The 53,475-nt window shown below is 64.6% G+C and carries 60 protein-coding genes, 3 tRNA genes and 1 pseudogene (2 of these 64 cut by a window edge); 44 read left to right on the forward strand and 20 right to left on the reverse strand.

The window, feature by feature from the left end:
- From ACFFWD_RS32670 to ACFFWD_RS32695, 6 genes are all read left to right on the forward strand, one after another.
- Nucleotides 1–115 carry the 3' end of a PaaI family thioesterase gene (locus ACFFWD_RS32670; protein WP_376972468.1) on the forward strand. 314 nt of this gene lie to the left of the window's left edge, so only the last 115 of its 429 coding nucleotides appear in the window; its start codon lies beyond the left edge, outside the window; it ends in the stop codon at nt 113–115.
- Between the two features lie 155 nt (nt 116–270).
- Entirely contained in the window at nt 271–735 is a 465-nt protein-coding gene (rplM, locus tag ACFFWD_RS32675) for a 50S ribosomal protein L13 (protein WP_376972470.1), read from the forward strand.
- Nucleotides 735–1,211 carry a 30S ribosomal protein S9 gene (gene rpsI, locus ACFFWD_RS32680; protein WP_376972472.1) on the forward strand — a complete coding sequence of 159 codons (477 nt, stop codon included), beginning with the start codon at nt 735–737 and terminating at the stop codon, nt 1,209–1,211. Before rplM ends, rpsI begins: the two co-directional genes overlap by 1 nt.
- Nucleotides 1,212–1,448: 237 nt before the next feature.
- Nucleotides 1,449–2,663 carry a GGDEF domain-containing protein gene (locus ACFFWD_RS32685; protein WP_376972474.1) on the forward strand — a complete coding sequence of 405 codons (1,215 nt, stop codon included), beginning with the start codon at nt 1,449–1,451 and terminating at the stop codon, nt 2,661–2,663.
- 45 nt (nt 2,664–2,708) lie between these two features.
- Nucleotides 2,709–2,951, forward strand: coding sequence for a hypothetical protein (locus tag ACFFWD_RS32690; protein ID WP_376972476.1), 243 nt, complete (start codon nt 2,709–2,711; stop codon nt 2,949–2,951).
- A gap of 102 nt (nt 2,952–3,053) precedes the next feature.
- Nucleotides 3,054–3,350 (forward strand): antibiotic biosynthesis monooxygenase family protein, encoded by a 297-nt coding sequence (locus tag ACFFWD_RS32695; protein ID WP_376972478.1) that lies wholly within the window; start codon nt 3,054–3,056, stop codon nt 3,348–3,350.
- A gap of 7 nt (nt 3,351–3,357) precedes the next feature.
- Here ACFFWD_RS32695 and ACFFWD_RS32700 read toward each other — a convergent pair whose 3' ends face one another.
- Nucleotides 3,358–4,491 carry an AI-2E family transporter gene (locus ACFFWD_RS32700; RefSeq protein WP_376972480.1) on the reverse strand — a complete coding sequence of 378 codons (1,134 nt, stop codon included), beginning with the start codon at nt 4,489–4,491 and terminating at the stop codon, nt 3,358–3,360.
- A gap of 152 nt (nt 4,492–4,643) precedes the next feature.
- Between ACFFWD_RS32700 and ACFFWD_RS32705 the strand changes: the two genes are divergently transcribed.
- The 5 genes from ACFFWD_RS32705 (at nt 4,644) to ACFFWD_RS32725 (ending at nt 11,490) form a co-directional block, all read left to right on the forward strand.
- Nucleotides 4,644–5,339, forward strand: coding sequence for a hypothetical protein (locus ACFFWD_RS32705; protein ID WP_376972482.1), 696 nt, complete (start codon nt 4,644–4,646; stop codon nt 5,337–5,339).
- Between the two features lie 167 nt (nt 5,340–5,506).
- Nucleotides 5,507–6,277 carry a gamma-glutamyl-gamma-aminobutyrate hydrolase family protein gene (locus tag ACFFWD_RS32710; protein ID WP_376972484.1) on the forward strand — a complete coding sequence of 257 codons (771 nt, stop codon included), beginning with the start codon at nt 5,507–5,509 and terminating at the stop codon, nt 6,275–6,277.
- Between the two features lie 1,070 nt (nt 6,278–7,347).
- Nucleotides 7,348–7,599, forward strand: a complete 252-nt coding sequence (locus ACFFWD_RS32715) for a hypothetical protein (RefSeq protein WP_376972486.1) — start codon at nt 7,348–7,350, stop codon at nt 7,597–7,599.
- Nucleotides 7,600–8,020: 421 nt separating this feature from the next.
- Nucleotides 8,021–10,327, forward strand: a complete 2,307-nt coding sequence (locus ACFFWD_RS32720) for a PAS domain S-box protein (RefSeq protein ID WP_376972488.1) — start codon at nt 8,021–8,023, stop codon at nt 10,325–10,327.
- A 95-nt stretch (nt 10,328–10,422) separates the two neighbouring features.
- Nucleotides 10,423–11,490: an extracellular solute-binding protein gene (locus ACFFWD_RS32725; protein WP_376972490.1), complete on the forward strand. Its 1,068-nt coding sequence runs from the start codon at nt 10,423–10,425 to the stop codon at nt 11,488–11,490.
- A gap of 130 nt (nt 11,491–11,620) precedes the next feature.
- Here the strand turns inward: ACFFWD_RS32725 and ACFFWD_RS32730 are convergent, their stop codons facing one another.
- A complete protein-coding gene (locus ACFFWD_RS32730) occupies nt 11,621–12,598 on the reverse strand; it encodes a GlxA family transcriptional regulator (RefSeq protein ID WP_376972492.1) in 978 nt (325 codons plus the stop codon).
- Nucleotides 12,599–12,748: 150 nt separating this feature from the next.
- On the opposite strand from ACFFWD_RS32730, the gene ACFFWD_RS32735 reads away from it, so the two are divergent.
- Nucleotides 12,749–13,012, forward strand: a complete 264-nt coding sequence (locus tag ACFFWD_RS32735; protein ID WP_376972494.1) for a tautomerase family protein — start codon at nt 12,749–12,751, stop codon at nt 13,010–13,012.
- A gap of 68 nt (nt 13,013–13,080) precedes the next feature.
- Here ACFFWD_RS32735 and glnA read toward each other — a convergent pair whose 3' ends face one another.
- Entirely contained in the window at nt 13,081–14,490 is a 1,410-nt protein-coding gene (glnA, locus tag ACFFWD_RS32740; protein ID WP_376972496.1) for a type I glutamate--ammonia ligase, read from the reverse strand.
- A gap of 152 nt (nt 14,491–14,642) precedes the next feature.
- Entirely contained in the window at nt 14,643–14,981 is a 339-nt protein-coding gene (locus ACFFWD_RS32745) for a P-II family nitrogen regulator (RefSeq protein ID WP_044542445.1), read from the reverse strand.
- A gap of 354 nt (nt 14,982–15,335) precedes the next feature.
- On the opposite strand from ACFFWD_RS32745, the gene ACFFWD_RS32750 reads away from it, so the two are divergent.
- The 10 genes and pseudogenes from ACFFWD_RS32750 to ACFFWD_RS32795 all read left to right on the forward strand — a co-directional run bounded on the left by ACFFWD_RS32750 (nt 15,336) and on the right by ACFFWD_RS32795 (nt 20,297).
- Nucleotides 15,336–16,835 carry an NAD(P)H-hydrate dehydratase gene (locus ACFFWD_RS32750; RefSeq protein WP_376972499.1) on the forward strand — a complete coding sequence of 500 codons (1,500 nt, stop codon included), beginning with the start codon at nt 15,336–15,338 and terminating at the stop codon, nt 16,833–16,835.
- Nucleotides 16,836–16,893: 58 nt separating this feature from the next.
- A pseudogene (locus tag ACFFWD_RS32755) lies at nt 16,894–17,186 on the forward strand (type II toxin-antitoxin system RelE/ParE family toxin).
- A gap of 5 nt (nt 17,187–17,191) precedes the next feature.
- A complete protein-coding gene (locus ACFFWD_RS32760) occupies nt 17,192–17,479 on the forward strand; it encodes an addiction module antidote protein (protein WP_376972501.1) in 288 nt (95 codons plus the stop codon).
- On the forward strand, nt 17,479–17,928 hold the full coding sequence (locus tag ACFFWD_RS32765) for a GNAT family N-acetyltransferase (RefSeq protein WP_376972503.1): 450 nt from the start codon (nt 17,479–17,481) through the stop codon (nt 17,926–17,928). Before ACFFWD_RS32760 ends, ACFFWD_RS32765 begins: the two co-directional genes overlap by 1 nt.
- A gap of 98 nt (nt 17,929–18,026) precedes the next feature.
- Nucleotides 18,027–18,350 (forward strand): ArsR/SmtB family transcription factor, encoded by a 324-nt coding sequence (locus ACFFWD_RS32770; protein ID WP_376972505.1) that lies wholly within the window; start codon nt 18,027–18,029, stop codon nt 18,348–18,350.
- On the forward strand, nt 18,347–18,778 hold the full coding sequence (locus tag ACFFWD_RS32775) for an SRPBCC family protein (RefSeq protein WP_376972507.1): 432 nt from the start codon (nt 18,347–18,349) through the stop codon (nt 18,776–18,778). Before ACFFWD_RS32770 ends, ACFFWD_RS32775 begins: the two co-directional genes overlap by 4 nt.
- A gap of 31 nt (nt 18,779–18,809) precedes the next feature.
- On the forward strand, nt 18,810–19,019 hold the full coding sequence (locus ACFFWD_RS32780) for a hypothetical protein (protein ID WP_376972509.1): 210 nt from the start codon (nt 18,810–18,812) through the stop codon (nt 19,017–19,019).
- Between the two features lie 11 nt (nt 19,020–19,030).
- Complete coding sequence (locus ACFFWD_RS32785) at nt 19,031–19,513, forward strand: DUF1801 domain-containing protein (protein ID WP_376972511.1); 483 nt, start codon at nt 19,031–19,033, stop codon at nt 19,511–19,513.
- 36 nt (nt 19,514–19,549) lie between these two features.
- Nucleotides 19,550–20,002 carry a DUF1801 domain-containing protein gene (locus ACFFWD_RS32790; RefSeq protein ID WP_376972513.1) on the forward strand — a complete coding sequence of 151 codons (453 nt, stop codon included), beginning with the start codon at nt 19,550–19,552 and terminating at the stop codon, nt 20,000–20,002.
- A 31-nt stretch (nt 20,003–20,033) separates the two neighbouring features.
- The gene (locus ACFFWD_RS32795; RefSeq protein WP_376972515.1) at nt 20,034–20,297 is read left to right on the forward strand and encodes a DUF1330 domain-containing protein; all 264 of its coding nucleotides are present in this window, start codon (nt 20,034–20,036) and stop codon (nt 20,295–20,297) included.
- A gap of 64 nt (nt 20,298–20,361) precedes the next feature.
- On the opposite strand, the gene ACFFWD_RS32800 is transcribed toward ACFFWD_RS32795, so the two are convergent.
- Nucleotides 20,362–21,447 (reverse strand): enolase C-terminal domain-like protein, encoded by a 1,086-nt coding sequence (locus ACFFWD_RS32800; protein WP_376972517.1) that lies wholly within the window; start codon nt 21,445–21,447, stop codon nt 20,362–20,364.
- Nucleotides 21,448–21,477: 30 nt separating this feature from the next.
- Nucleotides 21,478–22,746, reverse strand: a complete 1,269-nt coding sequence (locus ACFFWD_RS32805; RefSeq protein ID WP_376972519.1) for a multicopper oxidase family protein — start codon at nt 22,744–22,746, stop codon at nt 21,478–21,480.
- Nucleotides 22,747–22,939: 193 nt separating this feature from the next.
- Between ACFFWD_RS32805 and ACFFWD_RS32810 the strand changes: the two genes are divergently transcribed.
- From ACFFWD_RS32810 to ACFFWD_RS32845, 8 genes are all read left to right on the forward strand, one after another.
- Nucleotides 22,940–23,024 (forward strand) — tRNA-Leu (locus ACFFWD_RS32810).
- Between the two features lie 164 nt (nt 23,025–23,188).
- The gene (gene tig / locus ACFFWD_RS32815; protein WP_376972521.1) at nt 23,189–24,550 is read left to right on the forward strand and encodes a trigger factor; all 1,362 of its coding nucleotides are present in this window, start codon (nt 23,189–23,191) and stop codon (nt 24,548–24,550) included.
- A 207-nt stretch (nt 24,551–24,757) separates the two neighbouring features.
- Nucleotides 24,758–25,393: an ATP-dependent Clp protease proteolytic subunit gene (locus ACFFWD_RS32820; protein WP_376972523.1), complete on the forward strand. Its 636-nt coding sequence runs from the start codon at nt 24,758–24,760 to the stop codon at nt 25,391–25,393.
- Nucleotides 25,394–25,835: 442 nt separating this feature from the next.
- Nucleotides 25,836–27,107 carry an ATP-dependent Clp protease ATP-binding subunit ClpX gene (gene clpX / locus ACFFWD_RS32825; protein ID WP_376972525.1) on the forward strand — a complete coding sequence of 424 codons (1,272 nt, stop codon included), beginning with the start codon at nt 25,836–25,838 and terminating at the stop codon, nt 27,105–27,107.
- A 303-nt stretch (nt 27,108–27,410) separates the two neighbouring features.
- On the forward strand, nt 27,411–29,837 hold the full coding sequence (gene lon, locus ACFFWD_RS32830; protein WP_376972527.1) for an endopeptidase La: 2,427 nt from the start codon (nt 27,411–27,413) through the stop codon (nt 29,835–29,837).
- Nucleotides 29,838–29,916: 79 nt separating this feature from the next.
- Nucleotides 29,917–30,321, forward strand: coding sequence for a GFA family protein (locus ACFFWD_RS32835; protein ID WP_376972529.1), 405 nt, complete (start codon nt 29,917–29,919; stop codon nt 30,319–30,321).
- 52 nt (nt 30,322–30,373) lie between these two features.
- Nucleotides 30,374–30,450 (forward strand) — tRNA-Val (locus ACFFWD_RS32840).
- 93 nt (nt 30,451–30,543) lie between these two features.
- Nucleotides 30,544–30,879, forward strand: coding sequence for a hypothetical protein (locus tag ACFFWD_RS32845; RefSeq protein WP_376972531.1), 336 nt, complete (start codon nt 30,544–30,546; stop codon nt 30,877–30,879).
- A gap of 132 nt (nt 30,880–31,011) precedes the next feature.
- Here ACFFWD_RS32845 and ACFFWD_RS32850 read toward each other — a convergent pair whose 3' ends face one another.
- Entirely contained in the window at nt 31,012–31,242 is a 231-nt protein-coding gene (locus ACFFWD_RS32850; protein WP_376972533.1) for a hypothetical protein, read from the reverse strand.
- A 746-nt stretch (nt 31,243–31,988) separates the two neighbouring features.
- On the opposite strand from ACFFWD_RS32850, the gene ACFFWD_RS32855 reads away from it, so the two are divergent.
- Together ACFFWD_RS32855 and ACFFWD_RS32860 are read left to right on the forward strand one after the other, a co-directional pair.
- The gene (locus ACFFWD_RS32855; protein ID WP_376972534.1) at nt 31,989–32,297 is read left to right on the forward strand and encodes a hypothetical protein; all 309 of its coding nucleotides are present in this window, start codon (nt 31,989–31,991) and stop codon (nt 32,295–32,297) included.
- A gap of 16 nt (nt 32,298–32,313) precedes the next feature.
- Entirely contained in the window at nt 32,314–33,171 is an 858-nt protein-coding gene (locus ACFFWD_RS32860) for a class I SAM-dependent methyltransferase (RefSeq protein ID WP_376972536.1), read from the forward strand.
- 190 nt (nt 33,172–33,361) lie between these two features.
- On the opposite strand, the gene pepT is transcribed toward ACFFWD_RS32860, so the two are convergent.
- The gene (pepT, locus tag ACFFWD_RS32865; RefSeq protein WP_376972538.1) at nt 33,362–34,618 is read right to left on the reverse strand and encodes a peptidase T; all 1,257 of its coding nucleotides are present in this window, start codon (nt 34,616–34,618) and stop codon (nt 33,362–33,364) included.
- 114 nt (nt 34,619–34,732) lie between these two features.
- A complete protein-coding gene (locus tag ACFFWD_RS32870) occupies nt 34,733–35,032 on the reverse strand; it encodes an HU family DNA-binding protein (protein ID WP_212398826.1) in 300 nt (99 codons plus the stop codon).
- A gap of 327 nt (nt 35,033–35,359) precedes the next feature.
- On the opposite strand from ACFFWD_RS32870, the gene ACFFWD_RS32875 reads away from it, so the two are divergent.
- Nucleotides 35,360–35,436, forward strand: a tRNA-Asp gene (locus ACFFWD_RS32875).
- 56 nt (nt 35,437–35,492) lie between these two features.
- Here ACFFWD_RS32875 and ACFFWD_RS32880 read toward each other — a convergent pair.
- The 9 genes from ACFFWD_RS32880 to ACFFWD_RS32920 all read right to left on the reverse strand — a co-directional run bounded on the left by ACFFWD_RS32880 (nt 35,493) and on the right by ACFFWD_RS32920 (nt 42,410).
- The gene (locus ACFFWD_RS32880; RefSeq protein WP_376972541.1) at nt 35,493–35,660 is read right to left on the reverse strand and encodes a hypothetical protein; all 168 of its coding nucleotides are present in this window, start codon (nt 35,658–35,660) and stop codon (nt 35,493–35,495) included.
- A gap of 37 nt (nt 35,661–35,697) precedes the next feature.
- Nucleotides 35,698–35,898, reverse strand: a complete 201-nt coding sequence (locus tag ACFFWD_RS32885) for a hypothetical protein (protein WP_376972543.1) — start codon at nt 35,896–35,898, stop codon at nt 35,698–35,700.
- Between the two features lie 110 nt (nt 35,899–36,008).
- On the reverse strand, nt 36,009–36,623 hold the full coding sequence (locus tag ACFFWD_RS32890; RefSeq protein WP_376972545.1) for a haloacid dehalogenase-like hydrolase: 615 nt from the start codon (nt 36,621–36,623) through the stop codon (nt 36,009–36,011).
- Nucleotides 36,616–38,241 carry a hypothetical protein gene (locus tag ACFFWD_RS32895; RefSeq protein WP_376972547.1) on the reverse strand — a complete coding sequence of 542 codons (1,626 nt, stop codon included), beginning with the start codon at nt 38,239–38,241 and terminating at the stop codon, nt 36,616–36,618. Before ACFFWD_RS32895 ends, ACFFWD_RS32890 begins: the two co-directional genes overlap by 8 nt.
- 2 nt (nt 38,242–38,243) lie before the next feature.
- Complete coding sequence (locus ACFFWD_RS32900) at nt 38,244–39,233, reverse strand: UbiA family prenyltransferase (protein ID WP_376972549.1); 990 nt, start codon at nt 39,231–39,233, stop codon at nt 38,244–38,246.
- 365 nt (nt 39,234–39,598) lie between these two features.
- Entirely contained in the window at nt 39,599–39,802 is a 204-nt protein-coding gene (locus ACFFWD_RS32905; RefSeq protein WP_376972551.1) for a hypothetical protein, read from the reverse strand.
- Between the two features lie 433 nt (nt 39,803–40,235).
- Nucleotides 40,236–40,571: a YciI family protein gene (locus ACFFWD_RS32910; RefSeq protein WP_376972553.1), complete on the reverse strand. Its 336-nt coding sequence runs from the start codon at nt 40,569–40,571 to the stop codon at nt 40,236–40,238.
- Between the two features lie 10 nt (nt 40,572–40,581).
- Nucleotides 40,582–41,814, reverse strand: a complete 1,233-nt coding sequence (locus tag ACFFWD_RS32915) for an FAD-binding oxidoreductase (protein ID WP_376972555.1) — start codon at nt 41,812–41,814, stop codon at nt 40,582–40,584.
- A gap of 110 nt (nt 41,815–41,924) precedes the next feature.
- Entirely contained in the window at nt 41,925–42,410 is a 486-nt protein-coding gene (locus ACFFWD_RS32920; protein WP_376972557.1) for a hypothetical protein, read from the reverse strand.
- 163 nt (nt 42,411–42,573) lie between these two features.
- Here ACFFWD_RS32920 and ACFFWD_RS32925 point away from each other — a divergent pair, with 163 nt between their 5' ends.
- Together ACFFWD_RS32925 and ACFFWD_RS32930 are read left to right on the forward strand one after the other, a co-directional pair.
- On the forward strand, nt 42,574–43,554 hold the full coding sequence (locus tag ACFFWD_RS32925) for a LytTR family DNA-binding domain-containing protein (RefSeq protein ID WP_376972559.1): 981 nt from the start codon (nt 42,574–42,576) through the stop codon (nt 43,552–43,554).
- 97 nt (nt 43,555–43,651) lie between these two features.
- Nucleotides 43,652–44,560 carry an alpha/beta fold hydrolase gene (locus ACFFWD_RS32930; protein ID WP_376972561.1) on the forward strand — a complete coding sequence of 303 codons (909 nt, stop codon included), beginning with the start codon at nt 43,652–43,654 and terminating at the stop codon, nt 44,558–44,560.
- Nucleotides 44,561–44,574: 14 nt separating this feature from the next.
- On the opposite strand, the gene ACFFWD_RS32935 is transcribed toward ACFFWD_RS32930, so the two are convergent.
- A complete protein-coding gene (locus ACFFWD_RS32935) occupies nt 44,575–45,867 on the reverse strand; it encodes a spinster family MFS transporter (RefSeq protein ID WP_376972563.1) in 1,293 nt (430 codons plus the stop codon).
- A gap of 39 nt (nt 45,868–45,906) precedes the next feature.
- Nucleotides 45,907–47,097, reverse strand: a complete 1,191-nt coding sequence (locus tag ACFFWD_RS32940) for a Rieske 2Fe-2S domain-containing protein (RefSeq protein WP_376972565.1) — start codon at nt 47,095–47,097, stop codon at nt 45,907–45,909.
- A gap of 134 nt (nt 47,098–47,231) precedes the next feature.
- On the opposite strand from ACFFWD_RS32940, the gene ACFFWD_RS32945 reads away from it, so the two are divergent.
- The 9 genes from ACFFWD_RS32945 to nuoF form a co-directional block, all read left to right on the forward strand.
- Nucleotides 47,232–47,747 (forward strand): MarR family winged helix-turn-helix transcriptional regulator, encoded by a 516-nt coding sequence (locus tag ACFFWD_RS32945; protein WP_376972567.1) that lies wholly within the window; start codon nt 47,232–47,234, stop codon nt 47,745–47,747.
- A gap of 216 nt (nt 47,748–47,963) precedes the next feature.
- Complete coding sequence (locus ACFFWD_RS32950) at nt 47,964–48,329, forward strand: NADH-quinone oxidoreductase subunit A (RefSeq protein WP_376972569.1); 366 nt, start codon at nt 47,964–47,966, stop codon at nt 48,327–48,329.
- Nucleotides 48,320–48,904 carry a NuoB/complex I 20 kDa subunit family protein gene (locus ACFFWD_RS32955; protein WP_376972571.1) on the forward strand — a complete coding sequence of 195 codons (585 nt, stop codon included), beginning with the start codon at nt 48,320–48,322 and terminating at the stop codon, nt 48,902–48,904. The genes ACFFWD_RS32950 and ACFFWD_RS32955 overlap by 10 nt, the downstream gene beginning before the upstream one ends.
- 11 nt (nt 48,905–48,915) lie before the next feature.
- On the forward strand, nt 48,916–49,533 hold the full coding sequence (locus ACFFWD_RS32960) for an NADH-quinone oxidoreductase subunit C (protein WP_376972573.1): 618 nt from the start codon (nt 48,916–48,918) through the stop codon (nt 49,531–49,533).
- A 2-nt stretch (nt 49,534–49,535) separates the two neighbouring features.
- Entirely contained in the window at nt 49,536–50,726 is a 1,191-nt protein-coding gene (locus ACFFWD_RS32965; protein WP_376972575.1) for an NADH-quinone oxidoreductase subunit D, read from the forward strand.
- Nucleotides 50,726–51,685 carry an FkbM family methyltransferase gene (locus tag ACFFWD_RS32970; RefSeq protein ID WP_376972578.1) on the forward strand — a complete coding sequence of 320 codons (960 nt, stop codon included), beginning with the start codon at nt 50,726–50,728 and terminating at the stop codon, nt 51,683–51,685. The genes ACFFWD_RS32965 and ACFFWD_RS32970 overlap by 1 nt, the downstream gene beginning before the upstream one ends.
- Before the next feature lie 11 nt (nt 51,686–51,696).
- Entirely contained in the window at nt 51,697–52,308 is a 612-nt protein-coding gene (gene nuoE / locus ACFFWD_RS32975) for an NADH-quinone oxidoreductase subunit NuoE (RefSeq protein WP_376972580.1), read from the forward strand.
- A complete protein-coding gene (locus tag ACFFWD_RS32980) occupies nt 52,308–52,520 on the forward strand; it encodes a hypothetical protein (RefSeq protein WP_376972582.1) in 213 nt (70 codons plus the stop codon). The genes nuoE and ACFFWD_RS32980 overlap by 1 nt, the downstream gene beginning before the upstream one ends.
- Nucleotides 52,521–52,539: 19 nt before the next feature.
- Nucleotides 52,540–53,475: the 5' portion of an NADH-quinone oxidoreductase subunit NuoF gene (gene nuoF / locus ACFFWD_RS32985; RefSeq protein ID WP_376972584.1), read on the forward strand. 390 nt of this gene lie beyond the right edge of the window; 936 of the gene's 1,326 nt are visible here — the first part of the coding sequence; the start codon lies at nt 52,540–52,542; its stop codon lies beyond the right edge, outside the window.

Below are 53,475 nucleotides of genomic sequence, written 5' to 3' on the forward strand. Positions count from 1 at the left end.
GAAACTGCTCAAGCTCGGCAAGCGGCTTGCGGTCGGCGAGGTCAACCTGCTGTCCGGCACGTCGCCCGATCCGATCGCCCATGTCACGTCGACCTATTCCATTCCAAATCAATAGGCTTTTTTCTGGTATCTTTATACCATATTTACAAGCCATTGTTTTTATTGATATAATTTGCGCGCACGGGCGTTGACGCGCGCCGCGGGCTTCTTTAGAAAACCGCCCAGTTCGGCGCACGCGGCGCCGATTTCCTTTTTTCACGGATTCCACACATGAGCACGTTCTCGGCCAAGCCCGCCGAAGTGACGAAGAAGTGGGTGCTGATCGACGCCAAGGGTCTGGTCGTCGGCCGTCTCGCCACCCTCGTCGCGATGCGTCTGCGCGGCAAACACCTGCCCACCTACACCCCGCATGTCGATTGCGGTGACAACGTCATCATCGTCAATGCCGCGCATGTGGTGCTGACCGGTCGCAAGCGCGACAACAAGGTCTACTACAAGCACACCGGCTTCATCGGCGGCATCAAGGAGCGCACCGCGAAGCAGATCCTCGAGGGTCGCTTCCCCGAGCGCGTCGTCGAGAAGGCGATCGAACGCATGATCCCCCGCGGCCCGCTCGGCCGCATGCAGATGGGCAATCTGCGCGTTTATGCCGGTGCCGATCATCCGCATGAAGCCCAGAATCCCGAGAAGGTCGATATCGCTGCGATGAACCGCAAGAACACGAGGGCCGCATAATGTCCGACACCATGCAGTCCCTCGACCAGCTCTCGCAGCTGAAGACGGCCGCGCCCGACGCGCCGAAATACGTCAAGAAGGTCGACAAGTACGGCCGCGCCTATGCCACCGGCAAGCGCAAGGACGCGGTCGCCCGCGTCTGGGTCAAGCCAGGCTCCGGCAAGATCTCGGTCAACACCCGCGAGTTCGAAGTTTACTTCGCCCGCCCGGTGCTGCGCATGATGATCCAGCAGCCGCTGGTCGCAGCCGCGCGCAACGGCCAGTATGACGTGATCTGCACCGTCGCCGGCGGCGGCCTCTCGGGCCAGGCCGGTGCGGTCCGCCACGGCATCTCGAAGGCGCTGACCAACTTCGAGCCCGAACTGCGCAGCGTCCTCAAGAAGGGCGGCTTCCTGACCCGCGACTCGCGTTCGGTCGAGCGCAAGAAGTACGGCAAGGCGAAGGCGCGCAAGTCGTTCCAGTTCTCGAAGCGCTAATTCGCGCGATAAACTTCGCGGCAATTGCCGTAAAAATGGAACTAAAAAGGGCGCTGAGAAGCGCCCTTTTTGCTGCCTGTTTGGAACTGAATTAGCGCAGTTTTTCCCGAAAACTTGGCAATGCGCGCAAACGAAATTGGAACTCGCACCCCCTAGCGTGAGAATTCGCAGTAGCGCTGCATCACACTTTAACAATTGCGCCTGCGAACGTCGCATCACACAGGCTGGGGTGAGCTCATGTCGTTCGATACGTCGACACTTTATTTGTTCGCTACCATGGTCGCGGGCATGCTCGGCGCCATGCTGTTTTATTTCGGCAAGCAGGAGAACATTCCTGCCTTGAAGTGGTGGGGCACCGCCTATCTGCTTGGCGCATCGTCGGTCGCGCTGTGGACGGTCGGCGGCGCGGCGCTCGGCGCGCCCATAATGCTTGCGCTCAACGCGGTCGGCTACGCCGCCTGCGGCCTGGTCTGGAACGCCTCGCGCGTGTTCCACGGCCGCAAGCCCAACCTGCCGGGCATCACGCTCGGCCCGATCGTCTGGGTCGCCGCGGCGACGATGGTGCCGGACCCCGCGATCCGCCTGACCATGGGCGCCGCGATCGTCGCGGTCTATGCCGCGCTGACCGCCGCCGAATTGTGGAACGAGCGCCGCCGCGCGATGCAGCGGCGCTGGCCCGCGATCGTTGTGCCGGTCGCGCATGGCTGCGTGCTGATGCTGCCGATCCTGCTCGGCGCCGCCCTGCGGCCGCATGACGAGCATTTCGCCACCAGCTTCTGGGTCACGATGTTCTCGGTCGAGCTCGTGCTGTACGCCATCGGCACCGTGTTCGTGATCTTCATGATGGTGTCGGACCGCGCGGTGGCCGTGCACAAGACCGCCGCCTCGGTCGACCCGCTGAGCGGCATGCTCAACCGCCGCGGCTTCTCCGAGGCCTGCACGCGGGTGATCGAGCGCGAGGCCACGGCCGGCCGCCCGGTCACCGTGATGATCTTCGACATCGACCATTTCAAGTCGATCAACGACCGCTTCGGTCATCCCGCCGGTGACGAGATCCTGAAACTGTTCGCCACCGTCGTGGTCAACAATCTCCGCATCAGCGACCTCTCGGGTCGCATCGGCGGCGAGGAATTCGCAGCACTTTTGCCGTGTTCGCTGGAAGAGGGCGTTCTCGTCGCCGAGCGGGTGCGCGAAGCGTTCGAAGCCTCCGGCATCACCTGCGAGGAGGGGCCGGTCGACACCACCGTCAGCATCGGCGTGGCGGGCGGCCCCGCCGGCACCGAGCTCGAGGTGCTGCTGGCATCGGCCGACACCGCGCTCTATCAGGCCAAGCGCAGCGGCCGTAACCGTGTCGAGGCTGCCGAGGAGCTGCCGCTGTCGCTGGAGCACTGGCGGCGCAAGACCGCCGGCCTGCCGGCGTCGGCGCGGCACAAGCCGGCGATGGTGCAGTAATCGACGGTAACCATTGATTAACCATTCGGCTCCATCGTCTTTTCCATGGAGTCGATCAGCACACGTAACCCGCAAGCCGCCTTGATGTCGCTCGAAGCTGCCGCTGCTTCGGCGCGCGGCGGCTTTGCCTGCATGTTTTCCACATCGGACGAGTATGAGACCGCGCTGATCGCCGAGCGGCGCGCGCAGGGCCGCTACCGCTACGCCCAGCCGAAGAGCCGCTGGCCGACCGTGATGCTGCTCGGTTGCGTGCTGATGGTGATCGGCACGATCCTGTTGTTCCGCTAAGCGTCGGTGGGGTTTGGCCGGTGAGGGCGCCCGCGCGGGCGCCTTTTTCTTTTGGGCCGGCTGGGCTAGAGACGGTTGGTTCCAAGGAGAGACCAAAGCCCCATGATCACCGAAATCGCAATGATCGACGTCAAGCCCGGCACCGAGAAGGATTTTGAAGCGGCGGTGGCCAAGGCGCGTCCGCTGTTTCTGCGCGCCAAGGGCGGCAAGGGATTCGAGCTGCACAAATCGATCGAAAAGCCGCAGCGCTACCGCCTGGTGGCGAAGTGGGAGACGTTGGAAAACCACACCGTCGACTTCCGCGGCTCGGAGGACTTTACAGCGTGGCGTGCGCTGGTCGGCCCGTATTTCGCCGCGCCGCCCGACGTCGAGCACACCGAGACGGTGCTCACCACCTGAGGTAATCCTACGCGACTTGGGCAGCTGCTCCGTCCTCCGCCTTGAAGTGATCGATCATCACCTTGGCGATCGCCATCAGCGGCAGCGCCAGCGCCAGACCCCAGACGCCGAACACGACGCCGAGCAGGATCTGGAACGCAAACAGCGTCGCCGGCGGGATGTCGAGCGCCTGCCGCTGGATGATCGGCGTCAGGATGTAGCTCTCGAGCGCGTGCACGCCGAGGAACAGAATGAAGGCCGACAGCGCCGCGATCCATCCTGAGGCGAGGCTGGCCAGCACGACGATCAGTCCGCCGAGCAGGGCGCCCACGGTCGGGATAAAGGCGAGCAGGCCGGCCTGGATGCCCAGGATGAACGAACTTGGAATGCCGATGATCGCCAGGCCGATCCAGGTCACGAAGAACACCGCCGCCATGGTGATCATCTGCGCGATCAGCCAGCGCTCCAGCGTTTCGCCGATGCGGTCGACGATGACGGTTGCTTGCGCGCGATGCTTGGCCGGCATCATGAACAACAGTCCGGCACGGTAGAGGCTTGGCTGCGCGGCGAACGCCAGACCGAGAAACAGCACGATGAAGAAGTTGCCGACCGCGCTGACGGTCCCGAGCACGACCTTCAGCGTCTGGCCGAGGATCGCCCCGCCGCTGGAGGCGAGCGCGCCGGCGCCGGGCAGGTTGTGGGGCACGGTCGCGCCCGGCGTTGCCGGCTGTTCCGGCGTCGCGGAGTCCTGCTGGCCGGACAGGTTGCCGAAATCGAGATAGCTCGGATCGACGCCGTTGCGTTCGAGGAAGGCTTTGACGTTCACGAGCTGCGATTTGATCGTGTCGCTCAACACCGTCGCCTGCTGCGCGATGGTGGTGCCGCCGAGGAAGAGGATGCCCGACAGCATGCCGGCGAGCGCGAGGCAGACGATGGCGAGCCGCAGCGCATGCGGCAGCTTGGTGAGACGCCCGAGCAGCGAGGTCATGGCGTTGAGCGCGACGCCCAGCAGCATGCCGGCGAACAGCAGGAACAGCGTCGCGTTGAAATGCCAGGCGAATGTCAACAGCGCGGCGAACAGCACGATGCCGATGCCTCCGACGGCGATCGCCCATGCCAAGTCGTTGCGGGCCCGCAGGCGATTGTCTGCCGAATCGATCACGGTGATTCCCCTCTCGCGCCGGTGTCCGGGCCACACTGTCGTGAAAACGCCGCCGGGATCAAGCCGCGGCGTCGCGCCGGTTTGACGCTGGCGCGCCGCTCGTGCCAAGCGAGACGACACAAAAAGTGGGACCGGGACGGCGAGGGCGCGGCATGATCTTGAAGTGGTTCGGGCCGTTGGCGCTGCTCGCTGCGCTCGTGATCGGCGACCAGATCCGGATCAACCGTCCCGGCCATAAATATCGCCTGTCGGTTGAGGTCGAGACGCCGGAAGGCATCAAGTCGGCAGCGAGCGTTCTCGCCGTCCATCCCGACCGCGGCTATAGCCGCGGTGGCCATACCCGCACCGCGGGCGATGCGGTCTATGTCGATCTCGGCGCCGGCAAGAACCTGGTCGCGCTGCTTGCCCATGTCGACAAGGCGATCGACCTCGACGACATCAACTACGTGGCGCTGCGCGCCTATTCCGCTGCTGGCGGCAAGCGGGTGTCGTTCAACGAGATGAGCAAGCTCTCCGGCGTGGTCCCCGTGACCGGCAAGCTGATCCCGGTGCTGGTGACGTTTGCCGATCCGGCCAATCCGGGCAGCGCCCGGACCGTGTCGCCCGACGACAGCGAGGCGGCGCTGGGCACTGGCTATCGGCTGCGCGCGCTCGCCGCCGAGGTCGTGCCGAACGGATACTGGCCGCTCGATTTTGGCGGTGCGCTGGGCGAGCCAGTGACGCGCGGGATCGCGGCAAGGCTGCCCTGGCTCGGCGGGAGCGGCGAGGGTGCCGGGGCGGCGCTGAAGGCCGCCGGTGTTCCCGGTGAGGAGACAATCGACGCCAGGGAGGCGTTTGCGCGCAAATAGCCGCTTTTCGCGCCATCGCGGCGCCCGGCGGCGGGGCGGCCCCGCCGTCCTGCAGGGCTGCATGCCCCCAGGCGCAGACATAAAATGTTGATCCCCGGGGAACTCGCAGGCATGATTATCTCGGAATCGTTCCCAACTGAGAAAATTCATTGCGCGAGACGTGAATAATGAGACGGCCCGTGGTCGGCGTGATCGGAAACGCCCATCGCATTGAAAATCGTTTCGCGGTTCAGATGGTCGGAGAGCGCAACCTTCGCGCAGTGGCCGAGGTGTCCGGCGCCGTGCCGCTGATGTTCGCGGGTAGCCCCGAGATCACCGATGTCGCGGCATTGCTCGACGTGGTCGACGGCGTGGTCCTGACCGGCGCGCGCGCCAATGTCCATCCGACACGTTTCAACACCGAGCCTTGCGCTGCGCATGAGCCTTACGATCTCCATCGCGACGACGTCGCGCTCGCGCTGTCGGAAGCCTGCGTCGCGCGCGGCGTGCCGATCTTCGGCATCTGCCGCGGCCTGCAGGAGATGAACGTCGCGTTCGGCGGCTCGCTGCATCCTGAAATCCGCGAGATTCCCGGCCGCATGAACCACCGCATGCCTAGGCTCGAGAACGGCGAGATCCATCCCGACCCGAGGGTGGTGTTCGCCGACCGGCATGACGTGACGCTCATCCCGGGCGGCGCGTTTGCAAGAATCCTCGGCCGCGAAACCATCCGCGTCAACTCACTGCACGGGCAGGGCATCCTCGAGCCGGGCAAGCGCGTCGTGATCGAGGGCGTCGCCGAGGACGGCACCATCGAGGCGATCCGCATCGCGGACGCGCCCACCTTTGCGCTCGGCGTGCAGTGGCATGCCGAATACGATCCGCAGCGCAACCCGATTAACCGCGCGCTGTTCGAAGCCTTCGGCGACGCGCTGCGCGAACGGCAGCGCGCGGCGTAGGCGCGCTTCACCTATCTCAGCACCGTCATCGCGACGGGCGGGTCGCGTGGACGGCCCCGCCGGTGGCCGTCGTGCTTCGAGACGGCCGCTTTGCGGCCTCCTCCAGCGACAAAGGCAAGGCCTTTGCGCGGGCATGACGGTGATGGAGGTACAAGCGCGGCCTCTCCAATCGTCGTCCTGGCGAAAGCCAGGACCCATAGCCACCGAAATTGGTTGGAGAGGGAATGTGGCCCCATCGTCGCGCAGCAATTGGCATTCGGGGTAATGGGTCCTGGCTTTCGCCAGGACGACATAGAAAGTGAGGCGCGATCGAATTTGAACTCCTCGCACGTCCGCGTTCTCGCGACATGATTTGTCCGAGCTTTGCAACTTCGTTGTCCCTCCTGGAGTACAGAGGGCGCAGGGAAAGCCGGGTGCCGATTGCACCCATGGGCCCTGTGCAACAAAAAGCACAGGGGTAGGACCACAGGTGAAACCGGAAAACACGCCGGCTTTCCCTGCGCGATGGTTTTACTAACCGGAAACTCCGGCTTTCCCTGCGCGATGGTTTTACGGCTTCCTTCGTGCTCTCCCCGGCGAGACGGGCTTGTTTGTCACCGTCTTCGCAAGGACGCTTCGCGTCTTGCGAGGAGACACCTGCCACTGGGGCGTCAGGACCACACGACTTCGCCGTCCGCTATCCACGCGCACTCGTCAGTTGCGCGCTCAGCGTCCACCGCATCTCGACCCAACACTCGTGACGATCGCGAAGCGCCCCTCAAGCGGGTGAGACGGACGATTTCATACACTGATTTATCCTTATGGAAAACAGAAATATTTCTTTCGCAGGGGCTTGCGCCGTCGGGCAAATCAGTGATTGTCCCTCATGACCCTCCACGTCATTCCGGGCGCGCCGCTTGGCGCGAGCCCCGGAATGAGGACAGGAGCGGCGGACTGCCTCACAGAAAAATGAGCTCGCCAGCTTGATCATGTCGGAATGAAACGCAGGGAGGGCCCGTCATGGCTGCGAGATGACGTCATGAATTCGCCGAAGGAGCCTTGAGCTGCGTCATCCTGGTGGAGAACGTTCGATGATGACAATCAAATGCCTGTCGGCCGGATTGATCGCGACACTCGTCCTCACGCTATCCGCCAGCGCTCACGAGAACGCCGTGGCTCGGCCGAACGTCGCAATGAAGGGCAGCGTGAACGTGTCCTCCCCCGTCCGTTGGGGGCACCTCAATGCCCGCATTCCCGCGCTGCACACCGGGGAATATGTCATACCGCCCCACGATGCGTCCGGCGGCGTCTGTGACCATGGCGACAAGGCGATGGTGTGCTGACCAGCGCAGACGCAAGCGAGCAGGTTGACGACGTGGGCGACCGCAGTCTTGAAGCCCGACGGCGCGGAGGCGACGCTGGGGTCGTAAATGACGTTGATCTGCACCGATGCCTCCCGGGGATGGCGAGCGACTTTGCGGGGCGCGCGGGCGACCCGGGGGGCGCCGACGACTGCACCAGGATACGCTAAGCTGGCGTCGGCGGCTTGGACTCCCCGGCGCCGGGGGCGGATCAATCGGCGTCGTCCCCGGGGCCGGGCAATCAGGCTCCGTAATTCTACGGAGGCGAAAATGGGGGATCGCCGGGCCGGATTCGGCTAAGTAACGGGCCGTGAAGCGCCGGATATTGCCCGGCGCTTGCGCTTCTCGCCGATACCTTCCTCCATCCGCTTCCGGTGCCGCTGATCACGATGAGTTGGTCGGGATGAATTTGTCGGGTCGCCTCGCGCTCGGGATGATGTTCCCTGTCGTCGCGACCCTGATCGCGCTCGGCTTCATCCATGGCTTCGCCTCGCCCGGCCTTCCGCTCGCCGCGGGCGCGATCGCCGTGCTCCTGGCGCTGATGGTTGCCATCATGATCGGCAGGTCGCTGTCGGTGCCGCTCGCGCGGATGACGCTGGCGGTGCAGGGCCTGTCGCGCGGCGAGCACGTCTCGATGCCGGTGAAGGGCGGCCGCGAGATCGCAGGCCTTGGCGCCGCGCTTGCCGAACTGTCGGCCCAGCTCGGCACCAAACAGAACCTCCTGGAGAAGACCGTCGAGAGCATTCGCGACCCCGTGGTCGTGGCCGACGAGACCGGGGCGACCGTCATCGTCAACGCGGCAGCGCGGAACCTGTTCGGCATCGCGCCCGGCTTCAACAGCCTGACCGGGGTTCGCAGCTTCCAGTGCTATTTCCCCGACGGCGAGACGCGGCTGCCGATTGCTGACTCGCCGCTGGCGCGTGCGCTGCGCGGCGAGAACGTCGACGATTTTGAGCTCATCGTGCGGCCACAGCCGCCGGGCAAGCAGGTCTTTCTTTTGGCCAATGCGCGGCCGCTGCGCGACGAGGCCGGTCATCTTCGCGGCGGCGTCTCGGTCCTGCGTGACATCACCGCGCGCAAGCTCGCGCATCAGGCGCTGGTCGAAAGCGAGCTGATGGCGCAAACCATCGTCAAGACGGCGCTCGACGCGTTTGTCCAGACCGACGAGAACGGATGCGTGCTCGACTGGAGCCCGCAGGCCGAGGCCATGAGCGGGTGGACCAAGTCCGAAACGGTCGGCTGCCGGGTGGTGGACCTGGTGTTTCCGGAGCCGCTTCGCGTGGCGCATCGCGAGCGGATCGGTCGCTTCCTGCAGGACGTCGCGGGCGGCGCGATGGGGATGCGCTACGAGTCCGCGGCGCTGCACCGGGACGGTCACGAGTTCTTCGTCGAGGTGTCGCTCACCGCGTTGCGGCGCGGCGACGGCTTCATCATCAACGCCTTCGTCCGCGACATCACCCAGCGGCGCCTCGCCGAGGAGCAACTGCTCCAGGCGCAGAAGATGGAGTCGGTCGGGCAGTTGACCGGCGGCATCGCGCATGACTTCAACAATATGCTGACCGTGATCACCGGCACGATCGAGACCCTCGCCGAGGGCGTCAAGGACACCCCGCATCTGGCCTCGATCGCCAAGCTGATCAGCGACGCCGCCGATCGCGGCGCGCAGCTGACGGCGAGCCTCTTGGCATTCGCCCGCAAGCAGCCGCTGCGGCCGGCCGAGACCGACGTCAACGGCCTGATCCGCGAAATCGTTCGACTGCTGTCGCAGACGCTGGGCTCGCAGATCGAGATCAGGACCGAGCTCGGCCGCGACGCATGGCTCGCGCTGGTCGACCGCAGCCAGCTCAGCGCGGCGCTGGTCAACCTCGCGATCAACGCGCGCGACGCGATGCCGGAGGGCGGGACGCTGACATTTGCGACCCGCAACGTCCAGCTCGGCATTCCCGACGCGGTGGCGCGCGGCGTCGAGCGGGCCGGCGACCACCTCGTCATCGACGTCGGCGATACCGGCACAGGAATTTCGCCGTCGCATCTGGAGCGGATCTTCGATCCGTTCTTCTCTACCAAGGAGGTCGGGCAGGGCACCGGGCTCGGCCTGAGCATGGTGTTCGGCTTCGTCAAGCAGTCCGGCGGCGGCATCGAGGTGAACAGCGAGATCGGGCAGGGCACGACGTTTCGGATCTACCTGCCGAAAGCCGACAGCGCCGGGCCGTATCTGCCGGCGCAGGACGACCTGCCGATCCGGGGTGGTCACGAGACCATCCTCTGCGTCGAGGACGACGCCCGGATTCGCGACTACGTCACGAACCAGCTCGAGCGCCTCGGCTACAAGGTGCTCGTCGCGGCCAATGCCGACGAGGCGCTGACGATCGCCAACCGCGGCACGGCGTTCGATCTCCTGTTCACCGATATCGTGATGCCCGGAAGCATGAACGGCCGGCAGCTGGCCGAAACGCTCATGGCTGGGCGCCCGACGCTTCGGGTGCTGTTCACGTCGGGCTACAGCGGCGGCGCGCTGCCGCTGCCGGGACGCACCGGGCACGGCATTCCGCTGCTGACCAAGCCCTACCGGCCCTCGGAGCTCGCCCGGATGCTGCGCCGCTGCCTCGACGTTGCCGTCGACCTCGACGGCGATCCTGTCCCGCTGCCTTACTCCGTGCAGCCGGATCTGGAGCGCTTCCTGCGCGACAACCCGCCGGCAGACAAATGAAGGGCGCCGCCGGCGCGATGCGGCGCGGCGCTTCTGCTATCATCCCGCGACAACAAGGCATGGCCGGGCCAACGGCCGGACCAGGGAGTTAAGCGATGCGGGGCCGCAAATGGTCGAGACGCGATCTGCTCAAGGCAACGGCTGCGTCGGCGGCCGGACTGGTGTTCGCCGCGCCGCTGCGGGCGGCCGCACCGCCGCCATCGACGTTGACGCCGGAGCTGATCGCGGCGGCGACGAAGGAAGGCAAGGTCTCGTTCTACTCCGCGCTCGAGCTCAACACTGCCGAGCGCCTCGCGCGGAGTTTCGAGCAGAAATATCCCGGGATCAGCGTCCGCGTTGAACGCTCGGGTGCCGAGCGGATCTTCCAGCGTATCGCGCAGGAGCAGGGCAGCGGCATCAACGCGGTCGACGTCGCCAACTCCACCGATCCCGCCCATTACCTCGACTGGAAAAAGAACGACTGGCTCGCGGCTTACGTCCCCGAGGACGTCGCGAAACATTTTCCCGCCGACCAGGTCGATCCCGACGGCATGCACGCAACCGCCTGCGCGTGGCTCGAGGTGATCGGCTACAACACCGACCAGGTGAAGCGCGAGGACGCGCCGAAGAGCTATGCCGACCTGCTCGATCCGAAATGGCTGGGCAAGATCGTCAAGGCCCATCCCGGCTACAGCGGTGCGATCCTGACCACGACGTTCGTGCTCGCGCGCGATCTTGGCTGGCCGTATCTCGAGAAGCTCGCGCAGCAGAGGGTGATGCAGGTGCAGTCGGCGGCAGACCCGCCGAAGAAGATCCTGCTCGGCGAGCGCGCGATCATGGCCGACGGCAACGACTACAATCTCGTGCTGCTCAAGGACCAGGGCAAGCCGGTGGAGGTGGTCTACCCTGCGGAAGGTTCGCCCCTGATCATCGTGCCGAGCGGCATCTTCAGGAGCGCGCCGAACCCGAACGCGGCAAGACTGTTCCAAAGCTTTTTGTTCAGCGCGGAGACCCAGCAGATGCTGGTCGACGTGTTCGCGCACCGCTCGTTCCACGCACAGGTGAAGGAGAAGGGCGAGCATGTGCCGCTGGCGAAGCTGAAGCTCTTGAAGGCCGATCCCGCCGAGGTGCAGGCGCAGAGCGAGGCGATCAAGGCGCGGTATTCGAAGCTGTTCCGGGTGTGAGGCCGCTGGGGGCGGCGACGGGGCTCATGTAGGATAGGTAGAGCGAAGCGAAACCCATCGTCATAGGTGCGAGGTGGCGTGATGGGTTTCGCTTCGCTCTACCCATCCTACGGGTTCTGATTCAATCTTGCTACGCCGCGCGCGTCGACCGCTGGGCGCGGTAGGCCTGCGGCGACAGCAAAGTGAGCTTGCGGAAGGCTTTGCGAAAACTGCTCTCGTCCTCATAGCCGGTGGCGCGGGCGATCGTCTTGATCGGCTGCGTCGTCGTCTCGAGCAGCGTGCGGGCGTGCTCGACGCGGCGGCGCATGATGAAGGCCTGCGGCGGCTCATGGGTCAGCTCGCGGAAGCGGCGGTTCAGCGTGCGTTCGCTCAGGCCCAGCGCATGCGCGAGGCGGCGGACCGTGATCGGCGTTCGGCCGGTGCGGCGCACCAGCATGTCCGCCTTCATCAGCATCGGATCCTGTCCGAGCATGTAGCCGAGTGGCATGAAGATCGCCTGCGTGCGCTGAGCGGTGTCGATCACGGCATAGTCGGCGCAGATTTTCGCGACCTCCGGGCCCTCGACCAGTTCGATCAGCCGCAGCAGGAGATCGACCCACGACATCGGGCCGGCCGCGCAGACCAGGCGGTCGGCCTGCGTGATCACGGCATCGGCAGCGAGATCGATCCTGGGATGGCGGCGGCGGAGCTCGCTTTGCAGCCACCAGGTGATGGTAGCGCGGCGATCGTCGAGCAGGCCGGCATTGGCGAGCAGGAGCACGCCGCTGCAAAAGGCACCGATCAGCCGCCCGTTCGCATGCTGCCGACGCAGCCAGGCGCCAACGCGATCATATTGCGGCTGCAGGCGCTGCGCGGTGAGATGATCGACGAGGCTGCCCGGCACGATGATCGCGTCGCAAGCCGTCCGCGTGCTGATGGCGCCGTCGACGGCAAGCAGCTTTCCGCCGCCCGCGCGCACCGCCTTGCCGTCGAGCGAGAGCGTTTGCCAGGAGAAGCGCGCCTTAACGCCGCGCAGCTGCATCACATGGTTGGCGAGGGTGAGGATGTCGGCGATGCCGACCACCGCCGACTGCATGCAACCTTCCAATGCGAGGATCGCGATCTTCATGGGACCTCCAGGGGCGGCATCCTAGCCGACCGGTGTAGCCTGACGGTGGCGGATATTGCCCGATCTCTGTCTGATCGGCCACTGCCTGATTGCGCCTTGCCGGTCCATCTTCGTTGCGTCGTTACAACCTCAGCAACGGAGAGAGAGACCATGCCTTACGTCACCATTTCCACCGTCCGCGGCATCTTCGATGTCGCGCAGAAGAAAGCGCTGCTCGAGCGCGTCACCGACCTCATGGTCGAGATCGAGGGGCAGGGCAACCCTGACTTCCGCCGCAACGTCTGGGTCAAGATCGAGGAAGGCGAGCCGGCGAGCTGGTCGCTCGGCGGCATGATCCCGACGTCAGAGATGATCGCCGGCGCCTTCGGCGCGATCGGCGAGGGCGGCCGGCGGGTTGCGAAGGCGAAGGCCTAAAGCGCCGGTACAAAAACAAAAGGCGCTTCCATCGGAAGCGCCTTTTGCATCTCTGAAGCCGTTTCGGCCTACAGCGAGTAGTACATCTCGAACTCGACCGGGTGCGGGGTCATTTCGAAGCGTTCGACCTCGGTCATCTTCAGCTCGATGAAGGAGTCGATGAAGTCGTCGTCGAACACGCCGCCGGCCTTGAGGAACGCGCGGTCCTTGTCGAGGTTCTCGAGCGCCTCGCGGAGCGAGCCGCACACCGTCGGGATCTGCTTCAGCTCCTCCTTCGGCAGATCGTAGAGGTCCTTGTCCATCGCCGGACCCGGATCGATCTTGTTCTTGATGCCGTCGAGGCCGGCCATCAGCATCGCGGCGAAGCCGAGATAGGGGTTGGCCATCGGATCGGGGAAGCGCACCTCGACGCGCTTGGCCTTCGGGTTCGCCGTATACGGGATGCGGCAGGAGGCCGAGCGGTTGCGCGCGGAGTAGGCGAGCAGCACCGGGGCTTCATAGCCCGGGACCAGACGCTTGTAGGAGTTGGTCGACGGGTTGGTGAAGGCGTTGATCGCCTTGGCGTGCTTGATGATGCCGCCGATGTAGTGCAGGCAGGTCTCCGACAGGTCGGCGTATTTGTTGCCGGCGAAGGTCGGCTTGCCATCCTTCCAAATCGACTGGTGGACGTGCATGCCCGAGCCATTGTCGCCATAGACCGGCTTCGGCATGAAGGTGGCGGTCTTGCCGTAGATATGCGCGACCTGATGGATGCAGTACTTGTAGATCTGCATCTGGTCGGCCATCAGCGTCAGGGTGTCGAACTTCATGCCGAGCTCGTGCTGGGCCGACGCCACCTCATGGTGATGCTTCTCGACCTTGACGCCCATCTTGGCCATCGCGCCGAGCATCTCCGAGCGCATGTCCTGCACCGAGTCCTGCGGCGGCACCGGGAAGTAGCCGGCCTTGGTGCGGATGCGGTGGCCGAGATTGCCGCCCTCATATTCGGTGGCCGAGTTGATCGGCAGCTCCGAGGAGTCGAGCTTGAAGCCGGTGTTGTAGGGCTCGGCCGCATAGCGCACGTCGTCGAACACGAAGAACTCGGCCTCGGGGCCGACGAACACGGTGTCGCCCACGCCCATCGACTTCACCATCGCTTCCGCCTTCTTGGCGATGCCGCGCGGGTCGCGGTTGTAGGGCTCGCCGGTGGTCGGCTCGAGCACGTCGCAGACGATGACCATGGTGGTCTCGGCAAAGAACGGATCGATCGTCGCGGTAACCGGGTCGGGCATCAGGCACATGTCGGATTCATTGATCGCCTTCCAGCCGGCGATCGAAGACCCGTCGAACATCTGACCTTCGGCAAAGGTGTCCTCTTCGATCATGCTGACATCGAAGGTCACGTGCTGCCACTTGCCGCGCGGATCGGTGAAGCGCAGGTCGACGTATTTGACGTCGTTGTCCTTGATCGATTTCAGGACGTCTTTGGCGGTCTTCATGAATACCCCTTTTGGCTTGACGGGACGGTTTCCAGCGGTCGGCGACTTTATTCCCGCTTTCGGCGAGTTCGTGTGACCGCTCAAACGAAATCAGGCTGCCGAAGCAGCCTTTTTTCTCTCAGCGTGTCGGAAAATGCGGGATAGCACCCGGCTCAAATAGCGTCCAGCCCGGATTCGCCGGTCCGGATGCGGATCGCTTCCTCGATGTTGGAGACGAAAATCTTGCCGTCGCCGATGCGCCCCGTTTGGGCTGCGCGGCGGATCGCGTCGATCGCTTTCTCGACCAATTCGTCGCCGATCACGATCTCGATTTTCACCTTGGGGAGGAAGTCGACGATGTATTCCGCACCGCGATACAGTTCGGCATGACCCTTCTGCCGTCCGAAGCCCTTGGCCTCGGTCACGGTGATGCCTTGCAGTCCGACCTCCTGGAGCGCCTCTTTCACCTCGTCGAGCTTGAAGGGCTTGATGATGGCTTCGATCTTCTTCACTGAGCGCCTCCCGGGCATTTCAGATTGCAGGGTCGTGTTCGATGCGCGTGGGGCGCAGTCTGGTCGGTTTTATGGCTTCCGGTCCGGGACCGGAAACACGCACAATGGTCGCATAGGGCGCCATTGCGAGCGGCTTCCTCAAAAGCAGGGTCTATGCCAAGTTGCTGATGACCCCGATTTGGGAATGTTATCAGCCTTTTAACAGGCAGTCGGCTGATATCGAACCGCAACGTGCATGATATCCAAGCCTATTGAATAGGCAAATAGATCAATCCTTATGCAATCGGTCACGGGAAACTCGGCGAACGCCACAGGAATTGCCTTTCGAAAAGGCGGACAGATTGAGGATTCGGCATGGACGTTCTGACCACCACCGAGATGGAGCGCGCCGACAGGCTGACGATCGCCGCCGGCACGCCGGGCTTTGCGCTGATGATGAGTGCAGGACAGGCGGTAGCCAAAGCCGCGATGGACTTGGTCGAGGAGGGGCCGATCGTTGTCGTTGCCGGCCGCGGCAACAATGGCGGTGACGGGTTCGTTGCGGCCGCCGAGCTTGCCGCGCGCGGCCGAGAGGTGTCCGTGGTGCTCTTGTGCGAGCGCGACAGTCTGCAGGGCGACGCCGCGCTCGCCGCGAAGGGGTGGAAATATCCGGTGCTGCCGTTCAACCCGCAGGCGCTCGGCAAGCCTGCGCTGATCGTTGACGCGCTGTTCGGCGCCGGGCTGAACCGTCCGGTGAAGGGCGATCCGCTCGAGATGATCGCGGCCATCAACGCCAACGGCGCGCCGGTGCTCGCCGTCGATCTGCCGAGCGGGATCAACGGCACGACCGGTGCGGTGATGGGCGCCGCCGTGCAGGCGATCGAGACGGTGACCTTCTTCCGCAAGAAGCCGGCGCATCTCTTGCTGCCCGGCCGGATGTATTGCGGGCGGGTGCGCGTCGCCGATATCGGCATCGATCCGCAGGTGCTCGACGAGATCAAGCCGCTGACTGCGGAGAACGTGCCGCAGGCCTGGCGCTGGTCGTTTCCTGTGCCGCGGATCGACGGGCATAAATATGCACGCGGACATGCAGTCGTCGTGTCCGGCGACATCGCCTCGACCGGTGCGGCGCGACTTGCCGCGCGCGGCGCGTTGCGCGCCGGCGCCGGGCTTGTGACGCTGGCCTCGCCGCGCGAGGCGCTCGCGGTCAATGCGGCGGCGCTGACGGCGGTGATGGTGCGCGCGGTCGACAACCCGATCCAGTTCGCCGAACTCTTGGACGACAGGCGGCTCAATGCCTGCGTGATCGGTCCCGGCGCAGGCGTCAGCGCCCGCACGCGTGATTTCGTCCACACCGCGCTTTCGGTGAAGCGCCATCTCGTGCTCGATGCCGATGCGCTGACGAGCTTTGCCGACGCACCGGACCGGCTGTTCGAGCAGGTCAAGGCGTCCGACGACCAGCATGTCGTGTTGACGCCGCATGAGGGCGAGTTCCCGCGCCTGTTCAGCGACATCTCGAACAAGCATCCCGGCCGCTCGAAGCTCGAACGCGTGCGCGCCGCGGCCGAACGCTCCGGCGCGGTGGTGCTGCTCAAGGGCGCCGATACGGTGGTGGCGTCCCCCGACGGCCGCGCCACCATCGCCGCCAACGCGCCGCCATGGTTGGCGACCGCCGGCGCCGGCGACGTGCTCGCCGGCATCGTCGCGGGCATGCTGGCGCAGGGCGTTCCGGCGTTCGAGGCCGCCAGCATTGGGGTTTGGATGCACGGCGAGGGCGCAAGCGAAGCGGGGCCGGGGCTGATCGCGGAGGATCTGACCGAGGTGTTGCCCGCCGTGTTCCGTCGTCTCTACGACGAGTTCGGGATTGAGTATTAGGGCAACACGTTGCCAGTCTCGGCTTGAATATTAAACACATGTAGTTTATAAACTACATGTGTTTGAGCTGAAGCAGACAGAAGCGTTTCGAAAGTGGCGCTTGCGGCTCAAAGACCACCGCGCTCGCGCGATCATTGCCGCACGACTCGATCGATTGGCTCACGGGCACGCTGGCGACGCCGAGCCGGTTGGCGACGGCGTCAGCGAACTCCGCATCCACCATGGACCGGTTACCGGGTCTATTTTCAGCGGCGGGGAGAAGCGATCATTGTTTTGCTTTGCGGTGGCGACAAGAGCACGCAGGCAAAAGACATCAAGACGGCGAAGCGTCTTGCCGCGGAAACGGAGTGAACGAGATGGGCGAGAAGCTGACCACCTATGATCCCGCTGAGGACCTGCTGTCCGACGAAGCGATTGCAGTATTTATGGAGGAAGCGTTCAAGACAGAGGATGCGGGTTACATCGCTCATGCGCTTGGCGTGGTTGCCCGTGCAAAGGGGATGACGCGGATTGCGAAAGAGACGGGCCTCTCACGTGAACAGCTCTACCGCTCATTCAGTGCGGACGGCAATCCGACCCTGAAGACTACAATTGCCGTGATGAAAGCGCTGGGCATCGAGCTTACGGCGAAGCCTCATATATAATGACCACGCGGCGGCTCCAGCTTTCCGAGATGGACGCCGCTGCGCGCGTGCATCGCGCGGCTTTCGATCATGCGCTGCCGTGGCTCGCCGGGTTGCATTCGCCGGACGAGGACCGCTGGTTCTACCGCGAGCGAATGTTTGCGACCTCGACGCTGTGGGGCGCGTTCGACGGGGAGGCGATGACCGGCGTCATCGCCTTTCACGACGGCTGGATCGAGCAGCTCTACGTCGTGCCCGGTGCGCAGCGCCGCGGGATCGGCAGTGCGCTGCTTGCGATCGCAAGGAAGGACGCCGCGCGCCTTGAGCTGTGGACCTTCCAGCGCAACACGCAAGCGCGCCGCTTCTACGAGGCACGCGGCTTCGTGCTGGTCGAACAGACCGATGGCAGCCGCAACGAGGAAAGGGAGCCGGACGCCCGCTATCTCTGGACGCGCGCCCGCGGCGTTTAGGTCGCCTTCGCCGTTCTTCTTGGCCCCAACGTTCCGGCTTGACACATTCATAGCTCTGCAGTTATGGATCGACCCATAACCAATGGGTTATGGATCTGATGCCGACCGCGCACGATGTGCTGTTCCGAACGCTCGCCGACCCGACCCGGCGGGCGATTTTCGAGCGGCTGTGTCGCGACGGCGAGCAGACGGTCGCTGCCCTGACCTCGCGGGCCGGGGTCTCGCAACCGGCGGTCTCGAAGCATCTCGGGGTGCTGAAGCAGGCCGGACTGGTGCGCGACCGCCACGAGGGGCGGCAGACCCATTACAGCGCGCAGCTCGGCGCCCTTGCCCCGCTGATCGACTGGACCAGCCAGATGGCCGGCTTCTGGGAAAGCCGGTTCGACGACCTCGAAGATCTCCTCAAAAGGATGGACCAATGAACGCAACTGCCGCCGAAACGCTCTCCGTCGTCGTCGAACGGGAGTTTTCTCATCCACCGGAAAAGCTCTGGCGCGCGTTGACGCAACCACATCTGATCGAGGAGTGGCTCATGAAGAACGACTTCAAGCCGAACGTAGGTCACCACTTCAATCTGCGCGGCGACTGGGGCGGCGTGCTGGACTGCGAGGTGCTCGCCATCGAGCCGCACAAGGCGCTGTCCTACACCTGGAATTTCAAGCACGACGACGCGGCATTCAACCTGACCAGCGTGGTGACGTTCACGCTGACGCCAACGAGTACGGGGACGCATCTGCGGATGGAGCAGGCCGGCTTCCGGCCGGATCAGAAGCAGGCGTTCGGCGGGGCCAGGGTCGGGTGGCAGCAGTTCCTTGCCAACCTGGATCAGGTCCTGGCGCGGGCTGATTGACGTCTGCCGGAACAATTCAAGGGAGGTCCCATTGAACTGGAATACATGGATTCGACAAACTCACCGGTGGCTGTCGATTGCATTCACGTTGACGGTCATCGCCAACTTCGTCGCCATGGGGCTGGGAGAGCCTCCCGCCTGGGTGGTCTATTCGCCGCTGCTCCCGCTCTTCCTGCTGCTGTTCAGCGGTTTGTATATGTTCGTACTGCCGTATGCCGCGAGGTCGCGCGCTGGCGGATAGGACGGAACACAATGGGGAGCAAGACGCGCAGGACGTCGATCAAGGTTGCCGAGAAAGGCTTAAAGAAGGCCACCGCCAAGCGGGGGGCGGCCAAGCCGCGCCTGCTTGCCGGCGGCAACCCGCAAATCGCGAAAGCCGATGGCGACGCTCCTGTCCAGGCCTACATCGCGGCGATGCCGGGCTGGAAAAGCACCGTCGGGCGCCGCCTCGACACGCTCATCGTGCGCGCCGTTCCCGGCGTGCACAAGGCGGTCAAATGGAATTCGCCGCTTTACGGAGTTGAGGGGCAAGGCTGGTTCCTCGGCATCCACACCTTCACGAACTACGTCAAGGTGGCGTTCTTCCGCGGCATGTCGCTGCGTCCTGTGCCCCCCGGCGCGTCCAGAAGCAAGGACACGCGTTACCTCGACATCCGTGAGCATGATGAACTCGACGAAGCGCAATTCGCGGCCTGGGTGAAGCAAGCGAGCCAACTACCGGGCGAGCGAATGTGATCGGCGAGCGCAAATGAAGGGCGAGCCACTGCAACCATGAAGAAAGCGACCACCACCATGAAGAAGACGACGAGCGGCGCGAAGGCTGCGAATGAAGAAGCCTCTGCGTCCCGGCTGATCGATGCGAGGATCGTGGAACTCGGTGATTGGCGCGGCGAGATGCTCGCCCGCGTCCGGCACCTCATCAAGCAGGCCGAGCCCGAGGTGATCGAGGAATGGAAGTGGCGCGGCGTTCCGGTGTGGTCGCATGGCGGGATCATCTGCACCGGCGAGACCTACAAGGCGGCCGTGAAACTGACCTTCGCCAAGGGCGCATCGCTTGACGATCCCACCGGTCTCTTCAACTCCAGCCTCGAGGGCAACACACGGCGTGCGATCGATATCCACGAGGGCGACAAGATCGATGAAAAGGCGTTGAAGGCGCTCATCCGTGCCGCCGTGGCCCTGAACATGACGGCGAAGGCGCCGAAGAAGGCCAAGAGAGCTTGAGGCCGGCGCTTCGCAGTGATGAGGACCGAGAATGACCGTCTATGTGATCGCGCTGGTGAAGTTCACGCGGGAGGAATACTACCGCCGCTATCAATCCCGCTTTGCCGAGGTCTTCAAAGCCTTCAGGGGCCGCTTGCTGGCTGCCGACGAGAGGCCGAAGGTTCTCGACGGTGAGTGGACGCGCGACAAGGTCGTGATCGTGGAATTTCCGGATGAGGCGGAAGCGACGCGCTTTCTCGACTCACCGTCCTATCAGGAGAGATCTCCAAGGACCGCATCGCCGGTGCGACGGTAATGTCGCTGCTCGTGAAGGGGCTACCGTCACCGCTGTGAGTAATGGCTGCGCAGCCCGGGCAGCGTCACGAAACCAGGTATTTCGCGATTGCCGGCTCGTTCCATTCGATGCCGAGGCCGGGACCGCGGGCGGTGACCGTGCCGTCGACGATCTCGGCGGGCCTCGCCAGGATCGCGCCAGCGAAATCGAGGAATTCGAGCCAGTGCGCGGTCGGCGTCACCGCGAGCAGATGCGCGCTGACCTCCGCGAACAGATGGCTCGACACCGGGATCGAGGCGGCGTCGGCCTGGCCTGCGACCTGCAGCCAGCCGGTGACGCCACCGACCTTCATCACGTCGGGCATGATGAAGTCGGACGCGCCGGCGGCGATCGCTTCGGCGAAGCCGCGCGGGAACCACCAGTTCTCGCCGGCCTGGATCGGCGTCGGCGAGGTCTCGCGGACTTTTGCGAGGCCCGTGAGGTTCTCCTGCGGCACCGGCTCCTCGATCCAGGTGAGGTCGTAGGGCGCAAGCCGCGCGATGCGGCGCGTCGCCTCAGTCGGATCGAGCGATTGGTTGAAATCGATCATCAGCGCGATGTCGGAGCCGAGCAGGGCGCGTACTCCCTTCACGACACGCTCGTCGTTGGCGGCATCGCCGTCGCCGCCCTTGATCTTGATGCCCTTGAAGCCCTGGTCGAGCGAACGACGCAGCGCGCGTTCGTCTGCGACCGGATCAACGACGCCATAGCTGTCATAGGCCTTGATCGGTTTGACCGCGCCGCCGAGCAGTTCGGCCAGCGGCCGACCGGCGAGCTGTCCGACAACGTCCCAATACGCCATGTCGAGGCCCGACACGGCCATGCCGACCAGGCCCTGCCAGCCGAGCAGGCGAAACTTGGCGTCCATCGCCTGCATCAGGTCGAACGGCACGATCGGCTTGCCGACGAGCTCGCGGCCGATCTCCTCGATCAGATAAACCAGAGGTTCAAGGGTGAGCTTGCTGTAGGCGAAGATATAAGTGCGACCGGTAACATCCTGATCGGTCTCGACATCGATCAGGACGAGCGGCCCGGAATCGATTGTCGCGAAGGCGGTCTTCACAGGACGCTTGAGCGGCACCATCACAGCTCGCGCTCTGACGCCACGGATCGCTGCAACGGTCTGGCTCATCGGCGTTTCCCCGGTTGTCGGCCCTTGTTGTTATTGGACACCGTACCACCGCACGAGGCGCGGCGCCGCCCAATCGGTCGCGACCTGTTCAATCAGGTAGCGACCCGGGTATTCGGCGAGGAAGGCGATGCGCTGGGTTTGGCCGGGCTCGATCGCAAGCGTGTCGAGCCAGAACGGTTTCCAGCCGTCGTCGAGCCGGTCGAGCACGCGGAAGGGATGACCGTGCAGGTGGAAGACGGTCGCGGCCGCTGCGCGATTCGTCAGGACGAGCACCACCGGGCGGCCGGCCTTGGCCTGGAAGGCCGGCGCGATCGACGGCTTGAAGTCGACCGGCCGCACCCAGTCGGTCGGCGTGCCGAGCGGCAGGTCGACGCGGATGGCGGCCCGGAGATCGAGCTGGGCCGGCAGGTCATTGGCCGGCAGCGGCGGCGCGGGCGCAAACGGCGCAGGCCGGATCGGCGGGTCCGCCGCGACCGTCAACTTGCCGATGTTGCGGGCCTGCGTGCCGTCGTGGAGGAGGATCGAAAGGCTGGTTCCGGCCGGACCGGTCGCATCGACAAAGACATCGCTCCGGTTGCCCGGCGCAAGCACCACGGCGCCATTCCGCGCCAGGAATGGCTCGGCGGGCTGGCCGTCGATCGCCATCACCCTGACGTCGATGTTTTCCAGTTTGACCGCCAGCACGCTGCGCGGGCTTGCGTTGATAAAGCGGAGTCTGAGGCGGGCGTTGGCGGGGGCCGAGATGTCGAATGAAGATTTGCCGTTAACTGTATGAATTGGCGTGGTATCTTTGGGATCGGCGCCGGCTGGGATCGCGGTCCCGTCGGCGCGCAGGCGCCACTCCTCGAGCAGCAGCACCTCGTCGCGATCGACCGACATTGGCGAGGTCCCCGTGACGATGACGGCGCGGGGGCGCACCGGTCGCTCGCCGCCATCGCCGAGCAGGCTGGCGTCGCAGAGCAGGGTCCCGGCGTGGCGGAGCGGGATCTGGAAGGTGTCCTTTGCGCCTGCGGCGAGCGGCATGCGGGAGGTGAGCGGTTCGGCCGCCGGGACACCGGCCAGCCCACGGAAGCCGAGCGCGGTCGGGACCGGCAGCTCGCTGGTAAAGGTGACGTCGAGGATGTCGCCGCGCTTGAAGCGGAGGTCTCCGCTGCCGAGTGACCAGACCGGTGTCTCAGCTGTGCCGGAACGGAGCGACACCCGTTCCGCCTGGCCTTGCAGCGCCAGCGCGGTGTGACCCTGGGCGGTCGCCGCGGCTGGTAGCGCGGGGCCGAGTGCCATCGCGCCCAGCCCGGCCATCAGCTTGCGTCGATTGAGGGGAAATCGGGGGCTTGCCATCGGCCCGATGCGGACCATTTTCCAACTCATCTGTCCAGCTGCGATGGGTCGCAGGGCGGCATGCCAAAGCAGCCATTTTTTTGCTGCGAACCGATGGGCGCATGTTATAAGCCCGGCCGCCCGCGGCATCGCGGCCGGATTGGATGCTTTTCACGCGGGCGTGGCGGAACTGGTAGACGCGCTGGATTTAGGTTCCAGTGACGAAAGTTGTGGGGGTTCGAGTCCCTCCGCCCGCACCAAGCGCTTACCGCGTTTGCATGACGATTTCTGGGGGACTTTAAGGCCGCAAGGCCCGCGGGTTCGCCGAACCACCGGCGTCAGGCCATCAAGGCTGCGCGTCGACTTGATTTGAACACCGCCACGGCCGAAAGGCCGCCGGCAAAAGCGGAAGAAGATTGAGCCCATGCAGGTCACCGAAACCCTCAACGAGGGACTGAAGCACGAATTCAAGGTCAGCGTTCCGGTATCCGATCTCGATGCCAAGGCCGACGCCAAGCTGGTCGACCTCAAGGACAAGGTCCGTCTCAACGGCTTCCGTCCCGGCAAGGTGCCGGTGTCGCATTTGAAGAAGGTCTACGGCCGTTCGGTGATGGCCGAGACCATCGACCAGACCATCCGCGACACCAACACGCAGATCTTCACCGACCGCGGCTTCCGTCTCGCGACCGAGCCGAAGATCACGATGCCGACCGAGCAGAAAGAGGTCGAGGAATTGCTCTCGGGCAAGACCGACCTGACCTACACGGTCGCGATCGAGGTCGTGCCGCAGATTCAGCTCGCCGACTTCAAGACCTTCGCGGTCGAGAAGCCGGTGGTCGACGTGTCCGACGCCGACGTCCACGACTCCCTCAAGCGCATTGCCGATGGCAGCCGTCCGTACAACGCCAAGGACGAGGGCGCGAAAGCCGAGAAGGGCGACCGCGTCACCATCAACTTCAAGGGCACCATCAACGGCGAAGCCTTCGACGGCGGCACCGGCGAGGGCATCCAGGTCGTGATCGGCGCCGGCCAGTTCATCCCGGGCTTCGAAGACCAGCTGATCGGCATCGGCGCGAACGAGACCCGGACGCTGAAGGTGGGCTTCCCGACCAACTATCTCAACGCGAATCTCGCAGGCAAGCCGGCTGAATTCGAGACCACCGCGACCCAGATCGAGGCGCCGGGCGAGGTCAAGATCGACGACGACTTCGCCAAGACGCTCGGCCTGGAATCGCTCGACAAGCTCAAGGAGCTCGCGCGCGAGCGCCTCGTGGCCGAGTTCGCCGGCGCCACCCGCCAGCGCGTCAAGCGTGCGCTGCTCGACCGCCTCGACGAGAACCACAAGTTCGAGGCGCCGCCGTCGCTGGTCGCCGAAGAGTTCAACCTGATGTGGAATTCGATCAAGGCCGAGATGGATTCGTCGGGCAAGACCTTCGCCGACGAGAACACCACCGAAGAGGCGGCCAAGGCCGAGTACCACACGATCGCCGACCGCCGCGTCCGCCTCGGCCTCGTGCTGTCGGAGATCGGCGAGAAGAACAAGATCACCGTGACCGACGACGAGGTCTCGCGCGCCGTGATCGATCGCGCCCGCCAGATGCCGGGCCGCGAGAAGGAAGTCTGGGACTACTACCGCAACAATGCTCAGGCGCTGGCCCAGCTGCGCGCCCCGATCTACGAGGACAAGGTGGTCGACTTCATCCTCGAGCTCGCCAACGTGACCGAGAAGAAGGTCACCAAGGAAGAGCTGTTCAAGGATGAAGACGGCGAGAAAACTGCCGCTTGATTGCGGCACCTCGCGTTAATGATGAACTGAGAAAGCCCGCCTGCGACGGTCGTCCGTCGCTAGGCGGGCGCTGTCGAATCAGCTTGAACTTCGACCTGCCCAAGTGGCTAGTCCCGGTCTTGTCGGCCGGAAATTGGCCTATATCTTGGTTAAGCCAAGGTCTTGAACCGAGACGTTCTGCACCACCCCTAACCCCTGGGTTTTCTCATGCGCGATCCCGTTGAAACCTACATGCAGCTCGTGCCGATGGTGGTCGAGCAGACCAATCGCGGCGAGCGCGCCTACGACATTTTCTCGCGCCTCCTGAAGGAGCGCATCATCTTCGTCACCGGTCCGGTCGAAGACGCCATGTCCACGCTGATCGTCGCGCAGCTCCTGTTCCTCGAGGCCGAGAATCCGAAGAAGGAAATCTCGATGTACATCAACTCGCCGGGCGGCGTGGTGACGTCGGGGCTTGCGATCTACGACACCATGCAGTTCATCCGTCCGCCGGTCTCGACGCTGTGCACCGGGCAGGCGGCCTCGATGGGTTCGCTGTTGCTGGCGGCCGGCGAGAAGGACATGCGCTTCACGCTGCCGAATTCGCGCATCATGGTCCACCAGCCGTCGGGCGGCTTCCAGGGCCAGGCCACCGACATCATGCTGCACGCGCAGGAGATCCTGAATCTCAAGAAGCGGCTGAACGAAATCTACGTGAAGCACACCGGCCAGACCTACAAGGCGATCGAGGATGCGCTGGAGCGCGACAAGTTCCTCACCGCCGACGACGCCAAGGCGTTCGGCCTCGTCGACAAGGTCATCGACAAGCGCCCCGAGGATCCGGCCGCGGCGAAAGCGGCGTAATCCTTAAGGGCAGGGTCCCGGCGGCGTCGGCGTGATCTCCACGCCGCTGCCCCACTTGTCAGGCAAGCAGGGCCGCGGGACGGCTGCCTGTGCCCGTGCGCAGGCAGAGAGTTCCGCTTTCGTGCTCATCGGCCGCGTGGCAAAGGCGCAACGATTCGAGGATTTCGGCGCGTATTCCACGTGCGATCGTGGGAAATCACGGTATTGTCACGGTGTTGAGCTTCCCGCCCGATTAGCGAATTCTTGATAGTCGGGTGCCAGCATGGTTGGCTGTGACGTATCGGCTATGATCGCGGGGGATTCGAATAAACCGTGATTCGCACGGTCTGTATTGCGTAGGGTCTTTTTTGGTACGGAATTTGCTCTATCTACCCATGAGCACTGGTCGAGTGCCGGGATGGGTCGATCGAGCAAGGGATCGAACGGCGGACGGAGATAATGAATGAGTAAGGTCGGCACGAGCGACTCCAAGAACACACTGTATTGCTCGTTCTGCGGCAAGAGCCAGCATGAAGTCCGCAAACTGATTGCAGGACCGACCGTCTTCATCTGCGACGAATGCGTTGAACTCTGCATGGACATCATCCGCGAGGAGAACAAGTCCTCGCTGGTGAAGTCGCGCGACGGCATTCCGACGCCGAAGGAAATCTGCAAGGTGCTGGACGACTACGTGATCGGCCAGAGCCATGCCAAGAAGGTGCTGTCTGTCGCTGTCCACAATCACTACAAGCGGCTCAACCACCAGACCAAGCACAACGACGTCGAGCTCGCGAAGTCGAACATCCTGCTGATCGGTCCGACCGGCTCGGGCAAGACGCTGCTCGCGCAGACGCTCGCCCGCATCCTGGACGTGCCCTTCACCATGGCCGACGCGACGACGCTGACCGAGGCCGGCTATGTCGGCGAGGACGTCGAGAACATCATTCTGAAGCTCTTGCAGTCCGCCGACTACAACGTCGAGCGCGCCCAGCGCGGCATCGTCTACATCGACGAAATCGACAAGATCAGCCGCAAGTCGGACAATCCCTCGATCACCCGCGACGTGTCGGGCGAGGGCGTCCAGCAGGCGCTGTTGAAGATCATGGAAGGCACGGTGGCGTCGGTTCCCCCGCAGGGCGGCCGCAAGCACCCGCAGCAGGAGTTCCTGCAGGTCGACACAACGAACATCCTGTTCATCTGCGGTGGTGCCTTCTCCGGCCTCGAGAAGATCATCTCGGCCCGCGGCCGGTCGACCTCGATCGGCTTCGCGGCGCAGGTGCTCGCGCCGGAGGATCGGCGTACCGGCGAGATATTCCGCCACGTCGAGCCCGAGGATCTCTTGAAGTACGGCCTGATCCCGGAATTCGTCGGCCGTCTGCCTGTGGTCGCGACCCTGGAAGACCTCGACGAGACCTCGCTGAAGAAGATCCTGACCGATCCGAAGAACGCGCTGGTGAAGCAATACCAGCGGCTGTTCGAGATGGAGAATATCGAGCTGACCTTCGCCGACGAGGCGCTTGGCGCGGTCGCCCGCAAGGCGATCGAGCGCAAGACCGGCGCGCGCGGCCTGCGCTCGATCCTGGAGAGCATCCTGCTTGAGACCATGTTCGATCTCCCGGGCCTCGAAGGCGTCGAGGAAGTCGTGATCTCGCGCGAAGTGGTCGAGGGAACGGCCCGTCCGCTCTACATCTACGCGGATCGTTCCGACCGCGCGGTGGAGAACGCGAGCGCCTGAGGCGCGCGCCTTCTGACCTGCCAAAAATGCACGGCTGCCGGACGTTCCGGCGGCCGTTGCGGCATAGCAGCAACGCACTGTTTAGCCTGAATTTACGGGCATTTCTCCGTACTTGACTCCCATGTGCACGATAGCCACCTAATGCTATCGGTGACGGGGCTCATACGTTGAGATTCGTCGCTTCACGATGCGGAATAAGCGGCTGCTGACGGCAATCTGAGATTCCGGATCACCAAGGCACCTTGTGGCGGTTGCGCAAGCAGGCGGGCTGCGAGCAAGGGGGCAAAACAAGAGGAATAGGCCATGACGACTACCAAACCCCGGCCAACTATCATTCACGGCGAAAGCCACTCCTATCCGGTGCTGCCGCTCCGCGACATCGTCGTCTTCCCGCACATGATCGTGCCTCTGTTCGTCGGCCGCGAGAAATCGATCCGCGCGCTCGAAGAGGTCATGAAGAACGACGCGCTGATCATGCTCGCGACGCAGAAGAACGCGTCCGATGACGATCCGGCGCCCGAAGCGATTTACGAGACCGGGACGCTGGCGAGCGTGTTGCAGCTCCTGAAGCTGCCCGACGGCACCGTGAAGGTGCTGGTCGAAGGCCTCGAGCGCGCGCGCGTCCAGAAGTATTCCGACCGCAGCGAGTATTACGAGGCGACCGCGGTCGCGCTCGCCGATACCGACGCCGACTCAGTCGAGGCCGAGGCGCTGGCGCGTTCGGTCGTGTCCGACTTCGAAAGCTATGTGAAGCTGAACAAGAAGATCTCCGCCGAAGTCGTCGGCGTGGTTCAGGCGATCACCGATTTCGCCAAGCTCGGCGATACCGTTGCCTCGCACCTCGCGGTGAAGATCGCGGATCGGCAGAGCATCCTGGAGACGTTGTCCGTCACGCAGCGCCTGGAGAAGGTGCTGGGCCTGATGGAGAGCGAGATCTCGGTGCTGCAGGTCGAGAAGCGCATCCGCTCGCGCGTCAAGCGCCAGATGGAGAAGACCCAGCGCGAGTATTACCTGAACGAGCAGATGAAGGCGATCCAGAAGGAGCTCGGCGACGACGAAGGTCGTGACGAGCTCGCCGATCTGGAAGAGAAAATCTCCAAGACCAAGCTTTCCAAGGAAGCGCGCGAGAAGGCGCAGCACGAGCTGAAGAAGCTGCGCCAGATGTCGCCGATGTCCGCGGAAGCGACCGTCGTGCGCAACTATCTGGATTGGCTGCTGTCGATCCCGTGGGGCAAGAAGTCCAAGGTCAAGAAGGACCTCGAGGCCGCGCAGGCGGTGCTGGACTCCGACCACTACGGGCTCGAGAAGGTCAAGGACCGCATCGTCGAGTATCTGGCGGTGCAGTCGCGCGCCAACAAGCTGACCGGACCGATCCTGTGCCTCGTCGGGCCTCCCGGCGTCGGCAAGACCTCGCTCGGCAAGTCGATCGCCAAGGCGACGGGGCGCGAATTCGTGCGCGTCTCGCTCGGCGGCGTGCGTGACGAGGCCGAGATCCGCGGTCACCGCCGCACCTATATCGGCTCGATGCCCGGCAAGATCATCCAGTCGATGCGGAAGGCGAAGACCTCGAATCCACTGTTCCTGCTGGACGAGATCGACAAGATGGGTGCCGATTTCCGCGGCGATCCGTCGTCGGCGCTGCTTGAGGTGCTGGACCCCGAGCAGAACTCGACTTTCAACGACCACTATCTGGAGGTCGATTACGACCTGTCGAACGTGATGTTCATCACGACCGCGAATACGCTGAATATTCCGGGCCCGCTGATGGACCGCATGGAGATCATCCGGATCGCCGGCTACACCGAGAACGAGAAGGTCGAGATCGCGCGCAAGCATCTGATCCCGAGCGCACTCTCCAAGCACGGCCTGGATTCCAAGGAATGGTCGATCGACGACGATGCGCTTCTGCTGATGATCCGCCGCTACACCCGCGAGGCGGGCGTGCGTAACCTGGAGCGTGAGCTCTCGACACTCGCCCGCAAGGCGGTGAAGGAGCTGATGATCTCCAAGAAGAAGTCGGTCAAGGTCACCGAGAAGAACATCGAAGAGTTCCTCGGCGTTCCGAAGTACCGCTTCGGCGAGATCGACGACGAGGACCAGGTCGGTATCGTCACAGGCTTGGCCTGGACCGACGTTGGCGGCGAGCTGCTGACCATCGAAGGCGTCATGATGCCCGGCAAGGGCAAGATGACGGTCACGGGCAATCTGCGCGACGTGATGAAGGAATCGATCTCGGCGGCGGCGTCCTACGTCCGCTCGCGCGCGATCGTCTACGGCATCGAACCGCCGCTTTTCGACCGCCGCGACATCCACGTGCACGTGCCGGAGGGCGCAACCCCGAAGGACGGTCCGTCGGCTGGCGTCGCCATGGCCACCGCGATCATCTCGACCATGACCGGCATCCCGGTCCGGCATGATGTCGCAATGACCGGCGAGATCACGCTGCGCGGTCGCGTGCTGCCGATCGGCGGTCTGAAGGAGAAGCTCTTGGCTGCCGCGCGCGGCGGAATCAAGACGGTGCTGATCCCCGAGGACAACGCCAAGGATCTCACGGAGATTTCCGATGCGATCAAGGGCGGCATGGACATCATCCCGGTCTCGCGGCTGGATGAGGTCGTCGCCAAGGCGCTGACCCGCGTGCCGACGCCGATCGTCTGGGAAGAGGAGACCAAGGTCGACGTCAAACCCGATGCTTCGGACGAAGCTTCCAGCGGCCTGACGGCACACTGAGCGGTTTCCGATCGAACATGATAAAACGGCGCCTTCGGGCGCCGTTTTTGTTTTGCATGACGGGATCGAGGAGCGCGCAATGCAGATCGACGGGCGATGTCATTGCGGGGCCGTGAGCTATCAGGCCGAGATCGATCCCGAGCGCGTGTCGATCTGTCACTGCACGGATTGCCAGATGCTGACCGGATCGCCGTACCGCGTGACCGTGATCTGCGCCGCCGAGCAGGTGCGGCTGACCGGGCAGGCGCCAAGGATCTACGGAAAGCGGGGCGACAATGGCCGGACCCGTTTCCAGCATTTCTGCGGCGAGTGCGGTTCCCCGCTGTTCACGAGCGGCGAGGGGGACGGCTTCGACGACTTTGGCATCCGCTGGGGCAGCATCCGCCAGCGCGGCCAATTGACGCCGCGACGCCAGATCTGGTGCCGCTCGGCCGCGCCCTGGATCAACGATCTCAAGGGTTTGCCGGGCCGTCCGATGGATTAGGCCTGCGACCTTGCACCAAAGGGGCATGCGAGGCTAAAGAGGCGCAGGTCAAGGGCGGCTAGCTCAGCTGGTTAGAGCATCTCGTTTACACCGAGAGGGTCGGGAGTTCGAATCTCTCGCCGCCCACCAGCCTTCGCCCTGCGGGCTACGGCTGGGCAAGCCAGCCATCGCGGCGCAACAGCCGCTTGCTCGCGATCGCGCAGCGCGAAGGCTGCCTCGCCGGTGAAACACGCCGCACTCAAGGTCGACGTAGCCGCGTCCGATTGCCTGCGCGACCAAGACAAACCGCGCCAGATGCTTGCTCGTATACGGACCTTCGCCGCCGCCACGATTGCGCTTGCGAGCCCGCCATGCAGTCCAGATCAGATGCGCGGCCTCCTTTCTCGTCAGCCATCGGTCACGCGCTTCAGGCACGTCGGGCAACACCGGGCGGAATTGCTGGATCGCGCCCCCAACCTTGTCCCTCAAGGTGTGGTTGATTGCCGCCGCAAGGTCTTCAACCTCTCGTCGGGCAGCAGAAAGAGAATCCCGTTGCTCGGCATACTCGCGCTGCAATGAACCGTTCAATTCGCCGACGACCTTGAGGCCCGAAGAAGTCGAGCAGAGTCTCGAGGCGTTTTTTGATTGCCTTCGGTCGCGAGAGCCTGCCCGGCTGTGTTGACGTAGACGAAGACTGTCATTGGTCTCTCTTCAGCTGTGCCCGCCCCAATGGGGGTCTTTGCGGTTCGGATTAAACTCGCGAACCTTGTGCTGGTTCAGCGCCCGATTTCGGCGGGCCTGTCGTTTCGCCTTCAGCCAACGAATCGTCCTCGAAAGTGATTGAATCCATTCACGGACAAAACGAGGAAGTAGCATCAACCAGATAGCGGCCGCGGCCGCCCACAACAGTATTTCGGCAAATGCAAACAATCGAGCGATCATCTCTCGCCCCAAAAAATGAACGTCTGAAATAAGCGTGCAGTGTTGCTGAGCGGTGGGGCAGTCTGCAATGGGCTATTTCACAATCTCGATCGATTGCCCGTCCGGCAACTCTATCGGGTCATCAAACTGCCGGTGCCAGCCCGTGCCCGCCATTTCCTCGCCCCTGCATCCAAGCCGAGGAGGGACACCACAGCACGAACACGCCGCCCGGGCGATCACCGGACGGCCCATTCCGCAACTGCTGGCGCGAGCCAGTTCCATCGCACTCTCGTCTGGGCGGGATCGTCGCTCGGGGCTGGAGCGGCGATCCCTGATCGCGCGATGCCTGGTCGGGCTTGATGTGGCATCGGCCAATCCGCACGACTATCGATATAGTAAAATTGAGAATGCCCGTGACAATTGCAATTCCGAACTAGCCCTAAAGGGCGCAAACGCGGTGAACAGGACGACGGATAACGCATTGATTTTTCGGGCTATGGAACCTTTGGCGCTCGTTTACACCGAGAGCGTCGGGAGTTCGAACCTCTCGCCGCCCACCAGCCTTCGCCCTGCGGGCTACGGCTGGGCAAGCCAGCCTTCGCGGCACCCGTGCCACACGTGCAGTGCGCAGGGCGAAGGCTGTCTCGCCGAAGCTCGAACGCGGACTGATCATGTCCTGTCCCCCCGTCATGTTTTCGTCACGGCGCACAGCCTTGGTACCGCCGCAGGTGCGATGCTATTCTCGCCGCAGAACCGGGAGCCTCTCAATGCGCAAAGTCGCCGTCGCCTTCATGTGTGCCGTGGTCGCTGGATCCACCCTGATCGCCCGTCCTGTCCTGGCGCAGGACCATGTCAAAGGGTATCGCGAAGAGGACAAGGAGAAGACGGAAACGCAGAAGGCCGAGGACAGGCGTGCCGAGCGCGCCTACCAGCGTTCGCTCAGCAACGTTCCGGACCAGAAGCCGGCTGATCCCTGGGGCATCGCCCGCGGCGACGACGCGAAGAAATCGGCTGCGCCGGCCAAGCCGGCGGTGAAGCAGTCGTCCAAGGCCAAGACCGGCGGCACCACGAATTAGCAAGGACGAACGCTCGATGGACGCCTCGCAGGGCCACGCGCAAAACGCCGACCAGATTGCCTATTGGAACGGACCGGGCGGCCAGCGCTGGGCCGATCGTCAGGCGGTGCAGGACATCCTGCTCAGGCCGATCCTGGACATCCTGCTCGACCGCGCACTGCCGAAGCCCGCCGAGCGCATCCTCGACGTCGGTTGCGGCAGCGGAGCGAGCACGATCGCTTTCGCGCAAAAGGTCGGGCCGTCAGGCCATGTGTTCGGCATCGACGTCTCCGGCCCGATGCTGGAGCGGGCGCGGCAGGCCACGCCGAAGGACGTGCCGGTCGACTATGCGCTGGCGGACGCGACTGTTTATCCGTTCGACCCGGCAAGCTTCGATCTGCTCGCCTCGCGCTTTGGCGTGATGTTCTTTGCCGAGCCCGCGCTGTCGTTTGCCAACATGCACAAGGCGCTGAAGCCGTCCGGACGGCTCGCCTTCGCCTGCTGGCAGGAGCCGCGTGAAAATCCCTTCTTCGTCGCGCCGCTGCAGGCGGTCTACAAGCACGTGCCGAAGCTGCCGCAGCTCGGCCCGGAGGACCCCGGTCCGTTTTCTTTCGCATCCGAAGCGCGCGTGAAGCGGATCCTGGGCGAAGCCGGCTTTTCCGGCATCGCGATGGAGCCGCACCGGCTCGAACTCGACCTCGCGATCGGGCGCGGCATGGACGCCGCGATCCAGGCCGCGCTCGAGATCGGCCCGGCCAGCCGCGCGCTGGAAGGACATCCCGACGACGTGCGCGCCGCCGCGGCCATCTCGATTCGTGAGGCGCTGGCGCAGTTCGCGAAAGGCGATTCCGTGCTGCTGCCGGCCGCGATCTGGATCGTGACGGCGCGGGCTTAGCGGATAGCGCGCCCAACCCATCGTCATTGCGAGGAGCGAAGCGACGACTTGTCCGCCGAAGCCTCGGCGAAGGCGGAAGCAATCCATCTATCCCCGAGTCGAGGTATGGATTGCTTCGCGGAGCCTGTCATCGGGCGCGCATTCGCGCGACCCGTTGGCTCGCAATGACAGGGAGAGAGTTGCGGCGACGCTACGCCCGCTCTTCCCAAATCATCGCGAGATGCACGATGGTCTGCACCGCCTTTTCCATATCCTGGCGGCTGACCCATTCGAGCCGCGAGTGGAAGGCGTGCTCGCCGGCGAAAATGTTGGGGCAGGGCAGGCCCATGAAGGAGAGGCGCGAGCCGTCGGTGCCGCCGCGGATCGAGGTCTTCACCGGCGTCAGCCCCGCGCGCTTGATCGCCTCGATCGCGTAAGCGACGGTTTCCGGGTGGCGGTCGATCACCTGCTTCATGTTGCGGTATTGCGGCTTGACGTCCATGCGCAAGGTCGAGCGCGGATAGCCCTTCATGACGTCGTTCACGATGCCTTCGAGCAGGGCTTCCTTCTGCTTCAACCCGTCGTCGGTGAAGTCGCGCACGATGAAGTCGATCCGCGCCTTCTCCAGCGTGCCCGAGATCGCGACCGGGTGCAGGAAGCCTTCCTTGCCTTCGGTGGTCTCCGGCGAACAGGTATCCTTCGGCAGGCGGTCGACGATTGCGGCGGCGATCTTGATCGCGTGCTCCATCTTGCCCTTGGCAAAGCCCGGATGGGTGGCGACGCCTTCGATGATGATGCTGGCACCGTCGGCGGAGAAGGTCTCGTCCTCGATATGGCCCGCGCTCTCGCCGTCCATCGTGTAGCCGAACTCGGCGCCGAGCTTCTTGATGTCGACTTTGTCGACGCCGCGGCCGATCTCCTCGTCCGGCGTGAACAGGATCCTGATCGCGCCGTGCTTCAGCTGCGGATTGCTGATCAGGAAATGCGCGGCATCCATGATCTCGGCGAGCCCCGCCTTGTTGTCGGCCCCGAGCAGCGTCGTGCCGTCGGTCGTGATGATGTCATGGCCGATCTGCCCGGCGAGAGCCTCGTGCTCGGCTGCGCGGATCACCTGCGCGGAATCGCCCGGCAGCACGATGTCGCCGCCGCGATAGTCTTTCACGATCTGCGGCTTGACGTCCTTGCCGGTGCAATCGGGCGAGGTGTCCATGTGCGAGCAGAAGCAGATCACCGGCACCTTCTTGTCGGTGTTGGCCGGGATCGTCGCGTAGACGTAGCCGTGCTCGTCGAGATGGGCGTCCGCAATGCCCATCTCCTGCAGCTCGGCGACCAGCAGGCGGCCGAGGTTCTTCTGCTTCTCGGTCGAGGGGCAGGTCGGAGAATCGGGATCGGACTGGGTGTCGATCACGACATAGCGCAGGAAGCGCTCGGTGACGGTGTGCTTGAAGTCGAGAGCCGGTGCCAGCATGAAAACCGCGCAGGATGGAGAACGGGATCAGGCAGGCTCTATAACAGAAAAGCGCCATTCCGGGGCCGCGCTGCGCGGGCCGGAATGGCGCTTCAATCGCGAGAGAGCGTCGGGCTAGACGGCTTCCTTGAGCTCCTTGGCGGCGCGGAAGGCGACCTTCTTGCTGGCCTTGATATGGATCTGTTCGCCGGTGGCGGGGTTACGGCCCATGCGGGCGGCGCGCTTGCGGACCTGGAGGATGCCAAGCCCGACGATGCGGATGCGCTCGCCCTTCTTCAGGTGCTTGGTGATCCGGGTGACCATGTCGGTCAGGATCGCCTCGGCCTGCTTCTTGGAGAGTTCCTGGTCCTCGGCGATGGCTGCCGCCAGGTGCTTCAGCGTGATCGTCGCCGGGGTCGCTGCTTTCTTCGCCATAGGGGCACTCCTCGTTGCAAAATGGCGGGGAAGGCGTTTTCGCGCGAAGGGCGTGCCGGTTCGCGTCGGGAAAACGCGTCCAGAAGAGTCCTGAACCCGCCGGTCTTGACAGGCTCGGCGCCGAGCGGGCGTCAGGAAACCAAGACGTATCAGGGCTTATTTGATTCGGGGCTTTGCTGACTACGCTGTTTCGCCTGAAAACAGGCCATAATTTGCATCGGGAGCGCAAAAACGCCCGTCCTGTGCGGATTTCTGCAACGTCCTTGACTAACCGGATGCAGGCCTTTATGCCCTCGGTCCTGCGCGGATCAGTCCTGATCGGCATCCGCGGGAGTAGCTCAGTTGGTTAGAGCGCCGCCCTGTCACGGCGGAGGCCGCGGGTTCGAGTCCCGTCTCTCGCGCCATTCATTTCAATGGCTTAGCTGGCCTTGTCGCGCCGCTTCCGGCGCCGACCGCATCCTCACGCAAAGAATGCCGCGATCGCGTTCAGATCGGCCTGGCTTGGAGTTCCACCGAGCAAATTTGCGTCGATGACGCGGCGGCAGGCCTCGACCGTCTGGGCGTCGCCCAGCTCGTTGGCAGCCTCGAGGATCGACCAGACGGTATCCATCGGAACGTCGGTGGGCATGGCGGCTTTCGGGTCTGACAGCATCGGATCTGGCGGGTTAGAATTCGAAGAGGTCGCGGCCGCGGCGGGCCAGGGTCTGCAGATCGGCCATCGTGCCGCGCACTGCGCTGCAGCGGCGGCATTCGATGATCGTGTCGTCGGATGCATGCATGGGATCGGTGGCCTTGATCGACAGGCTGCCGCAATCGGTGCAGATGATCTTGAAGCCCGACGTCACTGTTTGCTGTTGCAAATTCATTGTGGCCTGCGCCCCCGTTGACGTCGACCCTAGGGAACAATTTTTAAAACTGGGGTCGCGGAGTTGCTTGCAATCGAACGGCCGCGTTAGTCGTTCATTAAGCTTGCAGCTCAGCCGGCGCGGCCCGGCAGGTGCAAGATCGGCTTTCCGAGCGCCCGCGCCGCGTTGCGCACGGCGACATCGGCATTGACGGTCATGACGCCGGCGGCGTGCGTCCAGACGGCGAGGTCGGACTTTCTGTCGCCGGCATAGATGAAGCCTTGCGGGAAGGTCCGGCGCAACAGTGCGGCCTTGTTCGAACCCTTGAGATTGTGTTCGCCGTCGGAGGCGAACACTTGCTCGATCGAGGGCACCAGTGCCGCGACCTGGCCCGCGAGCACGGCGTCGGCCGCGGTCGCCAGCACCACGCGGCGGCCCGCGGCCCGTTCCCGCTCCGCCAGCGCCACGACGTCGCGGTGGAATTCCAATCCGTCCCAGTCGATGCGATGGCGCAGCGCGAGCTGGCGCTTCAGCGCGGCGCGGCCGCGCAGCAGCCAGGCAGCGCAGGAGAACACGATCAGCGGATTGCGGCGCAGAATCGAGAAGAAGCTCTTGTAGAGCATGTCGCCGCGGATCAGCGTGCCGTCGAGGTCGAGCACCAACGGCACTGTCATGGGCAAGTTGAATACGGAGGCTGCCTTGCTCAGGCGGCGATAGGAATCGGTGTCGATGTCGAGCTCAGTCATCGGCCGCACTCAGCTGGGTCGAAACCTTGCACACGTTGATCGCGCGGGCGCCGGTCTCGGTCGTCCTGCAATCGCCATAGCCGAACCTGCTCGCGAATGCGCTGCCGTCCTCATCGGACGCCGAGACGATCAGAACCTGTGGGGCGCCACGGTTGCGCGCGCGGAATTTGGCGACCGACGCCACGTCGGGCGCGTCCTGCCAATCCGGCGTGGCGCGCATGAAATCGCGTGCCTCGACATATTGCAGCGGGAAGTAACCGAAATAGCGCGTCGATGGCAGCGGCGAGGACAGGCCGACGCCATGGCTTGCGAGCGCCGCGGTCTGCGCGGCGTGTAGCGTCGGGCGGATGCGCCAGGCGAACAGGTGGCTGTCGCGCTGCGCGATCAAATCGGCACTGGCAAAGGTCTGGCCGGGATTGTCGTGGCCGGCGGCGAGTTCGCACTCGAGCGTCGGCGCCCAGCTCAGATAGGCGATGGCGCGGACCGCGGTCTGCCCGATGAGGCCGGAGAGCGCAGCGACGCACAGCAAGCGAGTGACCGCCCGGGCCGGCTGCCGGCTTGCGATCGCGAGCACGATCGCAATACCGCTATAGGGGGCCAGCCGCTCCGACAGCAGCGCCGCGCCGGTCTTGAGGTTGAGCAGCGAGAGCGCCACCACGAGCACGAAGAAGGCCGGCCACAGCAGGTCGCCGGAGCGGAAGCGGCGCAGTGCGGCAAGGCCCGCCACCACCAGCGCACCGAACAGCGGCACGAGCGCCATCACCTCCCACCAGGAGAAGGTGAAGAGATAGGTTGCTGCCACGATGCGGCGGATGATCTGGGTGAGGCCGCCTTCGTCGCTGGTCGTCTCGCCGGGGATGTTCTGGTAGGCGAGCAGGAAGCTTGCGATCAGAAGCAGGATCGGCAACGCCGCGAACGCCGCCCATGCCCCGTCGACCAGAAGCCGGCGCGCGGCCGCTTTGGTGCCCGTGCGCTCGAACGTGTCGACGGCGCGCGCGATGCCGTCGGCGGCGAGCAGGAGGCAGGCGGCGACGACCGAGGTGATGTGGGTGAGATAGAGCGCGCCGAGGCACAGCGCGGTCGCGACGAAGGCGAGCGCGTCGCGCCGTCCGTTCAGGCCGCGCCAGAAGCTTGCGAACAGCAGGAAGAGCGGCACGCCGAGCGCGAAGTTGTAGAAGCCCCAATGGATGAAGACGCCGAAGGCGATCGGCAGCAGCATAAGCATTGGCAGCAGCGGTCGTTCGGTCTCGGCGCGGCTGATCGCATAGGCCGCCGCGACCCAGAGCAAGCCGTAGAAGCTGAGGAACAGGTTATTGGCGAACAGCGCGTCGCCGGTGAGGCGGATCAGTCCGGCAAGCAGGAGATAGATCGCCGAGTTCGGCTCGATCCGCGAATTCCACTGGTAGAACGAGGCCGCCGGCTCCTGCAGCGCGCCGCCCCAGCCGAAGCGGGCGATCAGATCGGCCTGCGCGAGATGCACCGGACCGTCCTGGGTCGGCACCAGCTTCACCAGCCAGATCGGGCCATCCAGAAGCACGACAAGCCCTGCGAACAGCAGGGCCGCGGCGACGACGCCGAGATTGGCTTTCGGGGTTTCGAACGGCGCGGCGATCGACATCGTCAGCTGATCCCGCTGAGATGGATCAGGTCGGAACTGGTCAGGCCGTTGAGCCAGGGCAGGTCGACGAAGGTGAGCACGCCGAACAGCGCCATGGTGACGCCGGCGGCGATCAGCATCGCCGGCTGCCGCATCAGCTCCTCCGGCCGTGCCGCGGCGGAGTCGGGTGTCAGCGCAAGCCGCATGTAGGAGGCGAACAGCGCGATCAGCAGCGGTATGACGACGAGATATTCGATCCGGTACTTCAACAGGAAGATCGCCATCATGAAGGCAAAGCCCTGGGCGTAAACGAGGCAGCTCGTGACCAGGCTCGAATGGGTGTAGACGGCGAAGGAGGGGCGGTAGGCGGCAAGGTTGGCGGTGCCCCCGGCCTCGACGATGGCGCGATGCTCGGAGACGCGCTTGGCCGCCATCAGGAAGGCGCCGCCGAACCAGTAGGCGAGCAGGATCGACACCGGCGGGGCGATGCCCGGCACCACGGCGAACCAGCCGAACAGGAAGCGCAGCGGATTGTTGAGGGACTCGACGATGACGTCGAGGAAGGCGCGGTCCTTGGCGCGGATCGGGCGCACATTGTAGATCACGCCGAACACGGCAAACACGGTCGCGGTGGTGGCGAAGGCGTAGCCGAGCCGGTTCGCCGCCCAGATGCCGATCGTGGTCAGCAGAACGTATTGCGCGAAGACGATGGTCGGCGACATCGCGGTCTGCACCGCCGGGCGCGCGCGCTTGGTCGGATGCATGGCGTCGAACGGCGCGTCGAGCCATTCATTGATGGTGTAGTTGGCCGATGACAGCGCCATCGCCACGAACAGGCAGATTATCAGCCGCTCCGCGAGCGTCGTGACATCGATCGGCCCGGTCTGCGACATGATCATCGCGAAGGCTGTGCCCGGGATGATCAGCACGTGCTTGATCCAGTGGTCGGGTCGGGCGATTGCGATGTAGTCGGCGACGCCTGCGGCCGGCGGCGCGTGATGGGTGACGGACATGGCGATCCTCCAAAACTCGACCTGTGCCGCATCGGGGCGGATGCGGGGAAAGATGCTTTGGAAGGGCAGCGATCGTGCCGCGACGCAGACTTGGTGGCCGGCTCCGGCAAGGCGCGCGCAACGCGGTTAATGCCGGTAACGGGAGCAGGATTTTGGGAGGCTTCCGGTTTTGGTGACGGGCCTGATGGCTCGGCCGAGACCTCCACAGCAGGCGGCTTTCCCGGCGGGCGTTCGGCGCATGCGCCGGAATGGGACAGCTGTTTCAATCCGGCGGCCCAAGGAGGGCTTCGAAGGCGGCTCCGGATTCAGGCAACAAAAAAGCCGCCAAGCGGCGGCCGTTTTGTCTGCGCAACCTCTGACAACGCTTAACGGACCGTCGAGGTCTCCGAACTGGTGATCACGACCGGCTTGCCGGCCTTCACCACGTGATTGGTCTGGGCGGTCTGGGTGAAGTCCGCATTGTTCCGGGCCGAAATGCCGAAAGCTGCAACCGCGATGCCGGCCACGAGGGCGACGACCACGATCTTGAGGTGGGTCGCGCGGTCCGCTGAATGGATCGAGTGGTTCATTGATCGCCTCCGGGCGTCTATGCGCCGTCTGTTGGCGATACTGGTAAGGCCCATCTGTTTCCGGATCGTTTCGTGGGTTCCGCAAAATGGTTTCATTCAGCGACCGCTTTGGTTTCGCCGCGCCTTGCGAAACAAGCAGGCCGGGCTGAAAAACTGGGCCAAGGTGCCGGAATGCGCTGGGAGAAAAACAACAATCAAAACAATGCTTTTGACCTCCAGACTCGCGGCCTGGCGCGAGCTCTCTCGCCCGCACTGGCGCGTGTCTTGGTAAACCAGTTCGCACCGCCGCCGGGTTCGATTTCAAGCCCGGGTCAACGCCTCGGAAACCTACCCCACGGGTTCTCCGTTTAACCGAACCGCCGAGGCCGCTGCCCCTCAATCTGTCGGGCGCCGAGCTGCGGCTTCGCCTCCCGGGGCTTTGACCAGGGGTGGGCTATGCGCCGACCAAGAGCTGCGACATCGCGGAGACGTTGTAGCGGAAGCCTGCGCCGGCCTGGATCACCGGATCGTGGGCTGCGACCGCCCACGCGGCATCCTGATCGGCAACGCGAATGATGGCGACGCCCCAGGTGCCCTTGGGGTCGTTGACCGGCCCATAGATGACGGCGGTCCTCGCTTCCAGCAGCTCGGCCCAGTAGGGGAAGTGCTTCTGCATCAGCTCGGCTTCCGTGGCCGACATGTCGCCCGGAAAAGTGGCCCGCGGCGGATTCAAGCGGAGCAGGAAGGCGGCCTGTGATGGTGCGGACGGTTGGATCGGTTGCTCGGTCATTTCGGTCTCCTCATTGCTGCGCCGCCAGCCGCGTAAATCCGTCGTCGCTCCAGCCGTCGCTGCCGACGCCGTGCCGCACGAAGAACAGGCCAGCTGGATCGTACTTCCGTTTGGTCTCCAGAAGCCGTGGGTAGTTCGCGCCCCAATAGGCCTGCTGCCAATTCGGTTCGAAGAAGCTGCTTTCGGCGAGATAGGCGCCGCCATCCGGCGCCACCTTTCTGAGTTCACCGACTGCTTTCGCGATCGTCGCGGCATTCTTGCGCGCATCGGCCATATCAGGCTCGTGGCCGCTCAGGCCGGAATAGGCCGGCGGGCCTTCGCTTGCGATGATTGCAAGCACGAAAGCGTCGATGACGGCGGGGTTCGTGGCGGTCGTCTTCACGGCGGTGATCGCGGCCTCCGATCCACCGGCCAGTCCTTTCTGAAAGTGCAGCTCGACAGTCGAATGCCGGGCCGCCGCGAGCAGGGCGTCGACAAGCTGCGGGCGCTCGACCTCCCGCAGCAGGGAGGCCGGAAGCCAGAGCGATTCAAACCCGTGGATGAAATGTCCGGCTTCGCTCAGATTGGCGGCCCAGAACACGTTCTCTGCCGGCGCGCCGGGACGATCGTCGGACAGGATCGCCTGCGGCGCGCGCTGCCTGATGTAGGCGGCGTCCCAGCGGCGCGCCGCCGGACCGGTGCGGATCGATGGCGGACGGGTGAAGGTGAACTCGCCCGTCGCCTCGGTGATAAAGCGAATGAAGGGTTGCCAGAGCTCGTAGGCCTGCTGTTTGGCGAGGCCCTGGAATGAGAGCTGGATGTCGAGCACGTGGCCCGGCTTGATGTTAACGATCTCGCCCCAATGGCGGTTATGCAGGCGGTCGGCGTAGAGATCCACGAACGCGCCGACGAGCTTGCGGAATGAAGCGCTTGAGGCGGCCTGGATCGTCATCGAGGCGAAGCCGAACACGCCGGGCAGGTCGTGAGTGCGCAACGTCAGGCGGGTGACGACGCCAAAGGTGCCGCCGCCGCCGCCGCGCAACGCCCAGAACAGATCGGCATTGCTGCGGGCATTCGCGATCCGCACGACGCCGTCTGCGGTGACGATTTCGGCTTCCAGCAGGCTCGCCGCGGCGGTGCCGTAGTTCTTCGAATAGCTGCCGAAGCCGCCACCCTGCACCAGCCCCGCGACACCGACGGTTCCGCAGCCGCCGCCCTGGACATAGCGGCCACCTCGGGTCGTCACCTCATTGTAGACGCGCATCTAGATCGCGCCGGCGCCGACGGTGACGGCAGGCTGTGGCGGATCTTCGCAGCCTTCCGCGACGAAGCGGTCATGCAGCGTGATGTCGTTCATCGCGCGCGTCCAGATCATCAGCGAGTCCGGTGCACTCGACGTGCCGAGATAAGAGTGCCGCCGCCCCTGACGACCAGCCGCAGATTGTTGTCGCAGGCGAAATTGACGGCGGCAACGACGTCGGCGGTCTTTCGCGCCGCGACGGCGTAGACGCTTGGCTCGGACGTCCAGGCGTCGAGATAACCCGTGGTCTGGGTCAGCGCTGCGTCGTCGCCGACGTAGTAGGGGTTCTTGAGCCCCTTGAACACATCGCGGCAGGCCGCACCGGAAGGATTGTCCCGACACGCCACGAGCGGCGACTCCACCGCGATGAGGCGGCCCTCGGTTTGATCGTTCAGCCGGTTCCAGCTGGCAGCCGACGGCCATTCGGGATCCGAGGGGCGTGTTCGCCGCAACAGTTGCGAGGAGCTGCTCGCGCCTTGCGCTGCGGCAACCGGTCTCGGCGTGATCCAGTGCGCCATCGGGATTAGCGCTGCGCCGATCAGGAGGTCGCGACGATTCATCAGCGGGTCACCTGTCCGTGAGCACGTCGATTATCGCGCAATGCGGACGGCTCACCATGCTGTCCCGCGGGACGACGTTCGCTGGCCTGTGATAAAGGTTGGGTTGCGTGACGGACCGCAATTGGGCTCCCGACCTGACCACAGGGGCAGGTGACCTGACGAGTTGCAGCATCTATTCCATCCCGACATGTCGACGACGCAGCCAGAGAATTCCAGTGAACCCGTCATCGCCAGTCGCGTCGAGCGGGGTTGGGACGAGCAACCCGATTCCGGGGACGAAAATCGGCGCGGTGTGACGGCGATCCGATCCCGCGGGGCCGAGCGCGGCTCGATGCTCGCCTATGGCTGGGTGGCGCTGCTGATCGTGGCGAGCGGCGTGGTCAACGTCTTCTCCTCGGTGAATGAGTTCAAGCTGTCCGCAGGCTTCGCGCCACTTCGCATGCCGGTGCTGCTTGAGGTGACGAGCGCCGTCGCGTGGATCCTGTTCCTGCCGCTGCTGCAAAGCGGCATTGCACAATTGCGTGTTGGCCGCAGCCGTGTGATCGCCGTCACGCTGGCGGTGGCGGCGACGCTGCTTTACGCATTCGCGCATCTCGTCACCATGGTCGGGTTGCGCAAGCTGCTGCTGGCCGACAGCTATTCCTTTCACTGGGTGACGGCGTTTCCGCACGAGTTCCAGAAGGACGTTGTCTCGTCCGTGATGGTGGCCGTGGTGATCTGGTTGATGGACCGCAAGGTGTTGCTGATGCCTACAGCGCCGGCGCTGCCGGAACACGTACTCGCACCGCCCGCGGCCGAGCCGCCTGTCGACCCCGCCAATCCCAGTCTCTGGCTGCGCGACGGCGCCACCAGCTTTCGGGTCGATCCGCGCGACATCGTGGCCGTGACGTCGGCCGGCAATTATGTCGAGTTCAGCCTTCCCAACGGGCGTCGCCTGATCCGCGGCACGCTGGCGCGCGAGGAGGATCGCCTCAAGCCGTTCGGCCTTGTCCGCGTGCATCGGGCGCGACTGGTGAACCTGGCGCTGGTCGTGGCCGTCGAGCACCGTCCGGCAGGGGACTTTGTCGTTCGCATGGACAATGGCGAAACACTCGCCGGCAGCAAGCGCTACAGGGATGTGGTGGCGCCGTTCACCGAAAGGTAGCTTACCTTCCGCGTAATCGCCTGCGCGATGTCGCTTTGCGATGATCGATCTGTTGGCAGCGAGCACGTTGCCCGATCGATCTGCAGGGAGATGCGCGATGAATCGTAGAACCGTTCTCGAAGCGACGTTGCTTGGCACCGCGTTGGCAGCAACCGCGCCGGCGGGAGCGCAAACGCCGGCGCCGCAGCCGACGGGGCGGGCGCCGTTTGCGACCGCCAGGGATGGGACCAGGCTGTTCGTTCAGGACTGGGGCTCCGGCCGGCCGGTGTTGTTCCTGTCGGCGTGGACGTTCAATTCCATCGCCTGGGGCAGCCATATAGCTGCGCTCAACGCCAAGGGCTTCCGGTGCATCGCGCCCGACCGGCGTGGGCATGGCCGATCCGACATGCCGGCGACGGGATACGACCTGAACACGCTGACCGACGATGTCGCATCGGTGATTGAACAGCGCGACCTCCGCGACGTGATACTCGTCGCTTATTCGATGGGGGCGATCGAGGCGGTCGACTATCTCGCGCGTCACGGCTCGGAGCGTATTGCGAAGCTGGTGCTGGTCGCGCCGACCACGCCGTTCCTGGTCAAGACCGAAGACAATCCCGACGCGGTTCCGGCGGCCACGATCGATGCGCAGAATGCGGCCATCGCGCAAGACTTTCCGAAATGGATGGCGGCGAACGAGGCGCCATTCTTCATGCCCGACACGCCGGAGATCACGCGGGCCTGGGTCAGGGAGATGATGCTGAATGTGCCGGTGCCGGTGGCGTTGGCGTGCCGCAAGACCATCTCGTTCGCCGATCTCCGCGCCGCATGCGCCGGGATTGACCGTCCGACGCTGATCGTGCAGGGCGACAAGGACGCCAGCGCGCCGCTCGCGCTCAGCGGCGCGAAGACCGCCAAGCTGATCAAGGGCAGCAGGCTGATTGTCTATGAGGGCGCGCCGCACGCGCTCCCGCTAACCCACAGCGAGCGCCTCGTGTCCGACCTGCTCGCTTTCATGGCCGGCTGAGCCGGGGAGGCGGCTCAGCTCGCCCGCTCGATATCCGATCGGATCGAGCGCGCCGCCCAGACGAACAGCAGTGCGCCGAGCGTGGTGGTGACCGCCGCTGACAGCAGCGAGTAACGCACTGCGTCGGCGCCGTAGCCGGCCTTCAACGCATCGTTGATCATGCCGACCGCGAGCGGGCCGACACCCTGGCCGAAGCAGGTGGCGGTCAGGAGTACGATCGCCGAGGCGAGCGCGCGCATGCTGGGCTTGGCGACCGTCTGCGCGATGGCGAAGATCGGGCCGAGATGGAAGCCGACCAGGAACGAGGTCAGCGCCAGCGTTGCGACCATCAGCGGGAAGCTCGGCGCCAGCATACACAGCGCAAACACCGGGCCGGCGAGGCCGGACATGATCGCGGGCGCCCACAATTTCCAGCGGTCGTCGCGGCGGCTGATCCGCGCCACCACAAGCCCGCCGATCAGGGTGCCGGCCATCCCGGCAAGGCCCTTGAAGGTGCCGGCATAGGTGCCGATCTCGGCGCTGGTCAGATGATGGATGCGTGCGAGGAACGGCGGGATCCACACTGCGGTCGCGTAGTTCGTGTAGGTGGTCAGGCAAAAGCCGATCAGCACGATGATGAAGCTCGGCTGCGCGGCGAGGAAGCGCAGCGTCGGCCCGATCGGCTCCGGCGTGAAGGTCTCGGCCATCGCGCCGCGCTTCGGCTCTGATACCGTCAGCCACAGCACCGCGGCGAGCGCGATGCCAGGAAGGCCGGCGCTGAAGAAGGCCATGCGCCAGCCATAGTGCTGGTTGACATAGCCGCCGATGAAATAGCCGAGGAAGACGCCGAGATAGGTGCCGATCGCGTAGATGCCGAGCGCGCGCGGCCGCTCGTTCTTGTCGAACAGGTCGGCGATCAGCGATTGCGAGGCCGGCGTGCCGGCGGATTCGCCGATGCCGACGCCGATGCGCGCCAGCGCCAGCGTGGTGACGCTCGAAGCCATGCCGCAGAGATAGGTCATCGCGCTCCAGAACGCGAAGGCGGTGGCGATGATGTTGCGACGGTTGAGGCGGTCGGCGATCCGCGCGATCGGGATGCCGAGCACCGAATAGAACAGCACGAAGCCAAAGCCCGCGAGCAGGCCCATCGTGGTGTCGCTGAGCGTGAACTCCTTCTTGATCGGCTCGATCAGCACATTGAAGATGGTGCGGTCGAGGAAGTTCAGCGCATAGACGACCGTGAGCAGGCCGAGCACGTAATACCGGCGGGTCGAAGGCTTCGCGGCGGCATCGGCTTGCACGGCCACCTCAGGCGCGACGTCGACCATGGCTTCCCCCATGTTTTGCTTTGACCTGCGACGTTGGCGTCAGGCCTCGCGGATGTAGTTCCCCGCTTCGAATTCGACCGGCTTGGCGTCGGCCTCGAACGAGACGCCAATCGGGTCGCGCCCGGCGGCGAGCGCCTCGAGCTGGTCGCTCAGCATGCGGCGGATCATCAGGATGCCGCGGTCGCTCTGGCCGAAATGCTCTTCGGAATGAACCGTCACCGACCCCTGGCCGACCTGGGCCTCGTAATCGCCGGGGAATTGCTGGTGCTCTTCCTCCGTCATGTCCCACCAGAACTTGCCGTTGAACTTCGAGCGCATGCGCCCGATGTCGCCCGCGTTCCTGACGCGGCCGGCGACATAGATGCGGAACGATGTGTCGTCGATCGGCAAGGTCCAACCGATCGATTCGACGCGGGCAAACTGCGCGACCCGCGGATTGGGCACGACGCGGAGCGTGGGGAGGGCGGCCTCGGTGACGCGGTAAAACACCTTGCCGTCGTCCTGCTTGCGGATCGAGCGCACCGCGACGCCGCGCGGCGTCATCTCGAACTTCACCTCGGGCATCGAGGCCATCATGGTGGTGAATTGCGGCCCGCTGAACGAGCCGTGCAGCACCGGCACGTGGTAGGGATCGACCACGTTCTCGAAATGCTGCAGCCAGTTGCACGGGATCACCGCGGGTCCGCCGCCGCCGATCGAGGAATCGTCGGCCTCGACGAACTCGCCGTCGTCCATGGTCTCCAGGCATTCGTAGTGCGGCAGCACCGGCCGCTTCTCGGCCGGGCCCATATAGGCGAAGATCAGGCCGTAGCGCTCCTGCACCGGATACCAGGGCTGGCGCACCTTGTCCTTGAATAACCCGCCCTCGGGCTCGCAGGGCTGCTCGAGGCAGTGGCCCTCGGTGTCGAATTTCCATCCGTGGTAGCAGCAGCGGATGCCGTCATCCTCGACCTTGCCATAGTAGAGCGTGGTGCCGCGGTGGCAGCAGCGGGCATGCAGCAGGCCGACCCGGCCATGCTTGTCGCGGAACAGGATCAGGTCTTCGCCGAGCGCGCGTACTTTTCTGGGGATATCGGTGGCGTCGCTGACCAGTCCGATCGGGTGCCAGTAACGGCGCAGCAGCTCGCCCATCGGCGTGCCGCGGACCACCGAGGTGAGCTCGGTCCGCCCGGCGGGCGGCTTCATGGCGTAGGCCGTGCCGAGATCGCGATCCCGCTGGGTGATCGTCATGCTGTTCCCTCCCGCCGCGGCGTCTTGGGGCCGCGGTCGCGCCTTGTATTGCCGGAGTCAACGATAGATCGATGACAATGTCAACGATATCGAATAGCTTGGCAGGGACGGCCTTTGTTGGCAGAGGTTGGCCGATGACCGAGAAGCCGAAGACCGCGAAGGCCGCGCAGCCCGACACCGTTCTGGATGCCGAACTGGCCCCGATCACCGCGATGATGTCGTCGCGGCTGATGGTGCTGGCGAACCTGCTCAAGCGCGGCGCGATCCTGCGCTACAAGCGCCTCGCCGGACTGTCCTCGGTCGAGTTCGGGCTGGTCGCCTCGCTCGGCCGCCGACCGCCGATGAGCGTGGTGCGGCTCGCCGAGGCGGTCGGCATGGACAAGGGCCAGATCAGCCGGGCGCTCGCCGAACTCGTCGCGCGCAAGCTGGTCGCCAAGGCGGTCAACCCGCGCGACAACCGCGAGACGCTGGTGTCCCTGACCAAGACCGGGCTCGCCGCACACGACGCCATCGTGGCGGGCGCGCAGGAGCGCAACCGGCGGCTCCTGGAACAATTGAGCCCGCAGGATCTGGAACTGCTGCTGGGGCACATCGACCGCCTGACCGTGGTCGCGGCCGAGATGCTCGCAGCGGAGAAAGAATTGAACTGACCGGAGACCGTCCTCGGGGCACCAATCCGGGATGGCCGCGTTGGCCGGACAAGGCCGGAGCGGACCGCCGAGCCCGGCATAGACCTCGCAGGGGGGAGGCGCAAACCGTCAATATTGCTTGTCTTGCGCCCTCTGTTGCGCTGCGCTAAAGCCTCAGAACAATTCCAATTAACGAATCTGCGGCACGTCCGAAACCGCAGCAAGAAGGCTTCGCCGATGAGCGGCATCCTGCAGAATTATCTCCCACTTGTGGTCTTTATCGGGGTCGCGAGCCTGATCGGTCTGGCGCTCCTGATCGCGCCGTTCCTGGTCGCGTTCCAGCAGCCGGATCCGGAAAAGCTCTCCGCGTATGAATGCGGATTCAACGCTTTTGACGACGCCCGCATGAAGTTCGACGTCCGCTTCTATCTGGTGTCGCTCCTCTTCATCATCTTCGACCTCGAAGTCGCGTTCCTGTTCCCCTGGGCCGTGGCGTTCGGAAAGCTCGGCGCCACCGGGTTCTGGTCGATGATGGTGTTCCTGGCCGTGCTGACGGTCGGGTTTGCATATGAATGGAAGAAAGGCGCGCTCGAATGGGATTGAGCCAGGCACCCTCGCAGCCGGCGATCGCGCAGGCTCCGAAAGGCATCCTCGATCCGTCGACCGGCAAGCCGGTCGGGGCGAACGATCCGTTCTTCCTCGAGGTCAATCACGAGCTGTCCGACAAAGGCTTCTTCGTCGCCGCGGCCGACGACCTCATCACCTGGGCGCGGACCGGCTCGTTGATGTGGATGACCTTCGGTCTCGCCTGCTGCGCGGTCGAGATGATGCAGGTGTCGATGCCGCGCTACGACGTCGAGCGCTTCGGCTTTGCGCCGCGTGCCTCGCCGCGGCAGTCCGACGTGATGATCGTTGCCGGCACGCTGACCAACAAGATGGCGCCGGCGCTGCGCAAGGTCTACGACCAGATGCCGGAGCCGCGCTACGTCATCTCGATGGGCTCCTGCGCCAATGGCGGCGGCTACTACCACTATTCCTACTCGGTGGTGCGCGGTTGCGACCGCATCGTGCCGATCGACATCTACGTGCCGGGCTGCCCGCCCACCGCGGAAGCGCTGCTGTACGGCGTGTTGCTGTTGCAGAAGAAGATCCGCCGCATCGGCACCATCGAACGCTAAGGTTTTACGTCATGGACGACGGCAAGCTCGACGCCCTTGGGCAGACGATTGTGAGCGCGCTTCCGGGCGCCGCCATCGCGCACTCGGTTGCGTTCAACCAACTGACGGTCGATGTCGACGCGACGAGGATCGTGGACGTGGTCACGTTCCTGCGTGACGACCCCAACTGCCGGTTCGTCAACTTCACCGACGTCACCGCGGTCGACTATCCCGGCCGCGAGAAGCGCTTCGACGTGGTCTATCATTTGCTGTCGCCGACGCTGAACACGCGCATTCGCCTGCGCGCCGAGGCCGACGAAACCACGCAGGTGCCGTCGATCATCGGCGTGTTCCCGGGCGCCGACTGGTTCGAGCGCGAGACCTACGACCTCTACGGCGTGATCTTCATCGGCCATCCGGACATGCGCCGGCTGTTGACCGATTACGGCTTCGACGGCCATCCGCTGCGCAAGGATTTCCCGCTCACCGGCTTCGTCGAGGTCCGCTACGACGACCAGGAGAAGCGGGTGCTGTACGAGCCGGTGCGGCTCAACCAGGAATTCCGCAAGTTCGATTTCCTCTCGCCCTGGGAAGGCGCGGACTATCCGCTGCCGGGCGATGAAAAGGCAAAGGCGGAGCCGAAGGCCTGACCATGAACGAGCAGAATCTTCGCAATTTCACAATCAACTTTGGACCGCAGCACCCGGCCGCCCACGGTGTTTTGCGTCTCGTGCTCGAATTGGACGGCGAGGTGGTCGAGCGCGTCGACCCGCATATCGGCCTGCTTCACCGCGGCACCGAGAAGCTGATCGAGCACAAGACCTATCTGCAGGCGATCCCGTATTTCGACCGGCTCGACTACGTCGCGCCGATGAACCAGGAGCATGCGTTCTGCCTCGCGGCCGAGAAGCTGCTCGGCATCGAAGTGCCGCGCCGCGGGCAGTTGATCCGCGTGCTCTATTGCGAGATCGGCCGCATCCTGTCGCATCTGCTCAACGTCACCACGCAGGCGATGGACGTCGGCGCGCTGACCCCGCCGCTGTGGGGCTTCGAAGAGCGCGAGAAGCTGATGGTGTTCTACGAGCGCGCCTCCGGCTCGCGCATGCACGCGGCCTATTTCCGCATCGGCGGCGTGCATCAGGACCTGCCGCCGAAGCTGATCGACGATATCGAGGCCTGGTGTGACCCGTTCCTGCAGGTGGTCGCCGACCTCGACACGCTCCTGACCGGCAACCGCATCTTCAAGCAGCGCAACGTCGATATCGGCGTGGTGCCGCTCAAGGAGGCCTGGGAGTGGGGCTTCTCGGGCGTCATGGTGCGCGGCTCGGGCGCGGCCTGGGACCTGCGCAAGGCGCAGCCCTATGAGTGCTACGCCGAGATGGAGTTCGACATCCCGATCGGCAAGAACGGCGACTGCTACGACCGCTACCTGATCCGCATGGAAGAGATGCGCCAGTCCGTGCGCATCATGAAGCAGTGCATCCAGAAGCTGAAGGCGCCCGACGGGCAGGGGCCCGTCGTGGTCGAGGACAACAAGATCTCGCCGCCGCGCCGCGGCGAGATGAAGCGTTCGATGGAAGCGCTGATCCATCACTTCAAGCTTTACACCGAAGGCGTGCACGTGCCGGCCGGCGAGGTCTATGCCGCGGTCGAGGCGCCGAAGGGCGAGTTCGGCGTCTATCTTGTCGCCGACGGCTCCAACAAGCCCTACAAATGCAAGATCCGCGCGCCGGGCTTCGCTCATCTGCAGGCGATGGACCACATCTGCAAGGGCCATCTCTTGGCCGACGTCTCGGCAATTCTCGGCTCGCTCGACATCGTGTTCGGAGAGGTCGATCGGTGATGGCGCAGCCGCCCATCCAGTTTGACCGCGCCTCGGGGGCCCTTGAAGGGGCCAACGCCTGGGAGCGGACCGCTGCGCTGGCGCTGTCGGTCGGAGCGAGGATTTCCTCGCATTTTTCGCACAAGGGCTACATCGCCTGCGCGAACCTGCTGCGCAGGACGCTGCCGGAGCGCGACATCGCGGTGAAGCTCAACGACGACGCCGTGTTCGAATTCCCGTACGGCGACGGCTACTGGAGCAAGTTGCTCGACTGCGACTACACCTATGAGGACGAGCTCGAGCTGCTGTTCGAGGATTCCGCCGACGTCGACTACACGCTGCTCGATTGCGGCGCGAACTACGGCTATTGGTCGGTCTTGGTCTCGAGCCGGCCGTTCGGCGCCCACAAGGCGATCGCCATCGAGCCGTCGGCGCAGAACTATCCGAAGCTCGCCAACAACGCCCGCGTCAACGGCAACCGCTTCGAGACCATGAAGTGCGCGATCGGCGCCGCCCGCGGCACCGCGCGGCTGTCGGGCACCAAGCACGAGGCCTTCAGCATCGCCGGCGACCAGGCGACGGGCGAGCAAGTGCCTGTCGTCGCGCTCGACGACCTGATCGCGGACGGCAAGGTTGCGCCGACGGGCAAGTACCTGGTCAAGCTCGACGTCGAGGGTGTCGAGATCGACGCCATGAAGGGCGGCCGGCGGCTGATGGAAGCCGACAGCGTGTTGTTGTGCGAGGAGCACGGCAGCGATCGCGCCCATACCGTGTCGCGCTACATCCTCGAACAGACGCCGCTGACGCTGATCGTCTACGACCCCAGCACCAATCGCCTTGAGACCGTGAACGAGCTCTCGATCCTCGATCGCATCAAGGTTTCCACCAACACCGGCTACAACGTGTTCGGCACCGCAAGCGCCTTCTGGCAAGACCGGATCGATGCACTGAACGCCAAGGCCGCACGCCGCGTGCAATGAGAGACTGAACGATGTCCGTCCGCCGTCTTGCCCCGAAGGAATTGCAGCCCGCGAGCTTCACGTTCACGGACGAGAATCTCGCCTGGGCGAAGAAGGAGATCACGAAATATCCGCCGGGCCGCCAGGCCTCGGCCGTGATCGCGATCCTGTGGCGCGTGCAGGAGCAGCACGAGGGCTGGGTCTCGGAAGCGGCGATCCGCGCCGTCGCCGACCTGCTCGAGATGCCCCACATCCGCGTGCTCGAGATCGCGACCTTCTACACGATGTTCCAGCTCGCCCCGGTCGGCAAGAAGGCGCATGTGCAGGTCTGCGGCACGACTCCGTGCCGGCTGCGCGGCGCCGCCGACCTGATCGAGGTGTGCCAGCACCGCATCCATCACGATCCCTTCCATCTGTCGAAGGACGGCAACTTCTCCTGGGAGGAGGTCGAGTGCCTCGGCGCCTGCGTGAATGCTCCGATGGTGCAGATCTGGAAGGACACCTATGAGGACCTGACCAAGGAGAGCTTCGGCAAGGTGCTCGACGGCTTTGCCGCCGGCAATCCGCCTAAGCCCGGTCCGCAGATCGACCGTCAGCTCTCGGCGCCGGTGGGCGGTCCGACCACGCTGAAGGAGATCACCTGATGCGCGGTCTTACGATCCAGGCAACCGGGACGGGGAGGGTCGGTGCGATGAAGAACTGGCGCTACATCGCCCTGCACACCGTGGTTGCCGCGGGCTTCATCTTCCTGCTGCAGCGCTACGGATTGAACGCATCGCTTGAATCCAGCCTGTTGTGGGCCGTGGTGTTCGGCGGCTGCGCCGCCGGGCTCGCTTACTCCCAAGCCAACCGTTGATGTTCGGAAAGTTTTGAGAATGCTCGCCGACAAGGATCGCATCTTCAAGAACCTCTACGGCCTCCACGACTGGGGCCTCGAGGGCGCACGCCGTCGCGGTGCCTGGGACGGCACCAAGGGTATCATCGACAAGGGCCGCGACTGGATCATCAACGAGATGAAGGCGTCGGGCCTGCGCGGCCGCGGCGGTGCGGGCTTCCCGACCGGCCTGAAATGGTCGTTCATGCCGAAGGAATCGACCGACGGTCGGCCGAGCTACCTCGTCGTCAACGCCGACGAGTCCGAGCCCGGCACCTGCAAGGATCGCGAGATCATGCGGCACGATCCGCATCTCCTGATCGAAGGCTGCCTGCTCGCGAGCTTCGCGATGAACGCGCATGCCTGCTACATCTATGTCCGCGGCGAGTTCATCCGCGAGCGCGAGCGCCTGCAGGCCGCGATCGACCAGGCCTATGACGCCAAGCTGATCGGCAAGGACAATGTCAACGGCTGGCCGTTCGACCTTTACGTCGCGCACGGCGCCGGCGCCTATATCTGCGGCGAGGAGACCGCGCTGCTCGAGAGCCTCGAGGGCAAGAAGGGCCAGCCGCGGCTGAAGCCGCCGTTCCCGGCCAATGTCGGTCTCTATGGCTGCCCGACCACCGTGAACAACGTCGAGTCGATCGCGGTCGCGCCCGACATCCTGCGCCGCGGCGCCGCCTGGTTCGCCGCCATCGGCCGGCCGAACAATGTCGGCACCAAGCTGTTCTGCATCTCCGGCCATGTCGAGCGTCCCTGCAACGTCGAAGAGGCGATGGGGATCCCGTTCCGCGAGCTGATCGAAAAGCACTGCGGCGGCATCCGCGGCGGCTGGAGCAATCTGAAGGCGGTGATCCCCGGCGGTTCGTCGGTGCGCATGGTGCCGGCTGAGCAGATCATCGACACGCCGATGGATTTCGACAGCTTGAGCAAGCTG

The organism is Bradyrhizobium erythrophlei (assembly GCF_042430365.1).
In the GTDB taxonomy this organism is placed as follows: Bacteria; Pseudomonadota; Alphaproteobacteria; order Rhizobiales; family Xanthobacteraceae; genus Bradyrhizobium; species Bradyrhizobium erythrophlei.

Excerpts from the sequence above, each read along its gene's own strand:
- rplM (WP_376972470.1), top strand. The coding sequence starts at position 271 with ATGAGCACGTTCTCGGCCAAGCCCGCCGAAGTGACGAAGAAGTGGGTG.
- rpsI (WP_376972472.1), top strand. The coding sequence starts at position 735 with ATGTCCGACACCATGCAGTCCCTCGACCAGCTCTCGCAGCTGAAGACG.
- ACFFWD_RS32685 (WP_376972474.1), top strand. The coding sequence starts at position 1,449 with ATGTCGTTCGATACGTCGACACTTTATTTGTTCGCTACCATGGTCGCG.
- ACFFWD_RS32690 (WP_376972476.1), top strand. The coding sequence starts at position 2,709 with ATGGAGTCGATCAGCACACGTAACCCGCAAGCCGCCTTGATGTCGCTC.
- ACFFWD_RS32695 (WP_376972478.1), top strand. The coding sequence starts at position 3,054 with ATGATCACCGAAATCGCAATGATCGACGTCAAGCCCGGCACCGAGAAG.
- ACFFWD_RS32705 (WP_376972482.1), top strand. The coding sequence starts at position 4,644 with ATGATCTTGAAGTGGTTCGGGCCGTTGGCGCTGCTCGCTGCGCTCGTG.
- ACFFWD_RS32710 (WP_376972484.1), top strand. The coding sequence starts at position 5,507 with ATGAGACGGCCCGTGGTCGGCGTGATCGGAAACGCCCATCGCATTGAA.
- ACFFWD_RS32715 (WP_376972486.1), top strand. The coding sequence starts at position 7,348 with ATGATGACAATCAAATGCCTGTCGGCCGGATTGATCGCGACACTCGTC.
- ACFFWD_RS32720 (WP_376972488.1), top strand. The coding sequence starts at position 8,021 with ATGAATTTGTCGGGTCGCCTCGCGCTCGGGATGATGTTCCCTGTCGTC.
- ACFFWD_RS32725 (WP_376972490.1), top strand. The coding sequence starts at position 10,423 with ATGCGGGGCCGCAAATGGTCGAGACGCGATCTGCTCAAGGCAACGGCT.
- ACFFWD_RS32730 (WP_376972492.1), bottom strand. The coding sequence starts at position 12,598 with ATGAAGATCGCGATCCTCGCATTGGAAGGTTGCATGCAGTCGGCGGTG.
- ACFFWD_RS32735 (WP_376972494.1), top strand. The coding sequence starts at position 12,749 with ATGCCTTACGTCACCATTTCCACCGTCCGCGGCATCTTCGATGTCGCG.
- glnA (WP_376972496.1), bottom strand. The coding sequence starts at position 14,490 with ATGAAGACCGCCAAAGACGTCCTGAAATCGATCAAGGACAACGACGTC.
- ACFFWD_RS32750 (WP_376972499.1), top strand. The coding sequence starts at position 15,336 with ATGGACGTTCTGACCACCACCGAGATGGAGCGCGCCGACAGGCTGACG.
- ACFFWD_RS32760 (WP_376972501.1), top strand. The coding sequence starts at position 17,192 with ATGGGCGAGAAGCTGACCACCTATGATCCCGCTGAGGACCTGCTGTCC.
- ACFFWD_RS32765 (WP_376972503.1), top strand. The coding sequence starts at position 17,479 with ATGACCACGCGGCGGCTCCAGCTTTCCGAGATGGACGCCGCTGCGCGC.
- ACFFWD_RS32770 (WP_376972505.1), top strand. The coding sequence starts at position 18,027 with ATGCCGACCGCGCACGATGTGCTGTTCCGAACGCTCGCCGACCCGACC.
- ACFFWD_RS32775 (WP_376972507.1), top strand. The coding sequence starts at position 18,347 with ATGAACGCAACTGCCGCCGAAACGCTCTCCGTCGTCGTCGAACGGGAG.
- ACFFWD_RS32785 (WP_376972511.1), top strand. The coding sequence starts at position 19,031 with ATGGGGAGCAAGACGCGCAGGACGTCGATCAAGGTTGCCGAGAAAGGC.
- ACFFWD_RS32790 (WP_376972513.1), top strand. The coding sequence starts at position 19,550 with ATGAAGAAAGCGACCACCACCATGAAGAAGACGACGAGCGGCGCGAAG.
- ACFFWD_RS32795 (WP_376972515.1), top strand. The coding sequence starts at position 20,034 with ATGACCGTCTATGTGATCGCGCTGGTGAAGTTCACGCGGGAGGAATAC.
- ACFFWD_RS32800 (WP_376972517.1), bottom strand. The coding sequence starts at position 21,447 with ATGAGCCAGACCGTTGCAGCGATCCGTGGCGTCAGAGCGCGAGCTGTG.
- ACFFWD_RS32805 (WP_376972519.1), bottom strand. The coding sequence starts at position 22,746 with ATGGCCGGGCTGGGCGCGATGGCACTCGGCCCCGCGCTACCAGCCGCG.
- tig (WP_376972521.1), top strand. The coding sequence starts at position 23,189 with ATGCAGGTCACCGAAACCCTCAACGAGGGACTGAAGCACGAATTCAAG.
- ACFFWD_RS32820 (WP_376972523.1), top strand. The coding sequence starts at position 24,758 with ATGCGCGATCCCGTTGAAACCTACATGCAGCTCGTGCCGATGGTGGTC.
- clpX (WP_376972525.1), top strand. The coding sequence starts at position 25,836 with ATGAGTAAGGTCGGCACGAGCGACTCCAAGAACACACTGTATTGCTCG.
- lon (WP_376972527.1), top strand. The coding sequence starts at position 27,411 with ATGACGACTACCAAACCCCGGCCAACTATCATTCACGGCGAAAGCCAC.
- ACFFWD_RS32835 (WP_376972529.1), top strand. The coding sequence starts at position 29,917 with ATGCAGATCGACGGGCGATGTCATTGCGGGGCCGTGAGCTATCAGGCC.
- ACFFWD_RS32850 (WP_376972533.1), bottom strand. The coding sequence starts at position 31,242 with ATGATCGCTCGATTGTTTGCATTTGCCGAAATACTGTTGTGGGCGGCC.
- ACFFWD_RS32855 (WP_376972534.1), top strand. The coding sequence starts at position 31,989 with ATGCGCAAAGTCGCCGTCGCCTTCATGTGTGCCGTGGTCGCTGGATCC.
- ACFFWD_RS32860 (WP_376972536.1), top strand. The coding sequence starts at position 32,314 with ATGGACGCCTCGCAGGGCCACGCGCAAAACGCCGACCAGATTGCCTAT.
- pepT (WP_376972538.1), bottom strand. The coding sequence starts at position 34,618 with ATGCTGGCACCGGCTCTCGACTTCAAGCACACCGTCACCGAGCGCTTC.
- ACFFWD_RS32870 (WP_212398826.1), bottom strand. The coding sequence starts at position 35,032 with ATGGCGAAGAAAGCAGCGACCCCGGCGACGATCACGCTGAAGCACCTG.
- ACFFWD_RS32880 (WP_376972541.1), bottom strand. The coding sequence starts at position 35,660 with ATGCCCACCGACGTTCCGATGGATACCGTCTGGTCGATCCTCGAGGCT.
- ACFFWD_RS32885 (WP_376972543.1), bottom strand. The coding sequence starts at position 35,898 with ATGAATTTGCAACAGCAAACAGTGACGTCGGGCTTCAAGATCATCTGC.
- ACFFWD_RS32890 (WP_376972545.1), bottom strand. The coding sequence starts at position 36,623 with ATGACTGAGCTCGACATCGACACCGATTCCTATCGCCGCCTGAGCAAG.
- ACFFWD_RS32895 (WP_376972547.1), bottom strand. The coding sequence starts at position 38,241 with ATGTCGATCGCCGCGCCGTTCGAAACCCCGAAAGCCAATCTCGGCGTC.
- ACFFWD_RS32900 (WP_376972549.1), bottom strand. The coding sequence starts at position 39,233 with ATGTCCGTCACCCATCACGCGCCGCCGGCCGCAGGCGTCGCCGACTAC.
- ACFFWD_RS32905 (WP_376972551.1), bottom strand. The coding sequence starts at position 39,802 with ATGAACCACTCGATCCATTCAGCGGACCGCGCGACCCACCTCAAGATC.
- ACFFWD_RS32910 (WP_376972553.1), bottom strand. The coding sequence starts at position 40,571 with ATGACCGAGCAACCGATCCAACCGTCCGCACCATCACAGGCCGCCTTC.
- ACFFWD_RS32915 (WP_376972555.1), bottom strand. The coding sequence starts at position 41,814 with ATGCGCGTCTACAATGAGGTGACGACCCGAGGTGGCCGCTATGTCCAG.
- ACFFWD_RS32920 (WP_376972557.1), bottom strand. The coding sequence starts at position 42,410 with ATGAATCGTCGCGACCTCCTGATCGGCGCAGCGCTAATCCCGATGGCG.
- ACFFWD_RS32930 (WP_376972561.1), top strand. The coding sequence starts at position 43,652 with ATGAATCGTAGAACCGTTCTCGAAGCGACGTTGCTTGGCACCGCGTTG.
- ACFFWD_RS32935 (WP_376972563.1), bottom strand. The coding sequence starts at position 45,867 with ATGGTCGACGTCGCGCCTGAGGTGGCCGTGCAAGCCGATGCCGCCGCG.
- ACFFWD_RS32940 (WP_376972565.1), bottom strand. The coding sequence starts at position 47,097 with ATGACGATCACCCAGCGGGATCGCGATCTCGGCACGGCCTACGCCATG.
- ACFFWD_RS32945 (WP_376972567.1), top strand. The coding sequence starts at position 47,232 with ATGACCGAGAAGCCGAAGACCGCGAAGGCCGCGCAGCCCGACACCGTT.
- ACFFWD_RS32950 (WP_376972569.1), top strand. The coding sequence starts at position 47,964 with ATGAGCGGCATCCTGCAGAATTATCTCCCACTTGTGGTCTTTATCGGG.
- ACFFWD_RS32955 (WP_376972571.1), top strand. The coding sequence starts at position 48,320 with ATGGGATTGAGCCAGGCACCCTCGCAGCCGGCGATCGCGCAGGCTCCG.
- ACFFWD_RS32960 (WP_376972573.1), top strand. The coding sequence starts at position 48,916 with ATGGACGACGGCAAGCTCGACGCCCTTGGGCAGACGATTGTGAGCGCG.
- ACFFWD_RS32965 (WP_376972575.1), top strand. The coding sequence starts at position 49,536 with ATGAACGAGCAGAATCTTCGCAATTTCACAATCAACTTTGGACCGCAG.
- ACFFWD_RS32970 (WP_376972578.1), top strand. The coding sequence starts at position 50,726 with ATGGCGCAGCCGCCCATCCAGTTTGACCGCGCCTCGGGGGCCCTTGAA.
- nuoE (WP_376972580.1), top strand. The coding sequence starts at position 51,697 with ATGTCCGTCCGCCGTCTTGCCCCGAAGGAATTGCAGCCCGCGAGCTTC.
- ACFFWD_RS32980 (WP_376972582.1), top strand. The coding sequence starts at position 52,308 with ATGCGCGGTCTTACGATCCAGGCAACCGGGACGGGGAGGGTCGGTGCG.